This is a genomic window from Nodosilinea sp. LEGE 06152, assembly GCF_015207525.1.
Classification (GTDB): Bacteria; Cyanobacteriota; Cyanobacteriia; order Phormidesmidales; family Phormidesmidaceae; genus Nodosilinea.
The window spans coordinates 455,107-510,961 of the sequence record NZ_JADEWR010000001.1 but is presented as its reverse complement, the minus strand read 5'-3'; the positions used below and the strand labels follow the sequence as shown (position 1 = coordinate 510,961).

Below are 55,855 nucleotides of genomic sequence, written 5' to 3'. Positions count from 1 at the left end.
GGTGGGAGCGCTGRMKWTGRRYGAGNASGCCKRCGNGCTNKYGTCRCSANKCMACNCMCANCKTTGSCRCTMYCSCGNWRCYYSSMCWWSYYCWSSCGNATSGCGNRGCKKSTCMTCGRGCNSGSTCRKCKGMKGCKGYGGCGRMGGGKCKGRYGMCWYKYKCTSYGGSTKCYGANASCWWYKGCTNGMTKCKCSTGNCYGCTSCNKCWRYSKSKGSTGYMTNGGKCTSARGYYSANCKRYGKWCSGYYGWCGNNCGGGCGGNNGSGSMKKYWKSWYYTYCAKCMSCKTNGAYCNMCGYGGSGSCNNKGGCGCNAKCSSKCSCCGRCCYMGSCWYCGTCTWCNWCRSYMTGCWGSKGCSRKRCCSRRYSGWMSYSGTSKGWRMYCWRYGGCNNSSMCWGKSMCMGCTNSCSSTGCYSKSWSKYAGNGSWRTTGMAGGACTGCGGATTGCTCAACTGGGCGGCCATTTTGAGCGTGGCATGGAGCCTCTGGTGCGGGATGTTCTAAGTGATGTACTCCAAGCGTTAGACGTTTCTAAGGTGGTGGAATTTCCTGAGACCCATCGGGCCAGAGCAGCGGCCTACATTATCACCGCCTGTGAAGGCAGCCAGCTCCATCTGGATCGCCTGCGGCAGAGCCCGATGGAGTTTGACCCGGCCACCCGCGATCGCTTTCTGGCCGGAGCGATGATTCCCGCCGCCTGGTTTGTGCAGGCCCAAAGGCTGCGGCGGTGGTACCGCGATCGCGTCCGCGACGTCTTCCAGCACTACAACGTATTGATCGCCCCCACGACCCCTTGCGTCGCCCCGCCCCTCGATCAAACAACACTGGATATTGATGGCGTCACCTATCCCCTACGGCCCCACCTGGGCTTCTACACCCAGCCTCTTTCGTTTATTGGGTTGCCGGTTCTCTCGGCACCCATCCACCGTCCTGGCCAGCTCCCCGTAGGCATCCAGCTGATTGCCGCACCGTATCAAGAGGCGCAGTTGTTTCGGGTCGCCGCGTGGTTGGCGGAGAAGGGAGCCGGTGGGTAGGGGAGTAGGCGGGTGACGGTCCCTGAGCGAAGTCGTTCGCGCTAGCGTCTCTCGTAGAGCAGGTGGAGACCCACTCATCCACTTATCTACTCCTCACTCTCCAGCATCGCCTTGGCCTCCTTTAGCCGCTCCAGGTGGTTTCGCTCCAGTTCTGGATAGGCGAGGTTGAGGGATTTCAACTTTTGCTCGATAAAGTTGGCCACGGCCAGGCGGGTAAACCACTTGTTGTCAGCAGGAATGATGTGCCAGGGAGCCCAGTCGGTACTGGTGTGGCTAAACATATCCTCGTAGGCGGCCATGTAGTCGTCCCAACGGCCCCGTTCTCTGACATCAGCGAGGGAAAACTTCCAGTTTTTTTCAGGGCGATCGATGCGGTTGAGAAAGCGGTTTTTTTGTTCTTCCTTCGACACGTTGAGAAAGAACTTCATCACCACAATGCCGTTGTTGACCAGATATTTTTCAAAGTTGTTGATCTCTTCAAATCGCTGCTGCCAAATGCGATCGCTCCTGACACTTTTGGGAATCTGCTGCTGAGCCAGCAGTTCGGGCCGCACCCGCACCACCAGTACTTCCTCGTAGTACGAGCGATTAAAAATGCCAATGTTGCCGCGCTCGGGCAGGGCTTTGAACGATCGCCACAGGTAGTCGTGGTCAAGCTCCTCTAGCGAGGGCTGCTTAAAGCTATACACCTGACAACCCTGGGGGTTAATGCCCGACATGACGTGCTTAATCGTGCTATCCTTGCCCGCCGCATCCATGGCCTGAAACAGGATCAGCATGGCATAGGTGTTTTGGGCGTAAAGCATATCCTGGTAGCGGGCCAGTTCTTCGACCCCCTGCTGCAGCAGTTCTTTAGCCTGCTTTTTCTTAAAACTGCCGGTAAAGTTAGGATCAAAGTCTTTGAGCGTCACCCTAGTACCAGGCTTGACCACCATTCGCTCTGGGGTAAGGATATCGAGACGTGAGGCAGAATCCATGGGTGATAAAGGGTAGAGGGCAACAGTCCCAATGCTGAGGGGTCTCAAGCATAGCTAACCCTGGCCTGACCCAGGCTGCATCTGTCTCAACCCTTAACGATCGCAGCGTCTTGACGCCGCAGTCTCAGCCACCGCCAACGCTGAGGCGGCCTGGGTCTACAGGGTGGCCTGGGGGCGGCAGTCCGTGAAGGAAGGCTGCTGTTGCGTCAAAATTGGGGGGTAGGGCAATGCAGGGGCAGGGCAATGGCAGGGGCATATTTTACCGGGTGCGCCGTGTGGGCGTTCAAGGATTGGGCGGGCAGCTTCTACCCTAGGGGCAGCAAGCCAGGGGATTTTTTGCGGCTGTACGGCGATCGCATGACCGCTGTCGAAGGCAACACCACCTTTTACTCCATGCCCGATACCAAAACCATCGATCGTTGGGCGGAGACTATGCCCCCCGGCTTTCGGTTTTGCCCCAAACTGCCCCGCGCCTTCTCGCACCAGGGCAAGCTGGTGCCCTTTGTCGAAGCATCCCACCGATTTCTGCAAACGCTGGCACCCCTGGGAGACCGCCTGGGGCCGATCTTCATTCAGCTGCCGCCCACCTACAGCCCCGAGCACCTGTCAGACCTGCGAGAATTTTTGGCCCGCTGGCCCCGGCAGCAGCATCCGATCGCGGTAGAAGTGCGCCACCTCGACTGGTTCGCCGAGCCCCACGCCACCCGCCTCAACCAAATGCTTAAGAGCCTGGGCGCAGGTCGCGTGCTGCTCGATACCCGCCCCATCTACGACTGCATCAACACCCCCGCCGACGACCCCCAAATTGGCTCCGAGCGCAAAAAGCCCAGGGTGCCCCTCCAGCCCGAGATCACGGCTTCGTTTGCGATCGTGCGCTACATCAGCCACCCCGATTTCGCCTACAACCAGCCCTATTTCGACGAATGGGTGCCCCGGCTGCGCCAGTGGCTGGATGCTGGTACGGACGTATACTTCTTTGCCCACTGCCCCCAGGAAGCCAAATCTCCGGCGGTAGCCCGCGAGGTCTACCATCGCTTGCAGCAGGTAGGGGTCGAGCTGCCCGAGCTGCTGTGGGATAGGGCTGAACGACAAAGGGCCGAGGAAGACACATCCTCAGCCCAGCTCAGTTTATTTGGATAATCGGTTTTGCTTAAAAGAGCCGTACCACCGACGGCAGGCTAACCCTAGTCGTTTTCCCAGTCTTCGCGGCCCATGAGATCGCCCACGCGATCGCGCAGCAGAAACCCCGATGTCTCTAGCTCAGCTTCAACCAGCGCCCATTCACGGGCAGGAATGTGACGGCAGAGGGTGTAAATGGGCTGTTGACGGCTAACTACACCCTTTTGAACCAGCTGTCGAGCTTCGTCACGGATGATGTCAATGGAGTAGTGGAGGGACTGAAGCATACCTAAAACCAGTAACGACGGAGAAGCTGCACGAGACAAAAGTCAAATAAGCCAGACAAGAATCTTTAGATTCCGTATCCCAGTTTACTGATAGTTTTGAAGGTTTGGCTAGCAGCTCTGGCTTATTTTCGCCTTAATCTTTGAGCTATGCCATTAACAAATGCTGTAATTTCGCTCTGATATCACACTATTGACTGTTACGGTTCTGCAACATGCAGTCCTTGCCAATCTCTATGCAATTATTGCATAGCACCCGTTCAGTTTGGGGCGCTTTCGTCTAAATTTGGAGTTTGAGGCTGCTGAGCCAGGAGCTTTAGAGCTAAGGCTTGACGTTGCAACCCTTTAAGTTTTACGGAATGGCCCTGCTCCACTGGGTAGGCTATTGCTAGAGCCACCGCTGGCGTTGGGCAAACCAGCGGGCTGATAGCGGCTCACTTCACTAACCATCGGCGTGCTTAGCGCCGTAAACCCCCGTCGGGAGGACAGGTCGTGAGCGTGACCAATGAACTCTTCTACCGAGCCAACGATTTGTGCCGCCGCCGCGCCTACGAGCAGTGGCATCGAGGGCAAAGCAAACAGCAAATTTTGCGATCGCAGGCCGGCTTCCCATCCTTGCCGCCAACTCGGCCCCAACCCTGTCGGGGCTGCACCAACTACCACGGCATCGCCTACGGCACCAGTCGGGCTAAGCGCTGCACCCTAGTGTGCGCGATGCACCCCTACGGCTGGCAAGGGGGTGGAGGTTGTCCTGATTGGCAAGATGAGGGGTAGATGGGTGGATGGGTGGATGGGTGGATAGGGGGAGGCAGGCGCGGAGCGGCTTATCGAAGGAGAGGGATGGATGAGTTCAAAATTGAGAATTCAAAATTTTGCACTTTGAATTTTGCACTCCCCCTTCCTCACCTTCCCCACCCCCTCACCTTCCTCACTCCCTCAACACCGCCCTTAACCGCTGACTCACCGCATCCACGCCAAAAGTAAGCACCACAAAAACCGCCAGCGTCACCATTACGCCCCTGTAGTCGAAGCTGCTAATTTGCTCGGTGAGCAGGCGACCTAAACCACCGGCCCCAACCAGGCCCACGATGACGGTTTCGCGCAGGCATACCTCCCAGCGGTAGAGGCTATAGGCCAGAAAGCGGCCCAGGTTTTGGGGCAAAATGCCGTAGGCTACAACTGCGCTAGGGCCGGCTCCCAGGGCGCTGAGGGCGCGGACGGGGCGATCGTCTAGGTTTTCGTTGACCTCGGCCATCAGGCGACCCAGAATGCCAAAGTTGTGCAGAGCCAGGGCCAGCGCCCCCGGCAGCACCCCCGGAAACAGCACAAACAGCAGCACCAGCGCCCAGATCGGAGCGGGAACGGCGCGGCTGACCAGCAGCACCAGGCGACTGAGGCCCAGCACCACAAAAGCCATCCAGGCCGTGCGATCGCGCTGACCAACAGGGTGCAGCAGCCCCCCCGGTAGCCAAAAGTTTTGGGCCGCAGGCAGCGAAACGAGAATACCGCCAAGGCTAGCCAGGGCGATCGCCACCATCGACATCGCCACCGTGAGCCAGGCAAGCTGCGCTAGATTCACCAGCTCAGCCCAGGAGGGCAGGGGTGGCCAGCCGGTGCCCCACAGTTCTCCCCAGAGCCGCTGGGTGCGCGCCGACCACAGCACCGCCACATCTAGCTGCAGCCACCACCAGCTCAGGGGCACGGCCAGCACCGCCCCCAGCCACGACAGCCGCAAAAACCCGTCTTGCTTAGGCGCTTTTGATGCAGATCGAGCCGTATTTCCCGGTTTGCGCCCTGGCTGGCGGTTGATGTCGAGGCGACTGGTAAAGCCCATGCGGCGACGCACCAGAGCGCTCCAGGCATCGACGGCACCATTGAGTACGATCAGTGCGTAAAACCCGGTCCACAGCTGCTCGTAGCGCAGCGATTGCAAACTCAAGAAAATCTCGTAGCCCAGCCCCCCGGCTCCGATTATGCCTAATACCGCCGAGGCCCGCAGCGAACATTCAAATCGGTAGAAGGTATAGGAGAGCAGGTTGGGCAGAGCCTGGGGCAGCAGGCCGTAGACCAGGGCAATCAGCGGTGGGGTACCGGCGTTGAGCAGGGCATTAAGCGGTTCGGGAGGCGTTTCGTCTAGAATTTCTGAAAAAACCTTGGCGACGATCGCCCCAAACGGAATCGCGATCGCCAGCACCCCCACCATGGGGTTTAGCCCCAGCACCTGCAACAGCACCAGCCCCCAAATCAGCTCGTGGATGGCGCGGGGAAAGGCCAGCAGCCCTCGCGCCCCCAGCCAAAGGCTCTGGCGCAGACCCCATTTATCCTGCGGCAGCAGCGTTTGCCACCACACCGCCGAGGAGAGCAGCCCCCCCGCCAGCCCTAGCCCAATGCTAAAGGCAGTTCCCAACACCGCGTAGGCCAGGGTAACCAGGGCCGCGCGGCCCATCAGCGCCACAAACTCAGGGCTAAGGTCGGGCCGCAGACTGGCCGCCAAAAACTCACGCAGCTGCGGCCAACCGCCCCAGTTAATCAGCTCTGCGCCGGGTCGACCCAGCCCTGCCTGGTAAGCGGCCAGACCCAGGGCGAGCAAAACCCCTAGAGCGCTGACTGTTTTTGGGTTCCAGAGGTTCGGCCGCAGCGGTATGGTGATAGTCTGTTGGGTGTCAACCATGTTCAGGTCGTCACGGTGCCATGGACGTTATGCCCCAGCCTTACAATTATCCTTTGTCCAACGCTCTGCTTCAAAGTGCTGCTCAGCCCCTGTCTATAGACACGATCCTACGCCCCGTCAGTCTAGACCTAGGGCTAGACACAGGAAATGGGTTCAGCGGTTATTTTACCGGAGTTGATTTACCCAGCGTGACCGGGGTGGCGGTAACACCTGAGGCATTATCCCCGGTGCTGGCGCAGCAGTTTGACCAGGACATCCTGGGCGATATGGTCAGCGTTTGGAACAACTTTGTCGAGTCGGGCCAGCTTTGGGCACTGCTCTTTGGCATTGTGCTTGGCTACTTCATTCGCAACCTGACCGCCTTTTAAACCCCACCACCTGCCCATGGAAACGCCCCCTCCCCAGACCTGGAGCCAGCGCTTTGAAACGGCGCTGCACCCAGCGATCGCGACCTTTAACGCCAGCATTGGCTTCGATATTCAGCTGATCGAGTACGACCTGACTGGCTCAGAAGCCCACGCCAAAATGCTGGTTAAAACCGGCATCCTCAGCCCTGAGGAGGGGGAGCAGATTGTGAATGGCCTCGAGACCATTCGCCAGGAGTACCGCTGCGGCAGTTTTACCCCCGGCGTTGAGGCCGAGGACGTGCACTTTGCCGTCGAGCGACGGCTAACCGAGCTGATTGGCGATGTGGGCAAAAAGCTACACACCGCCCGTTCCCGCAACGACCAGGTGGGCACCGACGTGCGCCTTTACCTGCGCGCCCAGATTGAGGCAATTCAGGGGCAGCTGCGCCAGTACCAGCAGACCCTTTTGGGCCTGGCCGAAGCCCATGTTGAAACCCTGATCCCCGGCTATACGCACCTGCAGCGGGCGCAGCCCCTTAGCCTGGCCCACCATCTGCTGGCCTATTTCGACATGGCCCAGCGCGACTGGGAGCGGCTGGGCGACATTCAAAAGCGAGTGAATATTTTGCCCCTGGGCAGCGGCGCGCTGGCGGGTACCACCTTCCCTATCGATCGCCAGTATTCAGCCGAGCTGCTGGGGTTTGAGCGCGTCTACGGCAACAGCCTGGATGGGGTGAGCGATCGCGACTTTGCGATCGAATTTGCCTGTGCCGCCAGCCTGATTTTGGTACACCTGTCGCGCCTCTCAGAAGAAATGATTCTCTGGGCCTCAGAAGAGTTTAGCTTTATCACCCTCAGCGACAGCTGCTCCACCGGCTCCAGCATTATGCCCCAGAAGAAAAACCCCGATGTGCCCGAGCTGGTGCGGGGCAAAACTGGGCGCGTGTTTGGCCACCTGCAGGGGCTGTTGGTGATGATGAAGGGGCTGCCCCTGGCCTACAACAAAGACCTGCAGGAAGATAAAGAAGCCCTCTTCGACACGGTGCAGACCGTACAAGGTTGTTTAGAAGCGATGACTATTCTGCTGGCTGAGGGGGTCACCTTTCGGGTGCCGCGCCTACGCCAGGCCGTCAACGAAGACTACTCCAACGCCACCGATGTGGCCGACTACCTGGCCACCAAGGGGGTTCCCTTCCGCGAGGCCTACAATCTGGTGGGTCAGGTGGTGAAAACCTCGCTGGCGGCGGGCAAACTGCTGCAGGAGCTTACCCTCGACGAGTGGCAGGCCATTCATCCCGCCTTTGAAGCGGATATCTACGCGGCGATCGCCCCTCAGCAGGTGGTTGCAGCCCGCAACAGCTACGGCGGTACCGGCTTTGAGCAGGTGCGCCAGGCCCTGCAGCGGGCTCAGCAAGCGCTGGGAGCAGGGTAATGATTAGCCTCTGCATGATTGTCAAAGACGAGGCAGCTAGCCTGGCTCTCACCCTGGCGAGTGTGCAGGGGGTGGTGGGTGAAACCATTGTGGTCGATACCGGCTCGACCGATGACACGGCGGCGATCGCCCGGTCCAGCGGGGCCAAAGTCTACAGCTTCGACTGGGCCAACGACTTTGCCGCCGCCCGCAATGAGTCGCTGCGTCACGCCACCGGCGACTGGGTGCTGGTGCTCGACGCCGACGAGGTGCTGCTGCCCACCACGGCTCAGGTGCTTCAGGCCCTCGATCGGGGTCAGCCTCTGGGAGATGTGGCCGCTGAGGACGTGCTGGCCCTGAACCTGCTGCGCCTGGAGCTAGGCGCACCCCAAGCCCCCTACACGCTGATTACCCGCTGCTTTCGCCGCCTACCCGAAATTAGCTTTAGCCGCCCGTACCACGAAACCGTGGACGACAGCGTGGCGGAGCTGCAGGCGCAAGCCCCGCGCTGGCAGGTGATTACCCTGGCCGAGGTAGCCCTGCACCACACGGGCTACGACCCGACGGTCGTTGTGCAACGGGGTAAGTTCGATCGCGCCCGCACCATTATGGAGGCCTACCTGGCCGACCATCCTAATGACGGCTACCTGCTGAATAAGCTGGCCGCCCTCTACGTCGAGTCTGACCAGGCTGAGGCCGCTCTACCCCTGCTCGATCGCGCCCTAACCCAGGAGGCGGCTTTAGACGAGCTGACTCGCTACGAGCTGCACTACCACCGCGCCCTGGCCCACGCTAATCGGCCAGAGCAGGCCACCAGTGACTACCAGGCGGCTCTAGCGCAGCCAATACCGCCCCGGCTCAAGCTAGGCGCATGGGTTAACTACGGCAGCCTTAAGAAAGCCCAGGGAGACTTTGAAGCCGCAATTGACCTATTTCAGCAGGCGATCGCAGCGGACCCCACCCTAGCTGTCGCCCACTACAACCTCGGTACGGCCCACCGGGCTCGGGGCTACCTCGACGAGGCGATCGCCGCCTACCGCAGCGCGATCGCCCTCGACCCCAACTACGCTGCGGCGCACCAAAACCTGGGCGTAGCGCTGTTTAAGCTGGGTCAACTACCCGAAGCGCTGCAGGCCTTTCAGCGGGCGATCGCCCTTTACGAGGCAATCGATCCGGCTACCGCTGTCAGCCTGCGCCAGGGCATTACCAAACTCGGCATTCCCCCAGCCCTGCTGGCTCAAGCAGGGCTGATGTAGACAGGGGTTGAGTACCCCACAGCGGCGGCCGAAATCACAGGCCTACTTTGAGTAGCGGGCGTCATTCCAGTCAAAGCCANNRTTTSASSGCNNTGRTGSRASWTTYRCCNAYGMYASRWMASAGNCGTNNAGRTGNSYGGTNGCYANSYSSYSKRCKTGRYTKMSSTSGGYYCKMYCNNNASCMCTKKCNYATCKWRWCKGCAGGGCCACCCCGGTAGCGGGTGCGGTGGGAGGGGTCGGTGGGTTCAGGCGGCGCAGTGGGGACCGCTTGCTCAGTCCGGCGACCCAGCACCGTTCGCAGGCGAGCAATGGCCCCATCCCAGGTAAGATCAGGCTGCTTGAGAATTTCCCGCAAGGCGTTGAGCGCAACATTGGCAGCTTCGTTATCCTGCCCGCGCAGGGGCTCAGACGACCGAATCGGGTCTATCTGTACCGCCGCAAAGGCCTGACGCACGGCGCTTTTAATTTGGTTGTGCAGCTCTCGCTTAGCTTTTTCGTACTGATGTTGCCACCCCTTCTCGCTAGAGGCATACAGCGATGGCAGCCGATTGAGCGCATAGGTTTCAACCTCGACCCGCTTCAGATACTTCAGCATGCGGGGGTGCAAGGTTTTAACCTGTTTGTCTACCTCTTCGGTAACGAGCAGTTCCATAACATTCATGTAGCTATGTCTTGGAACATCATGAGCGACTTTCATAACCAACCCCATTTCTATGGAATAAACTGGCGCAACTCCGGCAGAACTGGTCCGCCGCAGCAATGCTCCTAATGGGTCACCAACAGCGTCAGCCACAAACCTCAAAGACCACAACCAGAGGCAAACGGGTCAGAGGGGGCTGGGGCAGCGACTGGCTTAACAACAGTATGCCCAAATGGATTCCGGAAACTTACGGAAATCGTTTGGGGGCTAGCTACTAGCTTACCTGGTGAATATGCCTAATTGGCTTATCTAGCTATACTGACAAAATAATGTGGATCCCCGCAACCGTAGTCATTAAAACTTCAACGGCTTGTGTCAAAGTTTCATACCATTGGGTTAGGGCTAGGGGAGGAAGGGTTATCCCCCCCTCCCCCAGGGTCTAGGTTTACAGGGCCAGCAGTTCGGCGGGCAGTCGCTTGAACGAAAGCCGCTCATTTTCGACATCGACGTAGATAGCGTCGCCCTCGCCAAACTCACCCCGCAGAATGGATTTGGCGATTTGGGTTTCCAGCTCTCGCTGAATGGCCCGCTTGAGCGGGCGGGCACCATAGACGGGGTCGTAGCCCACCTCAGCTAAAAAGTCGAGGGCCGACTCGCTGAGCTTGACAGTCATCTTGCGATCGGCCAGGCGGTCTTCGAGGCGGACGACCTGCAGTTTGACGATCTGGCGCAGCTGCGACTTGAGCAGCCCGTGGAAGATGATCATCTCATCGACCCGGTTGAGAAACTCAGGCCGGAAGCTGCCTCGCAGCGCCTCCATCACGCGAGCCTTCATTTCGTCGTAGCGGCTGTCGTCGCCTGCCACATCGAGAATGAACTGCGAGCCGATGTTGCTGGTCATGATGATGATGGTGTTTTTGAAGTCCACCGTGTGGCCTTGGGCATCGGTAACGCGGCCATCATCAAGAATTTGCAGCATGACGTTAAAGACGTCGGGGTGCGCTTTCTCAATTTCGTCAAACAAAATGACCGCAAAGGGACGGCGACGGATGGCTTCGGTGAGCTGACCGCCCTCGTCGTAGCCGACGTAGCCCGGAGGGGCACCGATCAGGCGAGAGACGGCGTGCTTCTCCATGTACTCCGACATGTCAATGCGCACCAGCGCCTCTTCGGTGTCAAACAGGTAGGCGGCCAGGGCTTTGGCCAGCTCGGTTTTGCCGACCCCCGTGGGGCCGAGGAAGATGAAGCTGGCGGTGGGGCGGTTGGGGTCAGCTAATCCTGCCCGCGATCGCTGGATTGCATCGGCCACTGCCGTCACCGCTTCTTCTTGGCCAATCACCCGCTCGTGCAGCTCGTCTTCGAGCAGCAGCAGCTTCGCCATCTCAGACTGCACCAGCTTGCTGACCGGAATGCCGGTCCACTTGGAGATAATTTCGGCGATGTCTTCCTCGGTCACCTCTTCGCGCAGCAGGGTTTTGCCGGTGGTTTGGGTGGCAGTGAGCTGGGTTTCGGCGGTTTCGAGTCGGCGCTGTAGCTCGGTGAGCTTGCCGTACTTGAGCTCGGCAGCCCGGTTGAGGTCGTAGTCGCGCTCGGCCTGCTGAATCTCGATGTTAACCCGGTCAATGTCTTCTTTGATTGATTGAATGTGGTCGATGGTATCTTTCTCAGACTGCCACTGAGCATTCAGGGCGCTCTGCTGCTCTTTGAGGTCAGCCAACTCGCGCTCGATCCGCTCTAGGCGCTCCATAGAGGCGGCGTCAACTTCTTTTTTAAGCGACAGGCGCTCCATCTCCAGCTGAAGAATCTTGCGATCGACCTCGTCTAGCTCCTCGGGCTTGGAGGTGATCTCCATCTTGAGCTTGGCGGCGGCTTCGTCGACCAGGTCGATGGCCTTGTCGGGCAGGAAGCGATCGCTGATGTACCGGGTCGAGAGCGTTGCAGCGGCTACCAGGGCGCTGTCAGAAATTTTCACCCCGTGGTGTACTTCGTAGCGCTCCTTAAGGCCACGCAGAATCGAGATCGTGTCGGGCACCGTGGGCTGATCGACGTACACCTGCTGGAAACGACGCTCTAGGGCGGCGTCTTTCTCAATATATTTGCGGTACTCGTCGAGGGTGGTCGCGCCAATGCAGCGCAGCTCGCCACGGGCCAGCATGGGCTTGAGCAGGTTGCCCGCATCCATCGCCCCCTGGGTGGCTCCAGCGCCAACCACGGTATGAATTTCGTCGATAAACAGAACAATCTGCCCTTCGGAGTCGGTGACTTCTTTAAGTACGGCTTTTAGACGCTCCTCAAACTCGCCCCGGTACTTAGCTCCGGCAATCAGCGCGCCCATGTCGAGGGCGATTAGCTGGCGATCTTTGAGCGACTGGGGCACGTCGCCGCTGACGATGCGCTGGGCCAGGCCTTCTGCGATCGCGGTTTTACCCACCCCCGGCTCACCAATCAGCACTGGGTTATTTTTGGTGCGCCGCGAGAGAATCTGGATGGTGCGGCGAATTTCATCGTCACGGCCAATCACCGGGTCGAGCTTGCCCCGGCGGGCGGCATCGGTGAGGTCGCGCCCGTACTTTTCGAGCGATTGGTACTTGCCTTCAGGGTTTTGGTCGGTCACTTTTTGGGTGCCTCGAATGTCTTGAATCACCTGCTTGAGCTTGGCTTCGCTCAGCCCCAGATCTTGAAACAGGGCTTTGCCAAAGCGGGTGTCGCCAGGATAGGCCAGAATCAGATGCTCAATTGAAATATACTCGTCGCCGTAGTCTTTTTTGTAGCGGTCGGCGCGATCGAGCAGGGCATCGAGCGATTTACCCAAGTACACTGACGAGCCGCTGCCTGACACCTTGGGCTGACTGTTAATAAAGGCTTCGGTGCGATCGCGCAGCACCTGCCCGTTGACGCCCAGCTTGGCAAAAATGCTGCTGGCCAGGCCGTCTTGATCGAGCAGGGCCAGCAGCATGTGATCGCTCTCAATCTGCTGCTGCTGCGACTGCTTGGCCACATCCTGCGATCGCACAATGGCATCCCAGGCTTTTTCAGTAAATAGATTTTGGGTGGGTTGCATAGGCTCCGCTCTCCCGGGCTACTCCATAGAATCTCTGTATGGTTGCATTGTAGGAAGAAGTGTTCGTTAAGCAGGGTCGGTGTTTACGATTGTTCCAAGGTGGAATGCCGCCTTTAAGGCTCTGTTGCTACAGCTTTAAGGCCCCACTGCTTCAGAACTTGCAGCACAGCGTAAAGATCGTTGTTAGGACTCACCAACGAAAACAGCCGAGAGTTAGCGTACTGGGCTGTGGGCTGCCGAATCGCCTTGAGAAACAGAAACTCGTTGGCCAAAACTGCTCCTTCAAGACCAGCACATCAATGCGTCCACGAATCACCGTGTCGTCATCATTGAGTTCTAAACCAATGCTGGTTTCAGTTTCGATACGAAAGGGCTTTTGGTAGAACCCAGCTAAATCAAGTAGGGGGGATAGCACCACCATCTTGACGCTGTTTTCTAGCATTGGTGAATCTTCCATCAATGCGGTGAAATTGGCTTTGACGCGATCGAGTAGGTGCTGTTCGGGCTCACTCAGGGAAGGCATCTCCTGCTGCCACTCGCAAAAAAGGCGGGATCGAAGGATTGCTGTAGCCCCAGCACCTGTTTTAGATCGCGTAGGGTGGCCGTATCTGCCGCTATGGTTTGCACCATAGTCCACTCGCCAAGAGGTTATACCAATCGTCCATGCCGCTAGCGCGGCACCCCCAACGATAAAAACAGCGATAGCCGATCCCTGAGCGAAGTCGAAGGGACGGCTATTTATAGAGCAATTCTAACCGTAAGAAACAGGCCTCAAGATCGCGGTGGATCCTGAGGCTTGTCAGTGAGGGTTCGAGGGATACCGGCTCGGCACCTAAGTAAGTAGGTCTGATTATCTACAAGACGCATTTCGACTCCGCTCAATGCTCGATCCGTTGCTGGGCAGAGGGTTAAGCAGAGTCGTTCACGACGTGTCTCCCCAAGGGAGAAAACCCGGAAACCTAAGCTGGGTTTAATTGGCCCTCCTACTTACCAGGGCCGCCAGTTGCCCCAATCCTCGTTGAAGATCGAGGTATTGGGGAACTTCGTCGGGTTGCCGCTGGCGTCTAGCTCGGCCCGCAGCTGGTCGAGCAGAGGCTCGCGGCTGGGCAAGTTATCGACCATTTCGTAGGGCAGCACCCCGTTGCGCAGCGAGAAATCGATGGTGTGGGCGGCGGCGGCCCCCACTGACCACTCAAAAGAATGCACCCGGTAGGCAGCGGCGGCGCTGTAGCTGGCAGCAATGCTCTTGCTGGCCACCAGCATGTTGTCGACCCGCTGGGGAATCATGGCCCGCAGCGGAATCTGGGCCGGGTAGGCCTGACCGTGGGCCTGACGCACACCGGGCCGCTCAATGTTGCCGGGTCGTTCGGCAGGGTACTCGGCCATACAGGGGTGAAAGTCGATCGCATACTGGGCAATACCTACCGTGTCGGGGTAGAGGCGCGATCGCGCTCGAATGGGGAACGTATTGGGGTCGGCATCGGGGTCAAAGGTGCTAACCGTGTCTAGCCCCGCCAGGTAGCGCCGCAGCGAGGTGTAGGTTTGCTCGTCCAGGTTTTGCCGGTAGAAGTCAGAGGCAAAATCGTTCCACGAAAAGTCGATTTCGCTAATCATAAACCCCTGCTCGTAGCCGTAGGCGGGGCGACCAATGATGCGCCGAGCCTCGCGAATGTAGGGGTACTTCGACAGACCGTGGGCGGTACCCATTGGCGAGTCTAGCCCTTGCATATAGATGTTGTAAGGTTCGGGCTCTTTGTAGGTATCGGGAATTTGCGAGTCGGTGGTGCCGGTAGTCAACCAGTAGAAATAGCCGATCGCATTTTCTTCGCCCTTGCGCAGGGTGTCGGCCCGCAGGCCCCCCAGCCAGCCACCGGGCTCTAGCTGACCGCTGGCCGCCAGCTGGTCTTCGGTCAAAATCAGGTTATCTAAATTGGTGCCGGGGCGGTAGTCGTTGCCCCAAGTCCAGTTCTGCATTGAGATATCGCCGACTCCGGGGCGCGCCACCCCGGCAATGTTGCCCTCGGCCCGAGGCGAGGCATTCCACAGCCGTCGGTAGGTAAACACAAAGTCGAAGTGGTCCTGGGCGGTTTTGAGCGAGTCGCGCTCGCGCTCCCAGCTGTAGTAGGGCTGGTAGATACTGTAAAACTCAGGCACCTCGTAGGTCTGGGGCTCGGCGGTGCGCTCCATCGCAAAGGTGTAGGTGAAGCCCTGGGTGCAGTAGGGGTCGCGCTCCACCACGGGCGAGGATGGGTTTAGCGGCGACTTGGGATCTAGCCCCAGCTCGTAGGGCACATCGGCCAGCACAATCAGTTCCCCAGTCTCGGTGGCCTCGACCACAAACCAGTCAACTCTGCTAGGTGCGGCAGTCTCGTTGCCCTCTAGCTCAATGCCTGCGGGCACAAACTGAATAATCTCCTTCGCCAGACGGGCCGAGTCGTCGTAGGTGTAGGCATCTTCAATAATTTCAGAGAGAAAGTTGGTATTGAGGGGTGCCGTACCCGGTGCGGGGCTGTGGCGAATGGCCACCACCTCATCAATATGGGTGCCATCAGCATTCAAACTCAGGTCTTTGACGACCGTATTGGGGAACCACTTCAGCTCGCCGCCGCCCTCGCGCTCGGCCTCGGCCAGCATCTCCATCAAAATAGCGTTGGCATCGGCAGGCATAAAGCAGGTGGCACTCACCCAGCAGTTGCCGGGGTTGAGCTTGCCGTACTTGCGCTCGACGCGATCGCGCAACTCTTTATACCCGCGTGAGTAAAACAGCTGCCGCCGCTGCTCCCGCGATTCATCTAGCGCCGTGGTGCCCTGGGAGGAGATCTGCCCGCCTACCCAGTCGGTCAGCTCGGTCATACAGACGGTATGCCCCATCAGCAGGCTCTCGTAGGCGGTTGCCGTACCCGCCAAACCGCCGCCGACAATCAGCAGTTCACACTCTACGACCTGGTCAGGGGTGCGGGGCACCTGGGCCACGCGGGGCGCGACCGACTCTTGGGCGCGGGCGTTGCCAATGGGTAGGGGGAGCGAGCCAGCGACCAGCGCTGAGGCTAAGAGAGGAGCCGTAAGGGCGTGAAAGAATCGTTTCATAGCAAACCAAAGGGGGCGAATCGATTGCACCCTCTAGCTTATCGGCTGATCGTAAGGTTCCGCTATAGGTAGCAAAAGGTTGCAAGACGAGGGGGAGATGGAGGCGTATTCACTACGGCCCCACGACCACAACCGATCAGGGACGGGGCTGGGCAATTGTTTCACAGCTAGTGAAGTTGATGCGGGGTAGATTTTGGTGTCATTCCTAGTCGAGCAAGGCTCAACGTTTAAGGTGATCACGCCAATCGAGCAGCTTGCGCTAAGACAGAATTAGGGTTGCAACAAGTGCGGCGATCGCACCCTTTTAAGAGCGAAACTCCTACGGCACCCCCCTCACAGGGAAGGGTAGGGAGGATCTTCATGATGTCCTTTACCCGAGTGAAATTTGGCGTTGCTGAATAGCGGTATGATTTTGCAAAAAATTGAACGGGGTTCCAATACCTAGAGGGATTGGTTCATACCTTGAATTAGCAACGCCTGAAATTTTCATATCACTCACCCTGAAGTAATCCCCAAGCGAGCGTGTCAAACACACCGTTTCGGGTTTTAGTGTGCTGCCTTAAACATCCCTCCAGCCTAAAATTATTTTTCTCCAAAACTCTTGCTGATGCTGCATTGAAATCAAGAGTGTGAGCAGTAAGACGAGTTACTTCAAGATTATCAAATGCATACCGAGTAAAAACCCCTAATGCATCACTGATTAACCCTTGACCTCGGTAAGCTGTCGCTAGCCAGTATCCAACTTCTGCTCTATGTGTTCTCCCTATCCTAAAATCATCCACACCAATTGAACCGATCAAATAACCTTCAGAATTGCGAAGTGCAAAAGATATTTCCTTTCCATTCTCACTTAAAGATTCAAGCCGATGTTGTATCCACCAATCTGCCGCAGCTTCGGTATATGGGTAAGGGAGAACAGGAATTGCATCGGAAACACTTTTATCGTTGAGATGTTCCAAGTAGGCAGCTTTGTCGTTGGAACAAATACTGGTCAAGTAGAAACCATCACGAACGTTAAGCTCCATATCCAACAAAATTGAGACATGTCATCCAGTTATAGTAAGCAACCTTAGCAGCTACCGCCTACATTTCATTAACGGTCTGGCCATCGGGCTGTTGTTCGCGGGTGCCAACTTGCTCTACCTGGGTTGTCGCTTTGGGCTCGTTGACGGGCAGCTCGTTATTGCGTCGGGCGGCGCGATCGCTTAAATAGGTCAGCCAAGACGGTGCCCAGCCAGAGTGGCTGTCTCGGCCAAAGGCCCTTTCCTCACCGCCTTCAGTTGGCCCCGGCAATAGCCAGTTCCCCCAGATCAGCAGGTTGGTCATCAGCCCCGGAAACAGGCCGTAGAACCGGGCCATAAGCAGAATGTACAGCGGCACGACCACTTCGGCTGCGCCCCGACGCAGTCCGGCGATCGCTTCTCGAGCCACTTTTTCTGGGCTGGCGGAGACCAGCGGCAGCGACTCGCTAATGCTAAACCAGGTGTACTCTTTGCGGCGCTGGCCCTTAAACAGTGCGTGATCGTTGACGCCGGTGTAAATTAACCCGGGGCAGACGGTGGTAACGCTAATGCCGGCCCTGGCCAGCTCGACGCGCATACCGGCTGACAGCCCGGTTAGGGCAAATTTGCTGGCGCAGTAGGCCACCATGTGCGGCGACACGACCTTACCACCGACGGACGATATGTTGACGATGCGCCCAGCCTGGCGATTGCGCATCCCAGGCAACACCGCATAGGTGGTGTAGAGCGGTGCCCAGAAATGCAGCTGCATCAGGTCGTCAAAGTCCTGCATGGTCATGTTTTCTAATGGCCCCACGATGTCGGTACCAGCGTTGTTGATTAGAACATCGATCGTCCCAAAGTGCTCGCTAACCTGCTGCACCATCTGCTCAACCTGGGTCTGGTGGGTCACGTCACAGATCAGCGCTAAAACCTCCCCGCCCCGCTGCACCAGGTCGGTTTGCGCCCGCTCTAGTTCGGCCTCATCCCGAGCGCAAATCGCCAGCCTGGCCCCAGCCTCCACCAGCTGACGCCCCATCACCAGCCCCAGCCCGCGGGAGCCGCCGGTAATTAACACAACCTTGCCCCGCAGGTCATACCCCTGTTCGCGCCAGCGGCGAACCAACCACAGCAGGCCGAATACCAAGGCGATCGCGATCGCCCCCAACCAAACACCTGGAGTGTTGATAGCCATTCCCTAACCCCTTTACAGTACGGCTTTCACTGTAGGGGGGCTGGCCGATGAAATGTTCCGTCGCAGGGCAAAACTGCCCCAATCGATAGGCCAGTTTTTCGAGGGCAGGCCCTCTCGCTTGGGCAGGCTTAGCCTGGATTTTTTAATAACAACCCTATTCACGCCCTTGAGCGGCGATCGCCTGCCCAGCCAGCCAGCCCGTCGTCCAGGCGCTTTGAAAGTTAAAACCGCCGGTTATCCCGTCGATATTGAGAATTTCGCCCGCAAAATATAGCCCTGGGCAGCGGCGACTCTCCATAGTTTTGAAGTTAACCTCGGCCAGGGGAATGCCGCCGCAGGTGACAAACTCATCTTTGAAAACGCCTTTACCTGCGATCGCGTAGTCTCCCCGCGTCAGCTCGTTCACCAGCGTTTGCAGCTGTGCCTTCGACAGGTCGGCCCAGTTCAGCTTGGTGCCCAGGTTGGCTCGGTGCTGGGCCAAATACTGCCACAGCCGCCGCGACAGCTCTGGAAACGGCGAAAACGCCGCCACCTGGCGCTTGCCCTGCTCCTGCTTGAGGGTGAGCAGCTTTTGCCGCACCTGGTCTGGCTTGAGGGCAGGCAGCCAGTTCACCGTTAGAGTGGCTCGGTAGCGCTGGCGGTGCAGGCCCTCCGCCCCGTAGGCCGAGAGCTTGAGCACCGCCGGGCCGCTCACCCCCCAGTGGGTAATCAGCAGCGGGCCGCTCTGGGTGAGCACCGGAGCATTCTCTAGGGCCAAATGGAGCTGCACGGTGTCGACCGACACCCCCGCCAGCTCGCGCAGGGCCGAGTCGGGCAGGTTAAAGGTAAACAGCGAGGGTACCGGGGGCACTAGGTCGTGGCCCAGCTTGAGGGCCAGCCGGTAGCCATTGGGGCTGCTGCCGGTGGCCAGCAGCAGCTGGTCGCAGCGCCACTCGGCCCCGGCGCGGGTGGTGAGCCCAAAGCCATCGTCATCGTGGTGAATTTGGGCAATCGCCTGACCCGTATAAATGCGAATGCCCAGCCGCCTGGCTTCCCCCAGCAGGCAGTCCACAATGGTGCCCGAGTCGTCGGTGGTGGGAAACATGCGGCCATCGGCCTCGGTTTTGAGCCGCACTCCCCGCTGCTCAAACCAGGCCACCGTATCCTGGGGCTGAAAACGAGTGAAGGGGCCACGTAGGGCGTTGCTACCGCGTGGGTAGTGGGTGACCAGCACAGCGGGGTCAAAGCAGGCGTGGGTGACATTGCAGCGCCCACCGCCGGAGATTCTCACCTTGGCCAGGGCTTCGCGGCCCGCCTCAAAAATATGGATGGAGGCGTTGGGGTTGGCCTCGGCACAGGCGATCGCCCCAAATAGCCCAGCGGCACCCGCCCCAATCACAATCAGCGAGGCGTGCCGAGGCTGGTCTGGCTGCAACGGGCGATCGCTCACGGTACTTGCCCCGGCAGATAAACCGTCGTGCTGCTTTGGCCCTGGCGCTGGGCACGGCGGTGGAGAATTTCGAGCTTGCCCCCCGCCTCCTGAATAAACGCCCGCTGGCGGCGGTACAACCCCTGAAACAGGTTGGCCAGCAGCAGCGCCACCAGCGCCACCACTAGCCCCGCCGCCGTCGAGGTCAGCGCCTCGCCTACCCCCGAGGTAACGCCGCTGGCCGCTGGGCCGCTAGTTTCGCCCAGGCGCAGGGTCGAGAAGACCTGCATCAGACCCAGCACCGTACCCAACAACCCCAGCAGCGGGGCTACCCCCACCACCGTCTCAAACAGGGTTTGAAACCGCTTGAGCAGGGGCAGCTCGGCCTGGGCGGCGCTCTCTAAGGCCAAACGAAATTCCTCGGGAGTGGCGTCGCCCATGGTCAGCGCCGCCAAGAAGATGCGGGCAATGGGCAGCTGCTGGTGCTGCTTGAGCTTGGCGATCGCCCGCTGAGGGTTTTGGCCAAAAGCGTTCAACACCTGGGGCACCAGCCCCCGCTGCTGGCGACTGGTTTGCAACCAAAACCAGCCCCGCTCTACCGCCAGCGTCAGAGTCAGCAGCGAGCACAGCAGCAGCGGCCACATCACAATGCCCCCCGCCACAAACCAGTTAGCCATAGTGCCGCTGCCCTAAACCCAAGAACCCAACTATGATACTGGCCGAGGTGGGTTTGCGGTTCAAGGTACAGGGTTCAGGGTCACCGCTTGAACCCTGCACCTTGAACCCTTGACCCCCTCCGTACCTACACTGCGCCAGGAAAGTGCTCGATCTGGGCGTAGCCGCTGAACACGAGCTGCTTGCCTTTGGTCTCAAGCCGATTGACCCGCAGCAAAACGCCATCGAGATTAAAGCGCTCTAGATCAACCATCCGATTGAGCACTTCGGCAAAGCCTTTAGTCAGCGTCTCCGAAAGCGGGAGCATATCGTCAGAAATGCCGTCGGGCAAAAATTCGGCATCGGCAAAAATAATCCGCCGCCGTTTCTCTACGGTGACCTTGGCCAACAGCTGAATGGGTACATCCTTGCGGTTGGGCAGGTCGGTCTTGGCCGTAATCTTGACGGCCTGCTCAGGCATCAGGGTGATATAGACATCGCGAAACGTTACGGGATCGCCCCCCGAGAGCGAGGTTACCGCATCGTCGGTGACCCCCTCCAAATGCTGTCGCACCAGCTCGGCCTCAAAGGCTCGGTTGATGGCGTCTTCGTTTAACACCACCTGGGCCACGGCCTGGGTGGGCTGGCGCAAGCGAATCTTGCCGCTGATGGCCGAGCCAACGTCGATCGACACCGCATCGGTCTCAAACATCATCTCAGCGGCCTCAAACTCTTTGCGAATGATCAGACCGCGCCCTTCCATTCGAAAGCTGTCGATCGTGCCCTGCAGCAGCTTGCTGGGAGGGGAGCAGCGCACCGCCACCTCCACAGCATCACTGCTGCTAAACAGATGCCGCAGCGACTGGGTAGCCACAGAGTTGATCATCCGTTCGCCAAAGTCATTGGACCCTTTGGATTGAAACCCGGTAAAGCCACCGAACATAGAGGTTAGTACCACCTAATTCCCCTACTGTTGTAACAAAATATGAAGCCCAATGACAGTAGCATTGCTAATGCCTGTCATTGGAGATACTGATAACCGAACTTAGGAGCTGCCATTAATAAGCCGCTGATGGCCCAAGGAATAACCGTTACAGCCCCGAGCCTAGTTTTAGGCTCGAGTGTTGCCATGCTAATGTCCTGAGGGTTTTGCCCAGAATTGATGGTACACCCTAGGCCGCGATCGCGTTGGCAGAGTCTCCCCGAAAGAGAATCGCCCCTGCGACCTCCCCTGGCTCTGGCCTCAAAGCTGTATCTGCAGAGGCTATACGGCGACCCAGCGCGGCCGCGATCGGGTCGAGGCTGCGGGCGAGGGTGGCCATCTCGTCTAGGGTAAGGGCCTGGCGTGCATCCGACACCGACTCATCGGGCACCGGATGGCATTCTATAATCAGTCCGTCGGCCCCGGCGGCGATCGCGGCCCGAGCCAGAGCAGGTACCAGCTCGCGTTTGCCAGCGGCGTGGCTGGGGTCAACCATCACCGGCAGGTGGGTAATCTGCTTCAGCGCCACCACGGCCCCCAGGTCCAGCACGTTGCGGGTGTAGGGGTCAAAGCTGCGAATGCCCCGCTCGCAGAGCACCACACTGGGGTTGCCGTGGCTGAGAATGTATTCCGCCGCCATCACAAACTCTTCGATAGTGGCCGCCAGCCCCCGCTTGAGCAGCACCGGCTTGGTGGTACGGCCTAGGGCCTTGAGCAGGTCAAAGTTTTGCATATTGCGGCTGCCCACCTGCAAGACATCTACATAGTCGGCCATCAGCTCAATCTGGTCGATCGCCATCACTTCAGAAATCACCGGCATCTGAAACCGCTGGCGCACATCGGCTAAAATTTGCAGCCCATCCTCTCCCATACCCTGAAAGGCGTAGGGCGACGTGCGCGGCTTGAACACCCCACCCCGTAGCGCCTGCACTGGCGTAGACGAGAGATGTTGAGCGACCTGCTCCATTTGGGCAGCGCTTTCAACGGCGCAGGGGCCGCCCACAATCAGCAGGGTGTCGCCGCCCACGCTAACGGTGTCGCTGAGGGCGATCGCCGAACGGTGGTCAGGGTCAGCTTTACGGGTCAAAGCAGCGTCTTTCATAGCTAAAAACTTAAGGTAAAGAACAGGAAGACAGCGATCGCGGTAGAAAACAAAAAACCCGGAGCGGTTGGCTCCGGGTCAGGTAAGCGGCATAGGACGACCTATCACCACAAGCCTGACCCGGTGGTGTAAAAAAAGCCGTAGTACCAGTTAGACGAGACCGAACATAACTGTCCCCTGAGCGGAGTCGAAGGGGACATATTGGAAGGGCGTTGGCTTCGACTCCGCTCAGCCAACGTAGTGCCAGGGACACTGATGACCGAACAAGGGATAGAGGTTTGCATCGGTTAAGGGCAGAAATAGAACCAGAAAAAACAAAACCGCAGAGGCTAAGCTCCGCGGTTCACAGGGTTGGCAACAGAAACGATGCTCACGACCTGTGAACCGGGGGCTGCCACCAAAAATAAAATGCTCGTACTGACGCCAGCATGGCCGTGAGTTAAGTAAAAACGTATCTGCAATCTAGCAGGGCTTTAGGAAAGCGTCAACCGAGGCCAAACACTGGCCCCAGTCCAAGCCCAATTGAGCAAAGTCTTGGGTTGATAGCCGTCTCGACCGTCCACCTTGGACAGGCAGGCTGCCTATCCAACAAGGTATGCAGGCCCTTGAGTAGACCAACGGATGAGGCCCGCCCAAAATTTTGAACAGTCCCCAAACAAGTCAACCTGCAGGGGCAAACGGCGTTTGCCCAACTCAGTCAGGGGCATTCTCCCAAAATCTACGGAAGGCCCAAATTCATGGATTTCCCGGAGTACATCTCCGGCCCTTAAACCTAGGATAAAGACACCTGGCCCAGCCGTGAAGGGGCCATGAAGTCAAACCCGCCTTTTTTGGGGATAGCCACCAGGGAGATCGCTATGGTTTGGGAACTTTGCGTTCGCTATGCCAACGGTAGAGAAACCGTTTTAGACGTATTTCAAAGTCTAGAAATAGCTCAAAACCGGGTGGACAAGCTCTACGCCGAAGGCTACCCTATGCATCTAGCCTATTTTGTCAGGCCGGGGTGTGCGGCGTAGAGGTGAGATCAATCGCCTTCCCTGGCGTAGTGACCTGCGTCATACGGTCATGATGTCTTTTTCTTTGGCGGCTAGGGCTTCGTCGAGCTTGGCGATGTATTTGTCGGTCAGCTTCTGAATCTCGTCCTGGGCATCGCGCGACTCGTCCTCGGAGATGTCGCTAGCTTTCTCTAGCTTTTTCACAGCGTCGATGCCGTTGCGCCGCTGGTTGCGAATGGAGACACGCCCCTCTTCGGCCACTTTGCCCGCCGTTTTGACAAACTCTTTACGGCGCTCGCTGGTCAATGGCGGAATGTTGAGACGAATGACTCGCCCATCGTTGTTAGGGGTGAGGCCTACGTCTGACATCGAGATCGCCTTCTCGATCGTAGTCAGGCTGCTGGCATCGTAGGGCTGAATCATCAGCGTGGTGGCATCGGGAGTGGAGATGTTGGCCATCTGCTTGAGGGGAGTCTGCGCGCCGTAGTAGTCGATCTCGATGCGATCGAGCAGAGAGGCGTTAGCGCGACCCGTGCGAATGGTGTTGAAGTTGCGCTGAGTCGCCTCAATGGACTTCTGCATCTGGTCTTCGGTTTCGAGCAAAATATCGTCAACTGACATCACAGTCTTCTCCTACAATCGTGCCGATAGGTTCGCCCATCAGCGCTCGCTTGATGTTTCCGGGCACCGACAGGTCAAATACCATGATAGGGATCTTGTTGTCCTTGCACAGAGCGATCGCGGTGCTATCCATCACTTTGAGGTCGTGCTTGAGCACGTGGCCGTAGGTGAGGGTGCGGTAGCGCTTGGCGTCTGGGTTTAGTTTAGGATCAGAATCGTAAACGCCGTCAACCTTGGTCGCTTTGAATACCACCTCGGCGTTGATTTCCGCCGCCCGCAGAGCCGCTGTGGTGTCGGTCGTAAAGAACGGATTGCCGGAACCGGCTCCAAAAATAACCACCCGGTTTTTTTCCAGGTGGCGAATGGCGCGGCGGCGAATGTAGGGTTCGGCGACCTCCTGCATGGCGATCGCGGTCTGCACTCGGGTGGGCACCCCCATGCGCTCCAGCGAGTCTTGTAGGGTCATGGCGTTCATCACGGTGGCGATCATGCCGATGTAGTCGGCGGTGGCCCGATCCATGCCCGAGGCCGAGCCTTTGATGCCCCTAAAGATGTTGCCCGCACCAACGACAATGGCGATTTCAATCTCTTCTTTAACGACCTCAGCAATCTCCGTGGTAATGGCTTCTACAATGTTCTGATCGATACCGTAGTCCATATCGCCCATCAGGGCTTCGCCGCTCAGTTTTAGCAGTACGCGCTTATAGGGTTTATCCATATAGGTTGCATCCATAGGAAGCTGGTGTAGTAAGGTCTAGAAGTCCCACCCCACTATACTTGCTTCCCCTGCCATGATGGCCACTGCGCTCGTGCAAATTGGACTGGTAGCTGCCTGGTTGGCGGTAGTTGGGGGAGTGGCCGAAGGGCTGCGACGCACCACCGCCATTGACAACGAAATTACTCGAAAAATTGTTCACATTGGGGCTGGGCACGTCATTTTGCTGGCCTGGTGGCTACAGACTCCCGCCTGGATTGGCATAGCGGCAGCAGTGGTATCCAGTGCTGTGGCGCTGCTGTCCTACCGATTCCCCCTGTTACCGGGTATTAACGGGGTGGGGCGGCAAAGCTTAGGTACTTTTTTTTACGCAGCCAGCATTGGCATACTGACGGCAGCCTTTTGGCCAGTGGGCCTGCCCCAGTACGCGGCCCTGGGCATTTTAGTGATGACCTGGGGCGACGGCATGGCCGCTTTAATCGGCCAAAACTTTGGCCGTCATCCCTACCAGCTGTTGGGCAACCAAAAAAGCTGGGAAGGCAGTTTGACCATGGCTCTGGCCAGCTTTCTGGTGTGCTTTCTCGTGCTCGGGGCAACGGCGGGGTTTACAGGTGCCGTTTGGGGCACGGCGCTGGTGGTCGCGATCGCCGCCACCCTGCTCGAAACCCTCTCGTTCTACGGTCTCGACAACCTGACTGTACCCCTGGGCAGCGCGGCGCTGGCCTACGCGCTGATGGGGTGGATGGGGTGAGGGGTGCGATCGGCGCTGGTTTTTCGTACTATCAGGTAGTACAAGTTTTCTGATTGCACGGTTACCCAGGCCGCAGGAGTTGCTAACCCGTGAATGCTCCCCCTTTCTCCCCCCTCGAACTCACCGATCGCGTGCTGACTATGGCCAAAACCGGCGTATACCGGCAGTCGGTGTTTGAAGCCCTGGGGCCAGTCGCCACCCGGCAGCAAATTCGCGACGCGATCGCCCAGGCCAAGCAGTTTGGGCTCTATACCGTATCCGCCCTCCGCGACGAAGAGTTAGGCACCTACTACCAAGTTGAGCCCGCCCGCTACGAGTCGTTTCAGGCGGCAGCCAAAACCCTGGCCACGGGCTCCCCCCCCGACAACTTAGCCGAGCAAGTGGTGGCCACCCACGGTGCCCTACGGGCCATGCTGAGCGCCGTAGCAGCCAGCACCCTGGGCCTGGGCCTGCTGGGCGGCTGGTGCCTGCTCGACGGCCACACCCAGCTGGGCCGAGGCCTGTGGCTAGGGGCGGTAGTTGCCGGGGGGCTGTGGAGCGTGCAGCGATGGATCGCGCGGCGGGCGTTGGGGTAGAMGGGTGGATGGGTAGGCGGGTGGATGGGTAGCGGTCCCTGAGCGAAGTCGAAGGGGGTAGAAGGGTGGAGGTTCAAAATTCAAAATTGAGAATTCAAAATTTTGCACTTTGAATTTTGCACTTTGAATTTTGAATTTTGAATTTATCCACTCTCACCCCTCACCTCTACCTGCGAGCAAACTCATCGGTTGCTTCAATCAACGCATGGGTAATGCCAGGCTCCAGGGCGGAATGCCCGGCGGCGGGCACCATGACAAACTGGGCCTCGGGCCAGGCGCGGTGCAGTTCCCAGGCGGTGGTGGCGGGGCAGACGATGTCGTAGCGGCCCTGCACAATTACGCCGGGGATGTGGCGAATGCGGTGCACCTGGCGCAGAATGTGGTCGTCGGTGTCGAAAAAGCCGCGATTGATAAAGTAGTGGCACTCGATGCGGGCAAAGGCCACCGCAAACTCGTCTTCGCTGAAGTGGTGGAGCAGGCCGGGGTCGGGCACGAGCTTGCTGGTGCTGGCCTCCCACACGGCCCAGGCGCGAGCGGCAACCAGGCGTTCTTCGGCGTTGTCGCTGGTGAGGCGGCGGTAGTAGGCGGTCACCAAATCGTCGCGCTCTGCCTCTGGAATGGGGGCGAGGTACTGCTCCCAGGCGTCGGGGTAGAGGTAGCTGGCCCCATCCTGGTAAAACCAGCGAATCTCTCGCTGCCGCAGGGTAAAAATGCCGCGCAAAATTAGGCCAGCGCAGCGATCGGGGTGGGTTTGAGCGTAGGCCAAGGCCAGGGTGCTGCCCCAGCTGCCGCCAAACACTGTCCAGCGATCGATGCCCAAGTGAGCGCGAATTTTTTCGATATCGCCAACCAGGTCCCAGGTGGTGTTGTCGTCTAGGCTGGCGTAGGGAAAGCTTTTGCCGCAGCCCCGCTGGTCAAATAGCACAATGCGCCAGCGCTGGGGGTCAAAAAATTGGCGATAGGTCGGGTTAGTGCCGCCCCCTGGCCCTCCGTGCAAAAAAACAACGGGCTTACCCTCAGGGTTGCCCGCCTGCTCTACGTAGAGCTGATGCTGGTCTGATACAGCCAAATATTCAGCTCGATAAGGCTCAATGGGCGGATACAGTTGGCGCATGGCAGTCGTTTAATGCGTCCAGGCTACAGGGAGAGAGCCACACTATAGCCCAGCTACCCTGGCTCTAGCATGGCTACTGTAGATGTCCTTCACCTCTCTCTGAGGAGGGTAGCGACAGAGCTGCTGCACCTTGGCACCCAACCCGTAACCCCTTCGATATAACATCCCCAGGAATTACTGCCGATTCCTGGGGAGAGTCTTTACCACCTGCCACTCCCCAGTGTGCGGGTCGCGCTGAGTGGTAAACGGATTGCCTTTGAGGGGTTTGCTGCAGGGGTTAGCCATAGCACTTACTGTTGCAGAGCTGACCCTATGGTAAGAAACGACACATTTACTACGGGTGACTGACAGGCCCTTCTCCCGGTGATGTTGCAGGTTGTAACAGGTGATGCGGATCACCAAAGCGGCTGTAGGGTCTGTGCTAGCGCGAAGTTGGCAGTAAAACGATGCGGTTTTTGAAATCTGCGCTAACATCCTCAAGACATATGAGAGGACGGGCAAATAAGGCGTTAATGCTTGACCGTCTGCCGGTTCACCCTAGCAGCAATGGGCAGGAGTCGTGATGGCAAAGCAGAATAATTCAAAAGGGTTAGTTCGCACAGCAATTCCGGCGGGAATCGCCGCTGTTATAGCAGTTTTAGGTGTTGCCCCCCACGGACTAAGCCAGGGGTATGAGGCGGTGCCGCCGCTGCCTGCGGGGGTGATGCCGGTACCCGCCGCCGCTCCCGTGTCTGGGGCCGCGCTGCCCCAGGTGCCCACCAGCGGCCAGCAGTATTTGATCTATGTCAACGACACCAGCGATACCGTGCTGAGCCAGGTGCGCCAGGTCGAGCCGACGGCGTTTCGCACGACTTTCCAGGGGCGATCGGTGATTCAGGCCGGGCGGTTTAATATGACCGGCAACGCCCAACAGCGAATAACTGATTTGAGTGCGCTGGGGGTAACCGCCGAGATGGCCCAGGTGGCCGCTGCGGTGCCCTACTACGCGCCAACGGCCGCTCTGCCCAACAATGTCTACGCCTCCAATGGCGACCTGCCGCCCCTGCCCGATGCGGCTTTTCCCCAAGCCCCGGATGCCTCAGGGGTACCGGTACCGTCGCTGCCGCCTGGTGTAGCCCAGGTGCCATCCACCCCAGGTAACGTGGAGTTTGGCCAGGAGCTAAACTACGGCGTGCCGCCCGCTCCCGGTGCTGGGGTTGCGATTCCGCCACCGGCTGGGGCACCTCCGGTTACTGAGTCGTTTAGCGCCCCCTACTACGTGGTGATTCCGACCGACTCCAGCAATCTGGGCACCCTGAGCAGCCAGGTGATTCAGCTGGGCACTCCCCCCGACCGCGTGCAGCAGCGCACGTCGCCCCGTGGCCCCCACGTGGCGGTTGGGCCCTTTACCGATCGCGGGTTAGCCAATCGCTGGAACGACTTTTACCGCGAGTCGGGCATCGGCAACAGCCGAGTCTTCTTTCAGCGCTAGAGTTCTGGCAGCGGTAGAATGCTGGCAACGGTAGAGACTCTGCCTTCGGTTTTGAAGGCCTGATCTATGAAATTTGACCATCGGCCCGCTACAGCAACCGTCAAGGTCACGTTGGGCGGGCTTTTTGATGGCTCGCTGGATCGAGTCGTCACCGCCGAGCAAATGCGGGCCATTGAAGGGCAGCTGTTCGCGGCCGGTATGCCCGTGGCGGCGCTGATGGAAAAGGTGGCGGGCCGCATTGCCGCCTGGGTTATCCAGCACTTTCCGCTGCAGCGCTGCCCACGGGTGGGGGTTATAGCTGGGCCGGGGCACAACGGCGGCGATGCCCTAGTGGTGGCGCGCGAGCTGGCGACCCAGGGCTACGAGGTGCAGGTGTACAGCCCAGTGAGCCGCCTCAAACCGCTAACCGCCGACCATCTGCGGTATCTAGATTACCTGGGTATGCCAGTCGCCGAAGCTGTGGCGGCGATCGCCCCCTGCGACCTGCTCATCGATGGGCTGTTTGGCTTTGGCCTGGAGCGCCCGATCGAAGGGGCGATCGCCGAGGTTGTAGCTGCCATCAACGGGCTCGACTGTCCGGTGGTGAGCATCGATTTGCCCTCGGGTCTGCATACCGACACGGGGGCGGTGCTAGGGACGGCGGTGCGAGCGACCCATACCCTTTGCCTCGGCCTGTGGAAGCGGGCCTTCTGCCAGGATGGGGCACTGACCTACCTGGGGCAGTCCCACCTGATTGACTTCGACATTCCGCCCCAGGCGATCGCCGCCGTCCTAGATCTTTTGCCCCCGGTGCGACGGGCCACGCTGACGAACCTGCGCGCCAAACTGCCCCTGCCCCGGCAGCCCGATACCCACAAGTACCGAGTTGGGCATCTCTTGCTGGTGGCGGGCTCGCGACCCTATGCCGGGGCTGCCCTGCTGACGGCCCTGGGCGCAAGGGCCAGCGGGGTGGGCATGCTCACCCTGGCGGTGCCCGAGTCGCTACGGCTGATGGTGGTGGCTCAACTGCCCGAGGCGCTGGTGCTGGGCTGCCCCGAAACCAACGACGGTGCGATCGCCCGTCTGCCCAACGACCTCGATCTGAGCCACTACGATGCGATCGCCTGTGGGCCTGGCCTCAGCCGCAGCGCCATGCCCGCTGTCCAGTCTGTTTTAAACAGCGCTGCCCCCCTGCTGCTCGATGCCGACGGCCTCAACCTGCTGGCGGAGCTAGGCGGCGTAGATACCCTATCGAGTCGAACGGCCCCAACAGTTCTCACGCCGCACCGGGGCGAGTTTAAACGGCTGTTTCCCAAACAGCTCGCCGCCAGTGACGATGCCGGAGCAGCGGCCCTGGCGGCGGCGCACCAGAGCGGTGCCGTGGTGCTGCTCAAGGGGGCCTGCACGGCGATCGCCCATCCCGACGGCGAGCTGTGGTACGTACCTGAGAGCACCCCGGCCTTGGCCCGAGGCGGCAGCGGCGACTTGCTGACGGGCTTAGTTGGCGGCCTGCTGGCCCAAACCGAGTCTAATACAGCAGACAATCCGCTCGATTTAGCCCGCGATGCGGCCCTGGTAGGAGCCTGGTGGCACGGCCTGGCCGCTCGCACCGCCGCCGCCGATCGCACAGTTTTGGGGGTTGATGGCACCCAGCTGGCCCAATACCTCAACCCGGTGCTGGCCCAGGTGCTAGCCTGAGGAGCGTACTTACTGTAGCCGCCCCTAGCCTTGTTTTCCTTTGACTCCATAACGCTGCCCGAGGGTTTTCGCGAGGGCATTATGCTGCTGGCCTACCTGCTGGTGCTGATGTGGGCACTCGCCATCGTCGATTTTGTCACCGGGCGGCGCTTGCTCAATCGGCTCAGCATTCGGCCCCGCAGCCTGGAGGGAATACCGGGCATTGCGATCGCCCCCCTGCTCCACGGTGGCTTTGGCCACCTGGCCGCTAACTCTGGTCCCCTGGCGATTTTGGGCACCATTATTTTGCTTCAGGGGTTAGAGGTGCTGACGCTGGTGACGGTGTTTTGCTGGCTGTTTAGCGGCGTGGGCATTTGGCTGCTGGGCCGCCCCGGCACCCGCCACCTGGGGGCCAGCGGGGTGGTATTTGGCTACCTGGGCTATATCTTGCTGCGGGGCTATTTTGAACGCAGCCCGGCGGCGATCGCAGCGGCGGTTGTAGTAGGGCTACTCTACGGCAGCGCCCTGTGGGGTCTGCTGCCGCTTCAGCGAGGCAAGTCGTGGGTCGGCCACGGCATGGGCTTTTTAGCGGGCGTGATTGTAGCCCGCAAGCTAGATATCATGCTCGAATGGGTGCGGTATAACTCAGGCTTTTAGCGATCGCCCCCCGGTCTTTTGCTCCCCAGTCGCCACCCCAAAACCCCAATGCCCGACTCCCCCTCCCACTTCACCCCCGACGAGCTAGAGCGCTGGCGCTTTGGGTTGGCTCAGGCGAACCTCAACAACATTCTCTGTCACTGCCGCGACTGCGACGAGACTTGGATGGCCTCCGACGCCGAAAATCTAGCTTGCGCCTGCGGCAGCCGCCGAGTCAAGCACATCCCCTGCTGGCAGTTCCCCGACGGCTGATGTTCTCGGTGGCTTCGACTCCGCTCAGCCACCGGGAACATCAGCCAGGGCGGAGTCGAAGCCACCGAGTCTCCTACGCCAGAAATGCCACCAGGGCCTGCAGTTTCTCCCAGGCGGCTCCGCTGGCGAGAATATCTTTGGCCAGGGCAGTACCTTCGGCAATGGAATCTTCCAGAGAATCAGCTTGTACCTTTTCGCCGACCTTAAGCGCCAGGGCCGCATTCAGGGCCACCACATCCTGCTGAGCCTGGGTACCTTTACCCTGAAGAATTGCCGTCATAATCGCCACATTTTCTTCTACTTCGCCGCCGCGTAGGGCGCTGAGGGGAGCCACCGCTAGCCCTAAAGCCTGAGGATCGATTACAGCGCTAGTCACCTGGCCGTTTTCGACTACCGACAGGTCGGTCTTGTCGCCCAGACCCGCTTCATCCAGCCGCTCACGCCCGTGCAGCACGATCGCCTGGGGAATGCCCAGCTGGTTAAGCGCCTCGGCCATCGCAGGCACCACTGCCGCATCATAGACCCCAATCACCTGGCCGGTCGGCTGCAGCGGGTTGACCAGCGGCCCCAGCAGGTTGAACACCGTGCGCACCTTGAGAGCACTGCGCAGGGGAGCTACCGCCTTCATCGCCGGGTGCCAGCCCCGCGCAAACAAAAACGTCACCCCCACCTCATCGAGTGCGGCCTTGACCCGTTCGGGGTCGGCCCCCAGGTTAACGCCCAGGGCTTCAAGCACATCGGCAGACCCCACTTTGCTAGAGGCCGAACGGTTGCCGTGCTTGGCTACCCTCACCCCCGCCGCCGCCGCTATAAAGGCCACGCAGGTCGAAATGTTGAAGGTGTGTGCCCCGTCGCCGCCCGTGCCACAGGTGTCAATACAGGGGGTGGGGTGATAAATTTTGCCCTTGCCCCCCAAAGATTGCCCCTGCAACACCCGCGCCATGCCCGCCAGTTCGGCCGCAGAAACGCCTTTAGCCTGGAGCGCCGCCAGCAGCCCACCCGACACCGCCTCCGGGATGTCTTCACTCAGCCAGCCACGCATCAGGGTTTCGGCCTGCTCTTGGCTCAGCGACTCCCCAGTGATGAGACGCTGCAGTAGGGCCGACCAGTCTTGGGCAATGGCGGCAGGCATGGCTTGGGTCACGGCTTGGGCTCCTGGGTAGGGGTACAAATTTAGAATTAGCCTCCCTATTTTCGCCCAGAACGTCCCCGCGAGCGCGAACTCCAGGGCTAAGGCGCGATCGCCCCAGGGATACCAGTCACCATCCCTGGCTTCACCCTTTGTTAGCGGCCCTGTGGGTTAAGGAATCCGACTTAAACCCTACCGGCAGCAACCTTTTGCTGGGTGCCGCTGACGCTCCACTTAACCTACCGACCTACAAACAAATAATGGTACGCATTGAGTTGCCCAGGGCTCTCGGCCTCAGCCCTGGGTCAATGGGCTTTTCAGGCTTGGCAACGGTGGGGAACATTGAGAGCCCTCGACGACGCACATAAATTTGTCAAATGCGCGATCGATAATCATTTTGTAATTTTTTGTTACGTTGGAGCCGTAAAGGCAACCTGTTTCCCCCACTGGAGGTTTTTATGACCTACACAATAAACACTTCAGCCAAGGCCTCGATGGGTTCTGCAACGCCAGTTTCTAGCGCCATTGCGGCCTTCAAGGGCTTGGCTACCGACGAGCAACTCGGTCTGCTTTGGGTACTGTACGACAACATGGGTCGAGCCATTACGCCTGCCGCCCCCGGTGCCGCCCGCCTGCAGTTTGCAGAAGGACTGCTGACCCAGGTGCGGACGATGAAACCCGCTGAGCAGCTGCAGTTTATGCGCGACCTAGTCGAGGGCAAAAGTACCTCAGCTACCCGCGCTTACGGTGTTTTGACCAACAACACCAAGCTAGCTTTCTGGTACCAACTGGCCGAAGACATGCGCACTGGGGCGGTCATTGCCGTGCCCGACTATTACAGGTTGGGCAGTGACGCGGTGGCGGTGTTTGGGCAAATCTCTAAGCTCGACTTCAACCAGCAGCTCACGGTACTGCGTCAGGCTGTGGTCGCCATGGGTGTCGACCCGATGGCCTAAGGCTGGTCACCACAGGCCGGGTGAAAACCGGATTTCTGCACAGTAGCTAGCTCAGCGATCGCCGTTGTCGCAAGGGTTTAGGGCGTTCTCTATAACAGCACTCTCAAGTGCACTGGCCAGAGCTATAGTTTGACGATCAGCAGGAACCCGGTTTTTACTTGTCCTGTCAAAGGGTAGAAGCCTGAGTCAGGCTGAGCCTCGTATGCTGAGACTGTTTAACCTTGAGAGAATGATCATGCCTACTAATGTGGCTGACGCAACCCTAGATCTGGCTGTGGTTTCCGCCGCTGTCGATCGCTACTTTGCGGACTTCAACGCTGGAGACTACCGTGCCGTAGCGGCTTTATTTGAGGCTGATGGGGTGCTGCTAGCCCCCTTTGAGGAGCCCATTGTCGGCCCTGAGGCAATCTATGTTTACCTTCAGGCCGAGGCGGTTAACATGCGAGCCACGCCAGTAGAGGTAGAGGCCACACCCGGTCCAGACGACACCCAACAGGTGGAGGTCAAAGGGCGGGTAAAGACCTCGCTATTTAGCGTCAATGTGCGATGGACCTTTGTGGTGGCGGCCGACACACTGCAATCCGCCGAGATCAAGCTGCTGGCCTCGCTGCAAGAACTGATGCAGATCGACCGGGGCTAGGAAAAGCAGGAAAATTGATGCTTTTACAGGAATAACGGGCGCGATCGCGGCTTCCCAACGGGTTTAAAGCCAATCGTCCATGTCGCTAGCGGGGCACCCTCAACGACAAAAACAGCCATAGCCGTTCCCTGTGCGAAGTTGTTGGTGAAGCCGCCCCAAAGGGGCTAGGGAATGGCTATTTTTAGAGCAACGGCCATGCCGCTAGCGCGGCACCCTCAACAATAAAAAAATCATAGCCGCTCCCTGAGCGGAGTCGAAGGGACGGCTATTTTCAGGGCAACTCTGTTCCCAAATCCGAAATCCCTAACACCCGAGACTCCGGGTTCAACGGTTTTTAGCCACTCGGATGACGCGATCGCAGCCTTAGCAGCAATATGCTTAGGTACCAATGCAGGGGCATTCTCTCAATCTAGGCGGCCTTGGGCACGGCGGGTTGTCCCCAGGCGGCGGTCAGCAGCGATCGCCCCAGGTTCAGGTGCTCAGGGGCACATTGCCAGTCAGGGTGGGCGGTGAGCAGCAGCGATTCTAGCGATTCGGCATCGAACAGGTGCCAGACTTCAGCCCCGGTGGAGTTGTCAGCGATCGCGTAGCAGTTTTCGGCCACGCAGTAGAGAGTTATGCGATCGCCCATACCGGCAGGTAGGGTCAGCTCTTGGCCAATGGCGAGGCTTCTAAACCCCCAAATCGCCTGCTTAAAGGCCTCTATGCTCTGAGTGGAGAGCCCCGGCAGCACCCGCATCGCGCGCTGATCCCCGTTGACGCAGATCCAGTAGCGGCGCAGAGGGTCAATACCCTTCAACCAGGGAGATTCGTCGTCGAGGCGGTAGCGGGGCGCTAAAGACAGCTCAGAGAACATGACTTTACCCAAAGACGGTAAGTGACCCCTTTAGCATCGTGTAGCCACCTAAGTTTTCTCAATACGAGGAAACAAAAGTATAAAAAATCTGATAGGAAGCGTTACATTTACTGATATAGCGAGCGTGGCTCTGATAAAACACTTGCGCGCCTGATAACGGCCCAGCGGTAAGCTTTTTAGCCCTCAACGAATGTCTTCACCTACCCGGCCAGCGCAGACAACAGCTATAGAAATGCCGTCGCGCCTAGGACTAAGCGTCTTGAGAATATTCCATCTAAAAAAATATCCCCTTTAGGGATGCCTGTTCGCCGTCCCAGTCTCGGTTACAGGTGGCCGGGCCAGTCCTTAGCGAATGACCAGCGGTATAAAAACGACTCTAGCTTCGACTCCCGCAACCCTCGGCTATTCTTAAGGCTGGCCAATTCAGTTCCCGTGCTGCCAAGCACACACCTCGTTAGGCGGCTTAATCGGTGAACTCTCGGCTGAGGGTTGCCGTCAGGTCGGGCAGCAGCGCCGGTAAAATCAGGCTTTGGGCCAAAGGCATTTGACCGTAGGTAAAGCCGTAGGGAGTTTCGCCCAGGTGGGGCCGCAGCTGCTCTAGGGCGTAGGGGCTGCCGTAGATAATCGCACCCCATAGGCAATCAGACTCGCGCAGGGCATCGAGCCAGGTCGTCGCCAGGTGTATGAGCGCCGCCGAGCCTCGAAAAGGATTGCCCCGCACAAAGATTTGCACCAGGCTGGGCCGTAAACCCTGGGCCTGGGGCCATTGAATGCATCCCTGGGTATCGATTAGCTTGAGCTGGTAATGATGGCTCTGGGGCCAAGCGATCGCCGCCGCCGTGCGGTCTAAAAAGCGACAGCCAACGATGTCATCGACCAGCACCAGGTTGTCGCCGGGGGCGGCAGCCGCGCAGGGAGCCACCTGCCCCTGCACCGTCATCGCTGCGATGAGAATATCGGCGGCGAGGCGGCGGGTGGCAGGCTGGGCTAGGGCATTGAGCTGCACCGGGGGCGGAGGCAGGTGCTCCCAGGCGTGGCCTGCGCCATCGGGCAGCAGGGCGGGAGCAGCCTTTTGCTTGGCTCGCCACAGGCGCTCAACGCTGGCCAAAATGCGCTCTGGGGTAAGGCGACCCCGGTTCACCGCTTCCACCACGGCGGCAATGACCCCTTCAGGGTCGCTGGGCATTAGCAGCACATCGACCCCGGCTTCGACCGCCAGCACCGCCGCCTCGTAGGGGCCGTAGGCGTTAGTAATGGCCCCCATAATCAGGGCATCGGTGACGATTAGCCCGTCAAAGCCCAGCTGCTGGCGCAGCAGCCCGGTGAGAATGGGGGGCGAGAGGGTAGCCGGGTGGCGGGCATCGAGGGCGGGAATGCGCAGGTGGGCGGTGATGATGGCGTCTGTGCCAGCGGCGATCGCGTGCTGAAAGGGCACCAGTTCGAACTGGCTGAGGCGATCGCGATCGTGGGGCAGCACCGGCAGCTCCAGGTGCGAGTCGATGGCCGTGTCACCGTGGCCGGGAAAATGCTTGGCGGCACTCAGCACCGGCTGGGTTTGCACCCCGCGCAAAAAGGCCTGGGTGAGGGCGCAAACCCGCTCCAAGCTAGACCCAAAGGCCCGCAGGTTGATCACCGGATTGTCGGGGTTGTTGTTGATGTCGACCGTGGGCACCAGCACCCAGTTGAGGCCAATCGCCAGGGCTTCGGCGGCGGTGGCGGCCCCAAAGGCCTCGGCAGCAGCTAGAGCCGTATCGAGATTGCGATCGGCCACCGCCGACAGCGCCATTGGCGGCGGAAACCAGGTCGCGCCGCTAAAGCGCTGCCCCACCCCCTCTTCCACATCGGCGGCAATCAGCAGCGGAATGCGCGCCTGGTTCTGGAGCGCCTGGGTTTTGAGGCCCACCTCGGCGGCACTGCCCCCCAGCAAAATAACGCCGCCCACCCCCAGTTCCTTTACACAGCGGGTGAGGGTGGCCTGGTCAGCCTCCCAGGCAGGGTAGCGAATTTCGTGGTCGAACAGGTGGCCCGAGGCCCGCACCACCACCATCTGAGCCACCTGCTCCGCCAGTGAAAGGCTATCGGGGGCGGGCAGCCGGGCGGTGGCAATCGCCTGGCTCACTCTTCTTCCTCAGCCGGAATCGTGGGCATAGCCGAGTCGCTGTGCTCCGAGTCAGCTTCAAACTCGTCGGATAGGCCTTTTTCGGCCCGCTCCTGGCTGAGCTGGTTGATGAGCGACAGCACGCGGGTGCCGCGCTCCATACCCAGGTCTTCTCTAAAGATGATTTCGGGGGTACGCCGCAGCCGCAGCCGCTGGCCCAGCTCGCTGCGCACAAAGCCTGTGGCCGCCTGTAACCCCTCCATGGTTTCGGCCCTGGCCTCGTCGGTGCCGTAGATGCTGACAAACACCTTGGCGTGCTGCAGGTCGCCCGACACATCGACGTCGGTAACGCTGACCATGCCCGCCCCCACCCGGTCGTCTTTGATATCTAACATCACCATCTGGCTGACTTCTCGTTTGATTAGAGAAGCCACCCGCTCGACGCGACGATTATTGGCCATCGGTCTGTACTCCTGAACGTAATGGCATTAACCCAGGCCCAGCATGGCTCGTAGGGTAAAGGTGAGAAACAGAAAACCAGCTACCAGAGCGCCAATCAGCGCGATCGCCGTAGACGGTCGCTGCAACAGCGGCACCAGGGGCCGGGCGGCGTTAAAGAACACGCCCAGGGTAAACGAAATAAAGTAGCGGGGATAGCGCGAAACGTTATCAAAAAAATCTTTCATAGCGGCAGGTCGGGGGTTAGGGGCTAGGGTTTGGGCCAGGGCGCGTGAGGCCCGAGCGCACAGCCCAAGGTTTCCTTCGTTTTACATCCTAACCCACGACAAAACGCCAGGGTAAACCGCTCCACAATCCCGCCCGGCAATCAGACGTTGCGGCCGGGCCGAGCTTTGCTATAGTTGGGGCATTCTTTAAAGAGTACATTTGATCTTGGACGTTTTTGGGGCAGTTTTGTGACGGTGGCACTTTCGGTTTCTACCTCTCTCTACCCACGCCCGTTTCTCAAGTGGGCCGGGGGCAAGGGGCGCTTGCTCCGCCAGTACGAGCCGTTTTTGCCCCAGCGCATAGACACCTACTACGAGCCATTTTTGGGCGGTGGAGCGGTGTTTTTTCACCTGGCCGAGCGGGCCAACCGGGCGGTACTGGGAGACATCAACCCCGAGCTAGTGAATGTTTACTGCTGCGTGCGCGACCAGGTAGAGACCCTGATTCGCCACCTGTGGGATCACCAGCGTCGCCACAACCCCGACTATTACTATGAGGTGCGCCAGCGGCAGCAGCTGCGATCGCCCGTCGAGCGCGCCGCCCGACTTATCTATCTCAACAAAACCTGCTACAACGGCCTCTACCGCGAGAACTCCCAGGGCCACTTCAATGTGCCAGTGGGCAAGTACAAAAACCCGGCCATCTGCGACCCGTCGCTGCTGCGGGCGGCCTCGGCGGCGCTGCAAATTGCCGAGATTCAGACCTTCCCGTTTGAGACCCTGCTGGAGCGATCGCTCACCCCCCGCGATTTTGTCTACTTTGATCCGCCCTACCACCCGATTAGCTCCACCAGCAGCTTTACGGGCTACAGCCGCTACGGCTTTACCGGGGCCGACCAGGAGCGGCTGGCGCAGGTGTTTCGCACCCTGGCCTCCCAGGGGCAGCGGGTGATGCTGTCTAACTCCGACTGCGACTTCATCCGCGAACTATACCAGGGGTTTGCGATGCACTCCATGCTGGCGGCGCGAGCCATCAACTCCCGCGCCGGACGCCGGGGTAAAATTGGTGAACTCTTGATTACCGGCTGACCTAGCCGGGGATGGATGCCCTCGCTTTGGCAAATGGGTTAGGTATTAAGGAAATCTAACCCCACGTGACCCAGAGGCGAGCCCGTGACTACGACCCCACCCCCCAATACCGAAGCCAAAGACCAGACCCGCGAAACCTTTCAGGCGGCTACCCAGGTGATGCAGGCCGTTGTCACCGTGTTGGACAACCTCACCGCCAGCACCGGCAACGCTATGCTGTCGAGGCTTCAGCCCTTTTTAGAGCCGATGACGGCCACCGTCGGCAGCGTGGTCGGCCCGATCGCTGATTTGCCCCTGCTGCGGTACGCTACCGCCGTCCCAGGGGTACGGGTGCTGCTGGCGGCGCTGGGCCAGGTGAATGTAACCGAGGTGCGATCGCAGGTAGATGAGCTGCGATCGCAGTACCCATTAGAAGACAAGCGCACCCTGGCCCAGCGAGTGATGGCCGAAACCGCCCTTAAAGCCGCAAGCGTGGGTCTGGCTACCAACTTTGTGCCCCCGGTAGCCTTTGCCCTCACGCTGGTTGACATTGGCGCAGTCGCCGCCCTCCAGGCCAGCATGATCTACCGCATTGCCACCATCTACGGCTACTCGCCCACCGACAACGATCGCCGGGGCGAAGTGCTGGCGATCTGGCTGCTGTCGTCGACTACCGCTGGCATGGTTAAGTCGGGGCTGAGCATTGCGGAAATTATTCCGGGTCTGGGGGCCGTACTGGGCATTGCCACCGACGCATCGCTGATCTACAGCGTCGGCTACTTTGCCTGCCGCTACTACGAAACTAAGCGATCGGCCCCCACAGAAATTGTGGTGTAAATCAAAGGTTTAAGGTGTCAGATGCAAGGCAAAACCGTGAACCCAACACCCTAAAACCCAATACCGTTTTTCCCTCAAACCAACAGCTCAAACAGCCCGTCGTCGATCTCGTAGCCCAGCATCTGGGTCATAAATTTGAGGCGGGTGTAGTTGGTGATATTTTGGGAGCGCAGCCAGCGGGCAATGACAAAAATTTTCGCCATCATAAAAATTTCTAGCGCCTCGGGGTTGTAGCGAATACCCTCGGTAGGGCTGAACTGGTGGGGCACCAGCATAGCGGCATAGCGCCCTAGCTCGCCCGCTTCCCAGTCGAGCACCAGGGGCAGCCAGGGGTAGCAGGCATCGAGGCGAATAAACCATAGCCGTACCTCCGGCAGTTCCGACAGTTCCCTGGGGTCGGTGGGGTCGCGACTGATGTCAATTTCAAAGCGCAGACCGAGTTCACCGTGGGGCAGTTTGCCCTCCGCCAGCAGAGGCTCAAGCACCTCCTGCGCCGGGGCCAAATCTAGCGTTTGAAAATGGGACTCGTGCAGGGTAATGGTGTGGGCCATGGGGCAATAACAGCTTGATGACAGGCGCTAGTGCCTATTGTCGCAGAGGCCGTGCCATCATAGATAACGCTTTGGGCGGTGCCCCTGTGGCCAATCTGCCTAAAAGTCTGTTGTTGTAGCGTTTCTGGCGGCCCCATGTCTGATTCTCCCCTGCGCGTGTGCATTATCCTAGGCACCCGACCCGAGGCCATCAAGCTAGCTCCGGTGATTCGCACGTTCCAGAACGACCCAGCGATCGCAACCCAGGTGGTGCTCACCGGTCAGCACCGTGAAATGGTGGACCAGGTAATGGCCCTGTTTGATCTCAAGGCCGACGCCGACCTGGCCATTATGCAGCCGCAGCAAACCCTCACCAACATCACCTGCCGCAGCCTACAGGGGTTAGAGTCTCACTTTCAGGCCCACCGACCCGACTTAGTCATCGTACAAGGCGATACCACCACCGCCTTTGCCGCCGCCCTGGCGGCCTTTTATCAAAAGATTCCGGTGGGGCACGTCGAAGCGGGCCTGCGCACTGACAACATCTACAGCCCCTACCCCGAGGAAGCCAACCGGCGGCTAATTTCTCAGCTCACGACGCTGCACTTTGCCCCGACCACCACCGCCGTGGGGCATCTCAAAGCGGCGGGTGTGGTCGGCGAGATTCACCACACGGGCAACACCGTCATCGATGCGCTGCTAACGGTGGCAGACCAAAACCCCGATTGCCCCATTGACGGCCTCGATTGGGATAACTATCGCGTGCTGCTGGCCACCGTTCACCGCCGCGAAAACTGGGGCGCACCCCTGAACGACATCGCGACTGGGTTTCTCACCGTGCTTAACGCTCAGCCCGATACCGCCCTGCTGCTGCCCCTGCACCGCAACCCAATCGTGCGCGACCCGCTGACCAAACTGCTGGGCGACCATCCCCGCGTGTTTTTGTGTGAACCGCTTGACTACCGCCGCCTGGTAGGGGCAATGGGCCGCTGCTACCTGTTGCTGACCGATTCGGGCGGCCTGCAGGAAGAGGCTCCCGGCCTGGGCAAGCCTGTGCTGGTGCTGCGCGATACGACCGAACGCCCGGAGGCCATAGAGGCGGGCACAGCTCGGCTGATTGGCACAAGCGCCGAGGCCATTAGCCGCCATGCCCTGGAGCTGCTAACCGACGATGCCGCCTACGGGGCCATGGCCCGCGCCGTCAACCCCTTCGGTGACGGCCATGCCGCCGATCGCATACTGGCCATTGTCAAGGCGCATAGCCTGAAGCAAACGGCGGCCTAGGTGCAGAGATGCGGTTGTCTAACCCACCACACCTCATCCAAACAGTTCGTTCCATCGAATGTCATGGAAGCTTAACAATTAACCCGTTGCCATAACCAATTCTCCGATTACCACCAGAACTGATTCACGTTTTTATACCTTGCCTCAACCGTACCTAATGCTGGTCAATGGCCACAGCAAGGGGTTTTACACAAAGACAGGCTTCAGGCCTTGTGACAAGGATCACAGAGTTGTTTCCGCAGAATCACGGTGTTAGGCTAGCAAATCTCACACTTCACAAAAACTTGATACAGCTACATTAGAACTTAACCGCTGGTCATCTACCCAGAGTTATGCCGTCTCCCCCTCCATCAGAAACACAGCAGTTCAACCGCGATGTGCAGTTTTTGCTCAAGCCCAACAATCCGCACGCGCGATCGCTGCTGGCGTTCATCAAGCGCACCATCCATCAGTTTGGGCTAGAGGTCTACATCACCGAAATCGATATTTTTGTCGAAGCCTACCTGCGGGGAGTCAGGTACACCCAGCAAAATCAGGAGCACATTCTTCAGCCCAAGGCGTGGATGCGGCGCACCGCCTACAACATCATTCGCGAGTGCAAGCGCGATCGCCTCCGCTACTCCGCCGCCGCCTTTGACGAATTGATGGATCAGGGGCCTGCGGAGGCTGAAGGCCCAACCCCTGGCTCAGTAAGCGATGAGGCCATCGACAACGCCATCAATGCGGTGCTGCAGGCCCTAGAAGCACTCTCACCGAGCGATCGCGACCTGATTCAGTGGAAGGTGGTGGAAGGCCTGACCTGGCACCAGGTGCAAACCCGCCTCGTCGCCGCCGGAGGAGACCGCGTTTCCCAGGCCACCCTGCGCAAGCGGGGCCAGCGCGCCCTGGAGCGGCTGCGGCGGGCCTTCCACATTTTCAACGGCGAACCCGGCTCCCCTAGCCTCGCCGAGGCTTTGTCTGATCATCTCGATTCGGATCCTTCAAACTCAGATCAAGCCGATTCTGCCGATCAGCTCGATTCAGATTCTCTCAATTCAAATCAGGCCGATTCCGCCGACTCAGATTCATCCGATTAAATTTCGCCTGAATTTCGATCAAAATAGAGTGGCCCACACCCTTGCCGAGAGCCGCGCCATTAACCCTTGGTTTCACCGCTTCTTCCTCCCAAAACAGCCTCCGGGCCAAACCAGTTACGACGAATGGCTGAACCACTACTGTTAGGCAGACAGCCAGAGGAGCCCATCAGGGAATACTAAATTCCATCTGGGGAGTAAACTTGACTGAAACCCCAGAGTGGATCCTTCAACACCGGATCATTAGACATCGTTTGAGTTTGGTCGCAGGGGTGCCCATGGCGGTTAACTGCCGTCTAACACCGTCTAAACTTGGTGAAACGCTTAACTTTCATGGCCAATACCGCTAGCTCTTCCGATGCCCTATCTCCGGTTCGCGCTGGGGGCACTGCTCAACCTGAGCCAAGCACCCCTGAGCAAACCTTCATGCTCACTTTCTGGGGAGTACGCGGCAATATTCCAGCCCCGGGAGCAGATACAGTTCGCTACGGTGGCAACACCGCCTGCGTAGAAGTCTTGGTCGGCGACCAGCGGCTTATTTTTGACGGTGGCAGCGGCCTGCGGGTGCTGGGTTGCCATTTAATGAATCAAGAACAGCCCGTAAAGGCTCATCTGTTTTTTACCCACACCCACTGGGACCGCATCCAGGGCTTTCCGTTTTTTGCGCCCGCTTTTGCGTCTGCGACTCAGCTCGATATCTATGGGGCTCCGGCCCTCAACGGGGCCTCTATCAAGCAGTGCCTGATGGATCAAATGCTGCGGCCCAACTTTTTCAAGCCCCTGCAAACCATGTCGGCCAGCATGAGTTTTCACAACATTGCCGCCGGAGACTCTATCGCCCTCGGCGATGTAGTGGTCGAAACCTGGAGCCTCAATCGCCACACCAGCGCCCTGGGTTACCGAGTCAGCTGGCAAGACCGGGTGCTGGTCTACGCCACCGACACCGACCCCACCCAAACCAGCCTCGATCCGAACCTGCTGATGCTGGCTAGCGGGGCCGACGTGCTGATCTTTGACGGCACCTACGCCGATACTGCCTACTCAGACCCCAATGGTTCTGGGCTAGCGCCGTGGCATTTGGGCATTGAAGTGGCTCGGGCTAGCCAGATTCAGCATCTGGTGCTGTTTCACCACAACCCCTGCCACAGTGACGATCAGCTCGATCAGCTAGAGCGCCAGGTGCGGGCTAGCTTTGCCAACGCCAGCCTGGCCCGCGAGGGCATGACCCTCGATCTGGCGGCAGGTTAGGAAGCCCTCAGCAGGCGCTTTGAGTAACTAAAGGCGCGGTCAGAACAAAATTAGCCTTCTCAGATAGAGCCTAGGTGGGCTGGAGCAGGTCTCCCCGCACCCAGCCAGTGGTGCCCTGATAAGTCACCTGGTACCAAATAAAACCATCCTCTGGGTTGCCCACCCGCTCCAGCACATCCACCACGGCGCGGCGGGGAGCGGTAGCTACAATAGTGCTGCCCAAGCGCGGACCCGATCGCAGCCGAGCGGCCTCGGCAGATAGCACCAGGGCTGGCGTGCCGGGGGCAAAGTTGTTGCCGCGAAAGTCGCTGGAGCCGGAGGGGACTTCCACCACCGCATTGGAACCCGACTCCTTAAGCACTACTGTGCCGTTGGCGGCAACGATTTCGAGTTCGGTTTCGCCCTGTACGTTAATGCGGGCAAAGCGCTGGGCCTCACCTCCGGCTCTGTACACGGTTTGGTCACGGGTGCTGGGAACAAGCTGGGTGGGGGCAGCCCGGAGTTCTACCACATCGGTTGCCTTGTTGTAGATGTTCATAAACAGGCTGGAGCCACCGCGATAGACGCGTACCACCATCGATGCGGTTTCAAAGTAGAGCATCGTTTCAACGGTACTTGCCTGAGCCAGCTGGGGGTGTTGCACCAGCGTACCCAGGGGGGTAGGGGCGTTGGATACTGCGGCCAAGGCAGGGGCGGTAAGCAAGCTCAAAGCGGCAAGCGACAAGCAAACTTGTTGAGAAACCCGGTTCATAGTACAGCGACCTGAAGTGACAAGGATAGCAAGGGGCCAGGGCAAAAACTGCCCTCTAAAGTGCCTAAGCGTAACCTTACTGCAAAATACCGGGGTGGGCGACCCTGGGCCACATCTATGGAGCCAACGGCACCGAGAGACTAGGGGGGTCAGCCGTGACGGGGGTATCTCTGGCCGGGGCTGGGTACAGGCGCACCCGCTGGGAAGGCACGGTTACATTGACCCGACTGCCGACGGGAATGGTCAGCCCAATCGGCAGCCGAGCGTAGATCAGCTGCCCGGTGGGCGTTTGCAGACAATACTTGTACTCGCGGCCCAGAAATTGGCGATCGCGCACTACCACTGCAGCCTCGGCATCTTCTACCAGCGCCATGTCTTCCTGGCGCACCATCAGGTCAGCCTGGGGAAGTGCGGATCCTGGGGCCTTAACAGCAAAGCAGCCGATCTCGGTTTGCCAACCCTGGGGACTGGCCTGGGCCGGTAAAAAGTTAGCCTGGGTGACAAACTCAGCCACAAAGCGCGATGCGGGCTGGCCGTAGACCACTTCTGGAATATCGAGCTGCTCCAGGCGGCCCTGGTGCATGACGGCCACGCGATCGGCTAAGGCCAGGGCTTCTTCCTGGTCGTGGGTGACAAATACCCCTGAGGCCCCCACCTGTCGCAAAATATCGCGCACCTCCTGGCGCAGGTAGAGTCGAACCTGCACATCCAGGTTGCTAAAGGGCTCGTCGAGCAAAATGATGGCCGGGCGTGGAGCCAGGGCGCGGGCTAGGGCCACTCGCTGCTGCTGCCCCCCCGACAGCTCGTGGGGAAAGCGGTGCTTGAAACCTTCGAGGCCAACCAGGGCGATCGCCGCCGCCGTGTGCTTAGCCATATCAGTCGACGACAACCCCTGCTCTGCCGCCGCTGACCGCCGACCTTTCCCCCCCCGCCGCTGTAGACCAAAGGCCACGTTTTTTTCGACCGTCAGGTGCGGAAACAGCGCATAGTCTTGGAACACAATGCCCACGTCGCGGCGTTCTGGGGGCAGCCAGGTAGAGCCACTCACCGGCTGGTTGCCAAGGTAGAGGGTGCCGCGATCGGGGCGTTCAAAGCCAGCAATGAGCCGCAGCAGCGTCGTTTTGCCGCAGCCCGACGGCCCCAGCAGCCCCAAAATTTCCCCTTCCCTCAAACTCAGGCTGACCTGGTCTACGGCCGGGGGCAGCTTTGGGCTATAGCACTTGGTAACGGCATCGAGGCGCAGAATATCCGGTAGGGTCATAGCCTGTCAAAAAACAACGGGCGGCGGGCCGCTAGCAGCAGGGCCGATCGCTAGGGCAGAAGCGTTATTGAAAATATTGTTCATTAACTATACCGCTCGCCGGGCAACCGCAGGTTCACCAGCCGCCGCAACAGCAGCAGCTTGCGCTAGCGCAAGCCCCGCCTCACCCAGGCTTTGCCGCTGCTCTACTTAAAACTAGATCTTGACTGTTGCTGACACTACAGGTCCAAGCTGGGTCTGAGTCAGCAGGCTAAGCCATCTGCAGCGCCGTGGTAATCGTCCAGGCATCAACCAGCAGCAGCAGCAGGGTAAACCCCAGCAAAATGAAGTACATCCAGGGCTGAGCCAGGGGTTTTACGTCCTGGGTATCGATGCCGGTATAGGTCTCAACAAGCTGCACCAGCTGGGCAAACCCGGCCACCCGCATGGGCAGCAAATAGACCTGCTGATTGGCCCCGACAAAGTAATACACAATGCCTCCCTGCCCCGTCGAACGAGGCTTAAGGGCTTGAGCTTCACGCCACGGCAGCTGCCAGCCGCCGCGAAACAACCAGCGAATCCAGGCCGGGTAGGTAACTCGAATGCCCTGGTCATCTACCTCAACCCGCTGGCCCAGAGCACCGTAAAGGCCAAGGCCACCCAGCCCAATACCTGCCGCCATAAGCTGAGGAGAAACGTCTGACTGCGTCACCTGGGCTAAAAAGGGCAGTGGCCCCATCAGGGCTAAGTACAGCAGCAGCAGCGTCAGGCGAATGAGCGGCGAAATTCGAAAGATCTGGCGATCGCCAGAGGCCAGGGTAGCCGGGGCTAGAGGCGAAAACTCAACCATAACCATCGATACTGTAGTGCGACTGCGACAACCTGAGACAAAAATAATGCGTCCAAAGACGAGGAATAGCGGCTACTTGGCTCAGCGCGATCGCCGATCGCCCTACCCTTGAACACCCGTTTAAGGTAAATACTTCTGCACAACTTGCCAACCCGATAGCCCGGCGGCAGCCAGTCCTAGAGCCAACCCGCTGTTGAGCCCTACGTGTAGCGGACGCGCCCAGGGTCGCTCGGGGGCAATGCGGCTAGCGCTCCAGGCCGAAGCCAGCACCAGCGCCACCACCGACAGCCCAAACAGCAGATGAAAGGAATGGCCTAAACGACCGTATTCCCCCAGGGTGCCAACAATGCCAATGGCAAGCAGCACCAGCACCAGCACCACGATCGCGGTGCCCAGGCCAATGTGCAGAGGCCGCAGCCAGGCCGATCGCTGCTGCTGCTTAGAGCGGGTGTAGTAGAGCACGCCGCCCGTCATAGCCAGCAGTACATAGCCTGTGAGGGTAAGCCCCATAGACCAGGCGGCAATGCGCCATAACCACAAAAATGAAGGTAGGTTCACCGCTCCCCCTAAACTGTCACCATCAGCATTGCCCTGGTGACATTTAGCAGGGGCATAACTAACCCTCGATTGCGATGAAGGCTAACTGCTAAAGCCAGGGTGACTGCGCTATTTCTACAGTCTACTGACTCACAGTTTAATGCCCTTCTAACGCACTGGGCTAACGGCAGGCGAAGCGGCGATTTGCGAAGCAATCCGTTCCGGAATCGCAGGGGCTGGCTCGGCCAGAGGGCTAGCTAGGGGATCACTGGCTCGACTGGCCTCAAGTTCCTCACTTGAGGCCGAGTCAAAACCCGCTGGCTCAGGGGCATCGACCTGCAGGCGATCGCAGGGAATGCTGTCCGATAAAATGGCGCTGGCCATCATGCCGGTATGAATCTCTAGGAGTGCTTTAGGAACGGTCTCAAAAAGCAGTCGCTGCCCCGGAAAAACCACCCGCTCAAAGTACCAATCGGGCACGTTTGTTATGCGAGCAACCTGGATCTTACTGGTGGCATTTACGTAGCAGCAGAGAATTTGGCTCTGCCCGTCGGAGGGAAGGGGATCAAGGATTTGTGCCATTGATGCTTTACGGCAATACTGCAAGAATCACTGGCAAAGCCTAACACTTCGCGATCCCCGACTGTTGTAAAGGCGACTACCAACCCCTACAACACCGTCACTATTCACTACAATCCGACACATTGCTTCAAGCTTTGCAACAGCTCTTGCCTGAGGCCTTTTTCCAGCTGAACCCCGCTAGCATCGGCGCGAGGAGGTATTTGAAGTCTTTGTTCTGCAACCAGCCCCAAAACTTAATTATATCTTTATACCATGGCTAGATATGTCTAAAGACATAGCCAACAAGTTTTGCTGCCGTTCTAGCTCTGGGCTTTGCAGCGGAATGCAGAGGTTCGAAAATCCTTAGCCTCCTCCAGCATAATTTAAGCCTATTTATAGATGCAGTGGTTTGATGGCAGAGATTTGTGGTTTTACCCTATCTAAGCGATAGGACAGTGTTATCGTGAAGATATGTATCAAGCCTGATCAGCATGCCTTTCTCCACCGCTAGCCAGGCCCGTGTGCTCTACGTGCGGCTGCCCTGCAATCCCATCTTTCCCGTTGGGGTAGTCTACCTGGCTGATCATGTCCACAAGCTGTTCCCCGATGTGGAGCAGCGCATTTTCGATCTGGGGGCTGTTCCTCCCCTCGACTATGGGGCGGCCCTCGATCGCTGCATCGACGCCTTTCAGCCCACCCTGCTGGTATTTTCCTGGCGCGATATTCAAATTTTTGCCCCCGTGGGCGGTCGCGGCGGCAACCCGCTGCAAAACGCCTTCGAGTTTTTCTACGCCCGCAACCTGCTCTTAAAAGCCAGGGGTGCGCTGGGCGGCCTGCGTATGGCGACCACCTACCTGGCCGAGCTGTGGCGCAACCAGGGGTTGATCAAGCGCGGTTTTAGGCGCGCCCGGCGCTACCACCCAAACGTGACCACCGTAGTGGGTGGCGGTGCCGTCAGCGTATTTTACGAGCAGCTGCACAACCGCCTGCCCAAGGGCACGATTATTTCTGTGGGCGAGGGGGAAATGCTGCTGGAGCGCATCCTGCGCGGCGAAGATTTTTCTGACCAGCGCTGCTACATCGCTGGAGAAACCACACCCCGCGATCGCCTGATTCACGAAGAGCCGGCCCCGCTGGAAAAAACCGCCTGCAACTACGACTACATTGAGACCATTTGGCCCGAGTTTGACTACTACCTGCAAGATCAAGACTTCTACATTGGCGTGCAGACCAAGCGCGGCTGCCCCCACAACTGCTGCTACTGCGTCTACACCGTCGTGGAGGGCAAGCAGGTGCGCATTAACCCCGCCGATGAGGTGGTGGCCGAAATGCAGCAGCTGTATAAGCGGGGCGTGCGCAACTTCTGGTTTACCGATGCCCAGTTCATTCCGGCCCGCCGATTCATGCAGGATGCCGAGGAGCTGCTGCAAAAAATTCTTGATGCTGGCATGACCGATATTCATTGGGCCGCCTACATTCGCGCCGACAACCTGACGCCCAGGCTGGCTCAGCTGATGGCTGATACCGGCATGAACTACTTCGAAATCGGCATTACCAGCGGCTCACAGGAGCTGGTCCGCAAAATGCGCATGGGCTATAACCTGCGCACGGTGCTGCAAAACTGCAAAGACCTCAAAGCCGCTGGGTTTAACGACCTGGTATCGGTCAACTACTCCTTTAATGTGATCGACGAGCGGCCTGAAACCATTCGCCAGACCCTCGCCTACCACCGGGCGCTAGAGGAGGTGTTTGGCCGTGACAAAGTGGAGCCCGCCATTTTCTTCATTGGCCTGCAGCCCCATACTCACCTAGAAGAGTACGCCTTCGACAAAAAGATTCTCAAGCGCGACTACAACCCCCTCGATATTCACCTGCCCTGGGTGTCGAAGAAGCTGCTGTGGAACCCGGAGCCGCTGGGGTCGTTTTTTGGGGAGGTCTGCCTGGAAGCCTGGCAGCGCAACCCCGATGACTTTGGCCGCGAGGTGATGGATATTCTCGAAGAACGTTTGGGTCGTGCGCCTTTAGAAGAGGCTTTGAGCGCCCCGATTGAGGCTGACCGCCGCCCTCTGGCTGCGTTATCATCCTGATTACCGGAGCTACCGCTAATTAAAACTATAGGGGATTGCAATGCTGGAGGGGTCGATATTAAAGCAGCTGGTGGACGGCCGGGCTGAGCCAGACACCACGCCGCTCAACTATGGGGTGTACTACAAAAACACGCTGGTTGCCCTCTGCCACGCCCTGGAAGACTGCATTTTGACGTCGGGTTCGGCCCCCCTGGTGATTACGGCCTTTCAGCGGGGCAAGTGGTATCTAGAAGAAGCCGATCGCTATAGCGCGATCGCCGACAAAGCTCAGCAAATTGTGATTATGGCCGCTTCAGAGGCGGGTTTTCACGATCACCCCACCAGCCAGCGCGAGAATGTGGCTCTGGTTGATCTGGCCAGCGATGACCCCGTGGCCGAAGAGTGGCACCTGATGATTCTTTCCCCTGACTACACCGCGATGGTGCTGTGTCAGGAGCTGTCGGCAGCAGACTACGGCCCAGCCGGGGTGCCTGAGCACGACCTGGAGCGCAAGTTCTACGGATTTTGGACCTTTGATGCGGCCCTGGTCAGGCAGACGGTCGAGCTGGCGATCGCCCACGTCGGTCACTACGACCCTGCCCTGCAAGCACGGCTGAGCGATCAACTGGCTCTGCTTAAACAGCAGAACCCCTCCCTCCAGGGCGACGAACCTGCCGCCGTCAGCCACACCGTAAGCCAGGTGGTGCACTACCTGCAAAACAGCCGCAACGACCTCAAGGGCAACCTCGCCTTTAGCCTGATCGAAGACCTGGAGCAAAATCTGGTGTCTAACGAGCTCCAGGCCTTCTTGCGAATGGCCCAGCTCGTCGACCTCAGCGACCCGATCAACCCCCTAGCCGCCAGCGAAGTGGTGTCTCTTTTAGAGATGATGGGTCAGCTGCTCGATCTGCCCGCCTGGCAGCTGCAGCGGCTGCGGCTGGCCGGCATGCTGCACCGCATTGCCCCCGCCCCCGACCTGGCCACCCTCTCCAACGACGGGCCTAGCTGTCCGCTGATTCCGGAGGTGCAGGCCCTGCGGCTGATGCCCCGGCTGCGGGCGGTAGCCGCCATTATTGCCCACCAGGGCGAACGCTGGGACGGCAGCGGTTACCCAGCAGGCTTAGCTGGGGACGCGGTACCGCTAGAGTCGCGCATGCTCAGCCTGGTGGCCGAGTTTCAGCGACGGGTAGCCAAAGCTCGCCAAGACCAGGACCCCGACAACATAGTCATTTTGGGTGAAGTTCTGGGCACCTGTCAGGCCGAGGCCGGGGAGCAGTGGGACCCAAAACTGGTTGAGATACTGGGTCTGATGGTAATGGGCCTGCAGCAGGGCATGAGCTTGCCCTCAATACCGACTAAAATTACCCTGGGGTCGGGGCTGCTAAACCCCGATGTCGCTGACCAAACCTCGGTCTTTCCCTCGTCCTCTGAATTGCTCCCTCGATAGCCAATTTTGTAATCGTGACACCTGTGCCCAGCGACTCTGTAGATATTGCCGCCCTGCGATCGGGCAAGCTCCGTCACCTGGCTGGGGCCAATTTAGAAGACGAAGACCTCTCTGGCGCTGATTTGTCAGGCGTTCAGCTGGCTGGAGCCAGTCTAGTGGGCACCGACCTGAGCCGAGCCTCCCTCGCCAAAGCGCACTTGGAAGGAGCCAACCTGATGGGGGCTAGCCTGGTGGGCACCGACCTGCGGGCCAACCTGTGGGGGGCCAACCTGATGCAGTGCGACCTCACCGGAGCCGATCTGCGCGGGGCCAACCTGCGCGGGGCCAATTTGATGGGGGCTCGCCTGAGTGGAGTGAGCCTGGCTGGGGCATTTTTGAGCGGCTGCAATCTGATGGKGYCRNNNTASRGRKGGYRSRYYWGSKKRGRGYTKWSSTNGCGGGGGGCTAACCTCAGCGACACCAACCTCAAGGGGGCCGACCTCTCCCAAACTGACCTGCAGGGGGCGCGGCTGGACAACGCCAATTTAGAAGAAGCCGACCTGCGCCAGGCCAATCTGTCGGGGGCAACGCTGGGCGGGGCCAACCTGCTCTGTGCCGACCTTACGGGTACCCAACTCGACGGCGTTAGCCTCACCGGAGCCTGCCTGATTGGCACTCGCCTAGATACGTAAGCTGACGGGTTGGAGCCAGCCATAGGAGAAAGATCCATGAGCTTTGAGCACAGGCCGAGAATTCTGTTTCTCTACGGTTCGTTGCGCGATCGCTCCTACAGTCGGCTGCTGGCTGAGGAAGCCGCCAGAATAATCGAGGGGTTTGGGGCCGAAACGCGCTTCTTTCATCCCCACGATCTGCCGATTCACGGCAGTATGCCCGATGACCACCCCAAGGTGCAGGAATTGCGTAATTTGGTGACCTGGTCGGAGGGGCAGGTGTGGTCTAGCCCCGAGCTGCACGGCAACATCAGCGGTTTGCTCAAGCACCAAATCGACTGGATTCCTTTGAGTTTGGGCGCAGTGCGGCCCACCCAGGGCAAAACCCTGGCGGTGATGCAGGTGTGCGGCGGGTCGCAATCCTTCAATGCGGTAAATACACTGCGGGTGCTGGGCCGCTGGATGCGGATGTTTACGATTCCTAACCAGTCGTCGGTGCCCAAGGCCTACCAGGAGTTTCACGACGACGGTACGATGAAAGACTCGCCCTACCGCGATCGCGTTGTCGACGTGATGGAAGAACTCTACAAATTCACCCTGCTGCTGCGCGAGCAAGTCGATTACCTGAGCGATCGCTACAGCGAGCGCAAGGCCGAAACCGAGAAACAAGCCAGTGTTATTGTCAGTCAGGCTATCGGCACCTCCCCCCGCGAATCTTGAGAACTTAACACGTCAGTTCGCCAGTGATAAGCTTGCCCAATGACTCTATTCGCCAGCCTGCGCTCAATTGTTGCTTTGCCCTTGGGAGCTGTGGTGCTTGGCCTTGCCTTCGCCTGTCAGGCGGTGCCCCCGGCAGGCAGCAGCGCCAGCGACAAAATTGCCTTCGATCTGAGCACTCTCGATGAAAATGGCCTCTACGGCCCGCCCGATGGCAAGCGATCGCTCGACTATGAGTTCTGCATTCCAGTGGGCGACGCCTATGCCCAGGCCGTCGGGGCGATCGACCCTTCGGTACAGTTATTTCCCCAGAGTCGGGGGCGCATTGGCTGCGGCGAGGGTGAGGTGCTAGCGATCGGCCACACCAATCAGGCTAACTACGACACCATTTTGATCGAGCTGGCCCACCTCGACTACATCGAGCGCATCCAGCCGGTGGACTGGGAGTAAAGATTCACATTGTTTAATTTCTAAACAGCCCGCTGGCATCCGAGGAGTTACGGGTCTCGAAGCGCCATACACTAGGAAGAATTAGTCAGCGCAGCTATGGCGCTGTGGGTGTTTTGGGGTTTCAAGCGTGAGGTCAATGAAGTTTCGCTCCTTTGTTCGTCCCCTCGCCATCGCCGCTGGGCTGGTGCTGGTGCTGGGTGTGGCTCTGCTGGGTCGCCTCACCCTCAATACCCCGCTGTACCTGATTGAGCGCGGCGGTCAGGCCCAGCCGCTGGCGCTACAGTTTGTGCCCAAGCAGTCAACGGTGGTGGCCTCGGTGCTGGTGCGCCCCGATCGCCTCGCCGATCTGTGGGACTATTTAGCCGCCCCCCGCCTGCGCCAGGAGACACGCCGCGATCAGGAGCTGATTGAGCAGGCGCTGTTGGCCAACACCGGCCTCAGCTACAGCCGCGACATTCAGCCCTGGCTGGGGGAAGAGGTGACCGCCGCCCTGATCACTCCTGACCTCGACCAGGATGCTGCCAACGGTGCAACGCCCGGTTACCTGGTGGCCCTAGCCTGTAACGACAGCGCGGCGGCCCAGGCCGCGTTGGAACTGTACTGGCAAAATCGCGCGATCGCAGGCGATGCCCTCACCTTTGAAGACTTTTCGGGCAACCGGCTGATCTATGCCCAGCGAGGCGCACAGCGGTTCTCCAGCGAAGATACGGCCCAGCTGGCTACAACCCTGGTGGCCAACCGCTACGTGCTGGCGGCCAACCATCCCGACGTACTGCGCCAGGCCCTGACCGCCGCCCAGTCCAGCGATCTCAACCTCCAGGCCGATCGCCGCTACAAAACCGTCCTGAAAGAGCTGCCCCAGGCCCGCGTCGCGCTGCTGGCCCTCAACCTACCCGCCGTCAATCACTGGCTGCACCCCGATCGAGACGCAGCCATCAGCCTGAACCCGCTGGAGACCGCCGACGATGAGGTGGGCTGGGGGCTGATGTCGTGGCAGCTCACCCGCCAGGGGTTGGTGGGCCATACGGCCCTGCTGGCGGAGCAGGGACACCGGCTACATCCTCAGCAGGCCACCACAGCGGCAGATTGGCAGGCGATCGCGCCCTACCTGCCAGACTCTCTGGCGGTGACGGCGGTAGGGTCTGACTTGACGGCCTTGGGCCAGCGCTTGAAGCCACTGCTGGCGCTGACCTCCCCAGCAGGCGAGTCCCCCCTAGCTGCGGCGCTCGACAAAGCTTTAGGAGCGGGGGCGGCAGCGCTGTTGCAGACCGGCATCGATCGCGCCTACGGGGTAGGGCTGGCGGCAGCGGCTTCTGACTGGCTGGTGGTAGCACCCCAGAGTGCGACGCTGAGCAAAACCCTAAATGATCTAACCGAGCTGGCACGGCAGCAGGGGTTGGGCGTGGGGTCTCTAGATTTGAGGGGCACTCCGGCGATCGCGTGGACTCGCCTGGCCCTACCCCAACGGGGTACACAGCCCTTGCAGGTGGTGGCGGAGGTGGCCGGGCTGCAGGCCCAGGTAGACCAGTACGAGGTGCTGGCGGCCTCTCCCGCCACGCTGGATGCCGTTATTCACCCCAGCGCCCCCCGGCAGCAGCCGGCCTGGTGGCAGCAGGTGGCGCAGATTTCTGGCCCCAGTACTGGCTACGTGCACATCGATTGGTCTCAGGTGCAGGCTGGGTTGGTCGCCCAGCTGCCCCAGTGGCGACTGTGGGGCACCGTGGCCCAGCCCGCGCTCAGGCACCTAAAACAGGTTACGCTGGTCAGCGGCGATCGCAGCGACTCAGTGCAGACCGGCAGCGTTTTGGTTCAGCTCAGCAACCAGTGATGGCTATGGCAGATCTGGCGGAGACAGGCATGGATTTTGCATCCGGTGATTTTGATATTGCGCCCCTACTCGTTGCCCACCTGGCGGGTACCCCCCTCAATGCGGCCCAGCTGCAGCAGCTGCTGGACTGGGAGTGGGCCGATCCCCAGCGGGCTGCCGCCTGGGGCATCACGCCTGAGCATGGCGTTGCTCAACTACAGGAGCGCTTAGCCTGGCTGCAGGCCGTGCAGCCCCACCACCGCTCTCTGCCCCTGCCGCCCGCCCCCATGGAGCAGTACCTGAACCTGTACTGGCGACTGTGGCTGCCCCTGGCGATTACCCTCAAGCAGGCCCGCGACCAGCTCAATGCCCCCCTCATTCAGGGAGTATTGGGGGGACAGGGCACCGGCAAAACCACCCTCACCCTGATTTTGCGGCAGCTGTTGGGGGTGATGGGCTATAGGGCGGTTGGGCTTTCTATCGACGACCTCTACAAAACCTATCGCGATCGCCAGCAGCTGATTCAAGCCGATCCACGCCTGCGGTGGCGGGGGCCGCCGGGTACCCACGATATCGACCTGGGGTTGGCTACAGTGGCCCACATTCGCTCGGCCCAAGCAGGCGAAGCCGTTGCCCTGCCCCGCTTTGATAAATCTCTGCACGGTGGCGAAGGCGATCGCACCGACCCCGAGTGGGTGCAAGATGTCGACATTTTGCTGTTTGAGGGCTGGTTTTTGGGCGCGCGACCCACAGACCCCGCTCAATTTGACCAGGCACCAGAGCCGATTTCTACCGAGGCAGACCGCCAGTTTGCCCGCGATATGAACGCTCAGCTAGCCACCTACCTGCCCCTGTGGGAGTGCCTCGATCGCCTGATGGTGCTCTGCCCGGCCGACTACCGCATCAGTAAGCAGTGGCGCAAAGACGCCGAGCACCAGATGAAGGCCCAGGGCAAGGCGGGTATGAGCGACGCCACTATTGATGAATTTGTTGAGTATTTTTGGCGGGCGCTGCATCCAGAGCTGTTCATTGCCCCCCTCAAGCAGGACGGCGAACACGTTAACCTGGTAGTAGAAATTGACCGCGATCGCACTCCCAGAGCAATTTATTCTCCGGCTTTAGCTATGGCTGAGGTGTAGAGATAGGGGTTAACTGTTAAGCAAGTGCTGTTGAGCAAGTTTTTAGTTTAGGATAGCGACTTTTATTATGAGTGCTAACGTTCAAGTTATCGAACCTACTGGTATTTTAGACAGCACCAAAGCCGAAGAATTTCGCCAGTCGGTCGAAGACCTGCTGCAAAACGGAGCCGAAGTTATTTTAGTTGACCTTAAAGATATTACCTTCATCGATAGCTCGGG

52 protein-coding genes and 4 pseudogenes (2 of these 56 running past the window's edge) are annotated in these 55,855 nt (G+C 59.4%); 30 read left to right on the top strand and 26 right to left on the bottom strand.

Annotated features, from left to right (window positions below):
* Together IQ265_RS29790 and IQ265_RS02405 are read left to right on the top strand one after the other, a co-directional pair.
* Positions 1–13 (top strand): annotated as a pseudogene (locus IQ265_RS29790) (amidase family protein) (its annotated part extends 353 nt beyond the left edge of the window); the annotation flags it as partial.
* Between the two features lie 422 nt (positions 14–435).
* Positions 436–1,035: pseudogene (locus IQ265_RS02405) on the top strand (amidase family protein); the annotation flags it as partial.
* An 86-nt stretch (positions 1,036–1,121) separates the two neighbouring features.
* Here the strand turns inward: IQ265_RS02405 and IQ265_RS02400 are convergent.
* Entirely contained in the window at positions 1,122–2,012 is an 891-nt protein-coding gene (locus IQ265_RS02400) for a polyphosphate kinase 2 family protein (RefSeq protein WP_194050587.1), read from the bottom strand.
* Positions 2,013–2,255: 243 nt separating this feature from the next.
* On the opposite strand from IQ265_RS02400, the gene IQ265_RS02395 reads away from it, so the two are divergent.
* Positions 2,256–3,152 (top strand): DUF72 domain-containing protein, encoded by an 897-nt coding sequence (locus IQ265_RS02395; protein WP_194050586.1) that lies wholly within the window; start codon positions 2,256–2,258, stop codon positions 3,150–3,152.
* A gap of 44 nt (positions 3,153–3,196) precedes the next feature.
* Here IQ265_RS02395 and IQ265_RS02390 read toward each other — a convergent pair whose 3' ends face one another.
* Positions 3,197–3,418 carry a DUF4327 family protein gene (locus IQ265_RS02390; protein ID WP_194050585.1) on the bottom strand — a complete coding sequence of 74 codons (222 nt, stop codon included), beginning with the start codon at positions 3,416–3,418 and terminating at the stop codon, positions 3,197–3,199.
* Between the two features lie 489 nt (positions 3,419–3,907).
* Here IQ265_RS02390 and IQ265_RS02385 point away from each other — a divergent pair, with 489 nt between their 5' ends.
* On the top strand, positions 3,908–4,189 hold the full coding sequence (locus IQ265_RS02385) for a hypothetical protein (protein ID WP_228037472.1): 282 nt from the start codon (positions 3,908–3,910) through the stop codon (positions 4,187–4,189).
* Between the two features lie 154 nt (positions 4,190–4,343).
* Here IQ265_RS02385 and IQ265_RS02380 read toward each other — a convergent pair whose 3' ends face one another.
* Positions 4,344–6,086, bottom strand: a complete 1,743-nt coding sequence (locus IQ265_RS02380; RefSeq protein WP_194050584.1) for an ABC transporter permease subunit — start codon at positions 6,084–6,086, stop codon at positions 4,344–4,346.
* 20 nt (positions 6,087–6,106) lie between these two features.
* Between IQ265_RS02380 and IQ265_RS28475 the strand changes: the two genes are divergently transcribed.
* The 4 genes from IQ265_RS28475 (at position 6,107) to IQ265_RS29235 (ending at position 9,869) form a co-directional block, all read left to right on the top strand.
* Positions 6,107–6,454 (top strand): hypothetical protein, encoded by a 348-nt coding sequence (locus IQ265_RS28475; RefSeq protein ID WP_228037471.1) that lies wholly within the window; start codon positions 6,107–6,109, stop codon positions 6,452–6,454.
* A gap of 16 nt (positions 6,455–6,470) precedes the next feature.
* Complete coding sequence (gene argH, locus IQ265_RS02370) at positions 6,471–7,865, top strand: argininosuccinate lyase (protein WP_194050583.1); 1,395 nt, start codon at positions 6,471–6,473, stop codon at positions 7,863–7,865.
* Positions 7,865–9,100, top strand: a complete 1,236-nt coding sequence (locus tag IQ265_RS02365; protein WP_194050582.1) for a tetratricopeptide repeat protein — start codon at positions 7,865–7,867, stop codon at positions 9,098–9,100. The genes argH and IQ265_RS02365 overlap by 1 nt, the downstream gene beginning before the upstream one ends.
* Before the next feature lie 268 nt (positions 9,101–9,368).
* Positions 9,369–9,869, top strand: a complete 501-nt coding sequence (locus IQ265_RS29235) for a hypothetical protein (protein ID WP_255523421.1) — start codon at positions 9,369–9,371, stop codon at positions 9,867–9,869.
* A gap of 316 nt (positions 9,870–10,185) precedes the next feature.
* Here IQ265_RS29235 and clpB read toward each other — a convergent pair whose 3' ends face one another.
* From clpB to aroF, 9 genes and pseudogenes are all read right to left on the bottom strand, one after another.
* Positions 10,186–12,801, bottom strand: a complete 2,616-nt coding sequence (gene clpB, locus IQ265_RS02355) for an ATP-dependent chaperone ClpB (RefSeq protein ID WP_194050581.1) — start codon at positions 12,799–12,801, stop codon at positions 10,186–10,188.
* A gap of 113 nt (positions 12,802–12,914) precedes the next feature.
* Positions 12,915–13,431: pseudogene (locus IQ265_RS02350) on the bottom strand (restriction endonuclease subunit R).
* 357 nt (positions 13,432–13,788) lie between these two features.
* On the bottom strand, positions 13,789–15,888 hold the full coding sequence (locus IQ265_RS02345; RefSeq protein ID WP_194050580.1) for an FAD-dependent oxidoreductase: 2,100 nt from the start codon (positions 15,886–15,888) through the stop codon (positions 13,789–13,791).
* A gap of 491 nt (positions 15,889–16,379) precedes the next feature.
* Positions 16,380–16,913, bottom strand: a complete 534-nt coding sequence (locus tag IQ265_RS02340) for a GNAT family protein (RefSeq protein WP_194050579.1) — start codon at positions 16,911–16,913, stop codon at positions 16,380–16,382.
* A gap of 58 nt (positions 16,914–16,971) precedes the next feature.
* Positions 16,972–18,084, bottom strand: coding sequence for an SDR family oxidoreductase (locus IQ265_RS02335; RefSeq protein ID WP_194050578.1), 1,113 nt, complete (start codon positions 18,082–18,084; stop codon positions 16,972–16,974).
* A gap of 154 nt (positions 18,085–18,238) precedes the next feature.
* Positions 18,239–19,513, bottom strand: a complete 1,275-nt coding sequence (locus IQ265_RS02330) for an NAD(P)/FAD-dependent oxidoreductase (RefSeq protein WP_347404898.1) — start codon at positions 19,511–19,513, stop codon at positions 18,239–18,241.
* The gene (locus IQ265_RS02325; protein WP_194050577.1) at positions 19,510–20,169 is read right to left on the bottom strand and encodes a MotA/TolQ/ExbB proton channel family protein; all 660 of its coding nucleotides are present in this window, start codon (positions 20,167–20,169) and stop codon (positions 19,510–19,512) included. Before IQ265_RS02325 ends, IQ265_RS02330 begins: the two co-directional genes overlap by 4 nt.
* Positions 20,170–20,294: 125 nt before the next feature.
* Complete coding sequence (locus IQ265_RS02320) at positions 20,295–21,104, bottom strand: DUF2993 domain-containing protein (RefSeq protein WP_347404897.1); 810 nt, start codon at positions 21,102–21,104, stop codon at positions 20,295–20,297.
* A gap of 214 nt (positions 21,105–21,318) precedes the next feature.
* The gene (gene aroF / locus IQ265_RS02315) at positions 21,319–22,230 is read right to left on the bottom strand and encodes a 3-deoxy-7-phosphoheptulonate synthase (RefSeq protein ID WP_194050576.1); all 912 of its coding nucleotides are present in this window, start codon (positions 22,228–22,230) and stop codon (positions 21,319–21,321) included.
* Between the two features lie 857 nt (positions 22,231–23,087).
* Here aroF and IQ265_RS02310 point away from each other — a divergent pair.
* Positions 23,088–23,246: a family 2 glycosyl transferase gene (locus IQ265_RS02310; protein WP_194050575.1), complete on the top strand. Its 159-nt coding sequence runs from the start codon at positions 23,088–23,090 to the stop codon at positions 23,244–23,246.
* A gap of 39 nt (positions 23,247–23,285) precedes the next feature.
* Here the strand turns inward: IQ265_RS02310 and frr are convergent, their stop codons facing one another.
* A complete protein-coding gene (gene frr, locus IQ265_RS02305; protein ID WP_194050574.1) occupies positions 23,286–23,846 on the bottom strand; it encodes a ribosome recycling factor in 561 nt (186 codons plus the stop codon).
* On the bottom strand, positions 23,836–24,564 hold the full coding sequence (gene pyrH, locus IQ265_RS02300) for a UMP kinase (RefSeq protein WP_194050639.1): 729 nt from the start codon (positions 24,562–24,564) through the stop codon (positions 23,836–23,838). Before pyrH ends, frr begins: the two co-directional genes overlap by 11 nt.
* 73 nt (positions 24,565–24,637) lie before the next feature.
* On the opposite strand from pyrH, the gene IQ265_RS02295 reads away from it, so the two are divergent.
* On the top strand, positions 24,638–25,312 hold the full coding sequence (locus IQ265_RS02295) for a diacylglycerol/polyprenol kinase family protein (protein ID WP_194050573.1): 675 nt from the start codon (positions 24,638–24,640) through the stop codon (positions 25,310–25,312).
* 89 nt (positions 25,313–25,401) lie between these two features.
* Positions 25,402–25,887: a hypothetical protein gene (locus IQ265_RS02290; protein WP_194050572.1), complete on the top strand. Its 486-nt coding sequence runs from the start codon at positions 25,402–25,404 to the stop codon at positions 25,885–25,887.
* Positions 25,888–26,053: 166 nt separating this feature from the next.
* On the opposite strand, the gene pip is transcribed toward IQ265_RS02290, so the two are convergent.
* Positions 26,054–27,001 (bottom strand): prolyl aminopeptidase, encoded by a 948-nt coding sequence (gene pip, locus IQ265_RS02285; RefSeq protein WP_194050571.1) that lies wholly within the window; start codon positions 26,999–27,001, stop codon positions 26,054–26,056.
* 562 nt (positions 27,002–27,563) lie between these two features.
* Here pip and IQ265_RS02280 point away from each other — a divergent pair.
* The 4 genes from IQ265_RS02280 to IQ265_RS02265 all read left to right on the top strand — a co-directional run bounded on the left by IQ265_RS02280 (position 27,564) and on the right by IQ265_RS02265 (position 31,037).
* Positions 27,564–28,472, top strand: a complete 909-nt coding sequence (locus IQ265_RS02280; RefSeq protein ID WP_194050570.1) for a hypothetical protein — start codon at positions 27,564–27,566, stop codon at positions 28,470–28,472.
* A gap of 66 nt (positions 28,473–28,538) precedes the next feature.
* The gene (locus IQ265_RS02275; protein WP_194050569.1) at positions 28,539–30,149 is read left to right on the top strand and encodes an NAD(P)H-hydrate dehydratase; all 1,611 of its coding nucleotides are present in this window, start codon (positions 28,539–28,541) and stop codon (positions 30,147–30,149) included.
* Between the two features lie 30 nt (positions 30,150–30,179).
* A complete protein-coding gene (locus IQ265_RS02270; protein WP_228037470.1) occupies positions 30,180–30,785 on the top strand; it encodes a rhomboid family intramembrane serine protease in 606 nt (201 codons plus the stop codon).
* Between the two features lie 48 nt (positions 30,786–30,833).
* Positions 30,834–31,037 carry a hypothetical protein gene (locus IQ265_RS02265; protein ID WP_194050568.1) on the top strand — a complete coding sequence of 68 codons (204 nt, stop codon included), beginning with the start codon at positions 30,834–30,836 and terminating at the stop codon, positions 31,035–31,037.
* 73 nt (positions 31,038–31,110) lie between these two features.
* Here the strand turns inward: IQ265_RS02265 and trpD are convergent, their stop codons facing one another.
* Complete coding sequence (gene trpD, locus IQ265_RS02260; protein ID WP_194050637.1) at positions 31,111–32,169, bottom strand: anthranilate phosphoribosyltransferase; 1,059 nt, start codon at positions 32,167–32,169, stop codon at positions 31,111–31,113.
* Between the two features lie 491 nt (positions 32,170–32,660).
* Between trpD and IQ265_RS02255 the strand changes: the two genes are divergently transcribed.
* Both IQ265_RS02255 and IQ265_RS02250 read left to right on the top strand, forming a co-directional pair.
* Positions 32,661–33,122 (top strand): orange carotenoid protein N-terminal domain-containing protein, encoded by a 462-nt coding sequence (locus IQ265_RS02255; protein ID WP_278002696.1) that lies wholly within the window; start codon positions 32,661–32,663, stop codon positions 33,120–33,122.
* Positions 33,123–33,357: 235 nt separating this feature from the next.
* Positions 33,358–33,762 carry a ketosteroid isomerase family protein gene (locus IQ265_RS02250; protein WP_194050566.1) on the top strand — a complete coding sequence of 135 codons (405 nt, stop codon included), beginning with the start codon at positions 33,358–33,360 and terminating at the stop codon, positions 33,760–33,762.
* A 409-nt stretch (positions 33,763–34,171) separates the two neighbouring features.
* Here the strand turns inward: IQ265_RS02250 and IQ265_RS02245 are convergent, their stop codons facing one another.
* The 4 genes from IQ265_RS02245 to IQ265_RS02230 all read right to left on the bottom strand — a co-directional run bounded on the left by IQ265_RS02245 (position 34,172) and on the right by IQ265_RS02230 (position 37,402).
* Entirely contained in the window at positions 34,172–34,618 is a 447-nt protein-coding gene (locus tag IQ265_RS02245) for a hypothetical protein (RefSeq protein ID WP_194050565.1), read from the bottom strand.
* A 463-nt stretch (positions 34,619–35,081) separates the two neighbouring features.
* Positions 35,082–36,737 carry a glycoside hydrolase family 3 N-terminal domain-containing protein gene (locus tag IQ265_RS02240; RefSeq protein WP_194050564.1) on the bottom strand — a complete coding sequence of 552 codons (1,656 nt, stop codon included), beginning with the start codon at positions 36,735–36,737 and terminating at the stop codon, positions 35,082–35,084.
* Entirely contained in the window at positions 36,734–37,177 is a 444-nt protein-coding gene (rbfA, locus tag IQ265_RS02235; RefSeq protein ID WP_194050563.1) for a 30S ribosome-binding factor RbfA, read from the bottom strand. The genes IQ265_RS02240 and rbfA overlap by 4 nt, the downstream gene beginning before the upstream one ends.
* Positions 37,178–37,204: 27 nt before the next feature.
* Complete coding sequence (locus IQ265_RS02230; protein ID WP_194050562.1) at positions 37,205–37,402, bottom strand: DUF751 family protein; 198 nt, start codon at positions 37,400–37,402, stop codon at positions 37,205–37,207.
* 228 nt (positions 37,403–37,630) lie between these two features.
* Here IQ265_RS02230 and IQ265_RS02225 point away from each other — a divergent pair, with 228 nt between their 5' ends.
* Together IQ265_RS02225 and IQ265_RS02220 are read left to right on the top strand one after the other, a co-directional pair.
* Complete coding sequence (locus IQ265_RS02225; protein WP_194050561.1) at positions 37,631–38,470, top strand: DNA adenine methylase; 840 nt, start codon at positions 37,631–37,633, stop codon at positions 38,468–38,470.
* 84 nt (positions 38,471–38,554) lie between these two features.
* Positions 38,555–39,286 (top strand): EcsC family protein, encoded by a 732-nt coding sequence (locus IQ265_RS02220; RefSeq protein ID WP_194050560.1) that lies wholly within the window; start codon positions 38,555–38,557, stop codon positions 39,284–39,286.
* Positions 39,287–39,360: 74 nt separating this feature from the next.
* Here the strand turns inward: IQ265_RS02220 and IQ265_RS02215 are convergent, their stop codons facing one another.
* Complete coding sequence (locus IQ265_RS02215) at positions 39,361–39,837, bottom strand: CRR6 family NdhI maturation factor (protein WP_194050559.1); 477 nt, start codon at positions 39,835–39,837, stop codon at positions 39,361–39,363.
* Between the two features lie 135 nt (positions 39,838–39,972).
* Here IQ265_RS02215 and wecB point away from each other — a divergent pair, with 135 nt between their 5' ends.
* From wecB to IQ265_RS02200, 3 genes are all read left to right on the top strand, one after another.
* The gene (wecB, locus tag IQ265_RS02210) at positions 39,973–41,100 is read left to right on the top strand and encodes a UDP-N-acetylglucosamine 2-epimerase (non-hydrolyzing) (RefSeq protein WP_194050558.1); all 1,128 of its coding nucleotides are present in this window, start codon (positions 39,973–39,975) and stop codon (positions 41,098–41,100) included.
* Between the two features lie 332 nt (positions 41,101–41,432).
* Positions 41,433–42,176 carry a sigma-70 family RNA polymerase sigma factor gene (locus tag IQ265_RS02205; RefSeq protein WP_194050557.1) on the top strand — a complete coding sequence of 248 codons (744 nt, stop codon included), beginning with the start codon at positions 41,433–41,435 and terminating at the stop codon, positions 42,174–42,176.
* A 423-nt stretch (positions 42,177–42,599) separates the two neighbouring features.
* Complete coding sequence (locus IQ265_RS02200) at positions 42,600–43,421, top strand: MBL fold metallo-hydrolase (protein ID WP_278002695.1); 822 nt, start codon at positions 42,600–42,602, stop codon at positions 43,419–43,421.
* Between the two features lie 70 nt (positions 43,422–43,491).
* Here the strand turns inward: IQ265_RS02200 and IQ265_RS02195 are convergent, their stop codons facing one another.
* From IQ265_RS02195 to IQ265_RS02175, 5 genes are all read right to left on the bottom strand, one after another.
* A complete protein-coding gene (locus IQ265_RS02195; protein WP_194050556.1) occupies positions 43,492–44,106 on the bottom strand; it encodes an SH3 domain-containing protein in 615 nt (204 codons plus the stop codon).
* Positions 44,107–44,287: 181 nt separating this feature from the next.
* Positions 44,288–45,433: an ABC transporter ATP-binding protein gene (locus IQ265_RS02190; protein WP_194050555.1), complete on the bottom strand. Its 1,146-nt coding sequence runs from the start codon at positions 45,431–45,433 to the stop codon at positions 44,288–44,290.
* 250 nt (positions 45,434–45,683) lie between these two features.
* On the bottom strand, positions 45,684–46,262 hold the full coding sequence (locus IQ265_RS02185; RefSeq protein ID WP_194050554.1) for a hypothetical protein: 579 nt from the start codon (positions 46,260–46,262) through the stop codon (positions 45,684–45,686).
* 120 nt (positions 46,263–46,382) lie between these two features.
* Complete coding sequence (locus tag IQ265_RS02180; protein ID WP_194050553.1) at positions 46,383–46,820, bottom strand: DUF4079 domain-containing protein; 438 nt, start codon at positions 46,818–46,820, stop codon at positions 46,383–46,385.
* 147 nt (positions 46,821–46,967) lie between these two features.
* Positions 46,968–47,381: a DUF1830 domain-containing protein gene (locus IQ265_RS02175; RefSeq protein WP_194050552.1), complete on the bottom strand. Its 414-nt coding sequence runs from the start codon at positions 47,379–47,381 to the stop codon at positions 46,968–46,970.
* Positions 47,382–47,851: 470 nt separating this feature from the next.
* Between IQ265_RS02175 and IQ265_RS02170 the strand changes: the two genes are divergently transcribed.
* From IQ265_RS02170 to IQ265_RS02135, 8 genes and pseudogenes are all read left to right on the top strand, one after another.
* A complete protein-coding gene (locus IQ265_RS02170) occupies positions 47,852–49,447 on the top strand; it encodes a photosystem II high light acclimation radical SAM protein (RefSeq protein WP_194050551.1) in 1,596 nt (531 codons plus the stop codon).
* 40 nt (positions 49,448–49,487) lie between these two features.
* Positions 49,488–50,873: a DICT sensory domain-containing protein gene (locus IQ265_RS02165; protein WP_194050550.1), complete on the top strand. Its 1,386-nt coding sequence runs from the start codon at positions 49,488–49,490 to the stop codon at positions 50,871–50,873.
* 14 nt (positions 50,874–50,887) lie between these two features.
* Positions 50,888–51,544 (top strand): annotated as a pseudogene (locus tag IQ265_RS02160) (pentapeptide repeat-containing protein).
* Positions 51,545–51,580: 36 nt separating this feature from the next.
* The gene (arsH, locus tag IQ265_RS02155) at positions 51,581–52,243 is read left to right on the top strand and encodes an arsenical resistance protein ArsH (RefSeq protein WP_194050549.1); all 663 of its coding nucleotides are present in this window, start codon (positions 51,581–51,583) and stop codon (positions 52,241–52,243) included.
* A 39-nt stretch (positions 52,244–52,282) separates the two neighbouring features.
* On the top strand, positions 52,283–52,690 hold the full coding sequence (locus tag IQ265_RS02150) for a hypothetical protein (protein WP_228037468.1): 408 nt from the start codon (positions 52,283–52,285) through the stop codon (positions 52,688–52,690).
* Positions 52,691–52,826: 136 nt separating this feature from the next.
* Positions 52,827–54,518, top strand: coding sequence for a DUF3352 domain-containing protein (locus IQ265_RS02145; protein ID WP_194050548.1), 1,692 nt, complete (start codon positions 52,827–52,829; stop codon positions 54,516–54,518).
* A 29-nt stretch (positions 54,519–54,547) separates the two neighbouring features.
* Complete coding sequence (locus IQ265_RS02140; protein ID WP_194050547.1) at positions 54,548–55,636, top strand: glycerate kinase; 1,089 nt, start codon at positions 54,548–54,550, stop codon at positions 55,634–55,636.
* A 67-nt stretch (positions 55,637–55,703) separates the two neighbouring features.
* Positions 55,704–55,855, top strand: the 5' portion of a protein-coding gene (locus IQ265_RS02135) for an STAS domain-containing protein (protein ID WP_194050546.1). It continues 175 nt past the right edge of the window; the window shows 152 of its 327 coding nt (coding positions 1–152); it begins with the start codon at positions 55,704–55,706; its stop codon lies off the right edge, out of view.

What these genes read in the sequence shown, in the direction of transcription:
- IQ265_RS02400 (WP_194050587.1), bottom strand. Translation starts at nt 2,012, where the DNA reads ATGGATTCTGCCTCACGTCTCGATATCCTTACCCCAGAGCGAATGGTG.
- IQ265_RS02395 (WP_194050586.1), top strand. Translation starts at nt 2,256, where the DNA reads ATGGCAGGGGCATATTTTACCGGGTGCGCCGTGTGGGCGTTCAAGGAT.
- IQ265_RS02390 (WP_194050585.1), bottom strand. Translation starts at nt 3,418, where the DNA reads ATGCTTCAGTCCCTCCACTACTCCATTGACATCATCCGTGACGAAGCT.
- IQ265_RS02380 (WP_194050584.1), bottom strand. Translation starts at nt 6,086, where the DNA reads ATGGTTGACACCCAACAGACTATCACCATACCGCTGCGGCCGAACCTC.
- IQ265_RS28475 (WP_228037471.1), top strand. Translation starts at nt 6,107, where the DNA reads ATGGACGTTATGCCCCAGCCTTACAATTATCCTTTGTCCAACGCTCTG.
- argH (WP_194050583.1), top strand. Translation starts at nt 6,471, where the DNA reads ATGGAAACGCCCCCTCCCCAGACCTGGAGCCAGCGCTTTGAAACGGCG.
- IQ265_RS02365 (WP_194050582.1), top strand. Translation starts at nt 7,865, where the DNA reads ATGATTAGCCTCTGCATGATTGTCAAAGACGAGGCAGCTAGCCTGGCT.
- clpB (WP_194050581.1), bottom strand. Translation starts at nt 12,801, where the DNA reads ATGCAACCCACCCAAAATCTATTTACTGAAAAAGCCTGGGATGCCATT.
- IQ265_RS02345 (WP_194050580.1), bottom strand. Translation starts at nt 15,888, where the DNA reads ATGAAACGATTCTTTCACGCCCTTACGGCTCCTCTCTTAGCCTCAGCG.
- IQ265_RS02340 (WP_194050579.1), bottom strand. Translation starts at nt 16,913, where the DNA reads ATGGAGCTTAACGTTCGTGATGGTTTCTACTTGACCAGTATTTGTTCC.
- IQ265_RS02335 (WP_194050578.1), bottom strand. Translation starts at nt 18,084, where the DNA reads ATGGCTATCAACACTCCAGGTGTTTGGTTGGGGGCGATCGCGATCGCC.
- IQ265_RS02325 (WP_194050577.1), bottom strand. Translation starts at nt 20,169, where the DNA reads ATGGCTAACTGGTTTGTGGCGGGGGGCATTGTGATGTGGCCGCTGCTG.
- aroF (WP_194050576.1), bottom strand. Translation starts at nt 22,230, where the DNA reads ATGAAAGACGCTGCTTTGACCCGTAAAGCTGACCCTGACCACCGTTCG.
- IQ265_RS02310 (WP_194050575.1), top strand. Translation starts at nt 23,088, where the DNA reads ATGGTTTGGGAACTTTGCGTTCGCTATGCCAACGGTAGAGAAACCGTT.
- frr (WP_194050574.1), bottom strand. Translation starts at nt 23,846, where the DNA reads ATGTCAGTTGACGATATTTTGCTCGAAACCGAAGACCAGATGCAGAAG.
- pyrH (WP_194050639.1), bottom strand. Translation starts at nt 24,564, where the DNA reads ATGGATAAACCCTATAAGCGCGTACTGCTAAAACTGAGCGGCGAAGCC.
- IQ265_RS02295 (WP_194050573.1), top strand. Translation starts at nt 24,638, where the DNA reads ATGATGGCCACTGCGCTCGTGCAAATTGGACTGGTAGCTGCCTGGTTG.
- pip (WP_194050571.1), bottom strand. Translation starts at nt 27,001, where the DNA reads ATGCGCCAACTGTATCCGCCCATTGAGCCTTATCGAGCTGAATATTTG.
- IQ265_RS02280 (WP_194050570.1), top strand. Translation starts at nt 27,564, where the DNA reads ATGGCAAAGCAGAATAATTCAAAAGGGTTAGTTCGCACAGCAATTCCG.
- IQ265_RS02275 (WP_194050569.1), top strand. Translation starts at nt 28,539, where the DNA reads ATGAAATTTGACCATCGGCCCGCTACAGCAACCGTCAAGGTCACGTTG.
- IQ265_RS02265 (WP_194050568.1), top strand. Translation starts at nt 30,834, where the DNA reads ATGCCCGACTCCCCCTCCCACTTCACCCCCGACGAGCTAGAGCGCTGG.
- trpD (WP_194050637.1), bottom strand. Translation starts at nt 32,169, where the DNA reads ATGCCTGCCGCCATTGCCCAAGACTGGTCGGCCCTACTGCAGCGTCTC.
- IQ265_RS02255 (WP_278002696.1), top strand. Translation starts at nt 32,661, where the DNA reads ATGGGTTCTGCAACGCCAGTTTCTAGCGCCATTGCGGCCTTCAAGGGC.
- IQ265_RS02250 (WP_194050566.1), top strand. Translation starts at nt 33,358, where the DNA reads ATGCCTACTAATGTGGCTGACGCAACCCTAGATCTGGCTGTGGTTTCC.
- IQ265_RS02245 (WP_194050565.1), bottom strand. Translation starts at nt 34,618, where the DNA reads ATGTTCTCTGAGCTGTCTTTAGCGCCCCGCTACCGCCTCGACGACGAA.
- rbfA (WP_194050563.1), bottom strand. Translation starts at nt 37,177, where the DNA reads ATGGCCAATAATCGTCGCGTCGAGCGGGTGGCTTCTCTAATCAAACGA.
- IQ265_RS02230 (WP_194050562.1), bottom strand. Translation starts at nt 37,402, where the DNA reads ATGAAAGATTTTTTTGATAACGTTTCGCGCTATCCCCGCTACTTTATT.
- IQ265_RS02215 (WP_194050559.1), bottom strand. Translation starts at nt 39,837, where the DNA reads ATGGCCCACACCATTACCCTGCACGAGTCCCATTTTCAAACGCTAGAT.
- wecB (WP_194050558.1), top strand. Translation starts at nt 39,973, where the DNA reads ATGTCTGATTCTCCCCTGCGCGTGTGCATTATCCTAGGCACCCGACCC.
- IQ265_RS02205 (WP_194050557.1), top strand. Translation starts at nt 41,433, where the DNA reads ATGCCGTCTCCCCCTCCATCAGAAACACAGCAGTTCAACCGCGATGTG.
- IQ265_RS02200 (WP_278002695.1), top strand. Translation starts at nt 42,600, where the DNA reads ATGCTCACTTTCTGGGGAGTACGCGGCAATATTCCAGCCCCGGGAGCA.
- IQ265_RS02190 (WP_194050555.1), bottom strand. Translation starts at nt 45,433, where the DNA reads ATGACCCTACCGGATATTCTGCGCCTCGATGCCGTTACCAAGTGCTAT.
- IQ265_RS02185 (WP_194050554.1), bottom strand. Translation starts at nt 46,262, where the DNA reads ATGGTTGAGTTTTCGCCTCTAGCCCCGGCTACCCTGGCCTCTGGCGAT.
- IQ265_RS02175 (WP_194050552.1), bottom strand. Translation starts at nt 47,381, where the DNA reads ATGGCACAAATCCTTGATCCCCTTCCCTCCGACGGGCAGAGCCAAATT.
- IQ265_RS02170 (WP_194050551.1), top strand. Translation starts at nt 47,852, where the DNA reads ATGCCTTTCTCCACCGCTAGCCAGGCCCGTGTGCTCTACGTGCGGCTG.
- IQ265_RS02165 (WP_194050550.1), top strand. Translation starts at nt 49,488, where the DNA reads ATGCTGGAGGGGTCGATATTAAAGCAGCTGGTGGACGGCCGGGCTGAG.
- arsH (WP_194050549.1), top strand. Translation starts at nt 51,581, where the DNA reads ATGAGCTTTGAGCACAGGCCGAGAATTCTGTTTCTCTACGGTTCGTTG.
- IQ265_RS02150 (WP_228037468.1), top strand. Translation starts at nt 52,283, where the DNA reads ATGACTCTATTCGCCAGCCTGCGCTCAATTGTTGCTTTGCCCTTGGGA.
- IQ265_RS02145 (WP_194050548.1), top strand. Translation starts at nt 52,827, where the DNA reads ATGAAGTTTCGCTCCTTTGTTCGTCCCCTCGCCATCGCCGCTGGGCTG.
- IQ265_RS02140 (WP_194050547.1), top strand. Translation starts at nt 54,548, where the DNA reads ATGGATTTTGCATCCGGTGATTTTGATATTGCGCCCCTACTCGTTGCC.